At 61.0% G+C, this 45,784-nt stretch carries 43 protein-coding genes, 2 tRNA genes, 2 rRNA genes and 1 other annotated feature; of the genes, 22 read left to right on the plus strand and 25 right to left on the minus strand.

What is annotated here, in order from left to right; genetic code table 11:
- The coding region (locus QZS13_RS04770; RefSeq protein WP_295586197.1) for a nicotinate phosphoribosyltransferase at positions 1–1,429 on the minus strand (1,429 nt) is incomplete at its 3' end.
- Between the two features lie 194 nt (positions 1,430–1,623).
- On the opposite strand from QZS13_RS04770, the gene QZS13_RS04775 reads away from it, so the two are divergent.
- A complete protein-coding gene (locus tag QZS13_RS04775) occupies positions 1,624–2,472 on the plus strand; it encodes a BadF/BadG/BcrA/BcrD ATPase family protein (RefSeq protein ID WP_295586200.1) in 849 nt (282 codons plus the stop codon).
- Positions 2,473–2,474: 2 nt separating this feature from the next.
- A complete protein-coding gene (locus tag QZS13_RS04780; RefSeq protein WP_295586203.1) occupies positions 2,475–3,473 on the plus strand; it encodes an HD domain-containing protein in 999 nt (332 codons plus the stop codon).
- A gap of 50 nt (positions 3,474–3,523) precedes the next feature.
- On the opposite strand, the gene QZS13_RS04785 is transcribed toward QZS13_RS04780, so the two are convergent.
- The 3 genes from QZS13_RS04785 to QZS13_RS04795 form a co-directional block, all read right to left on the minus strand.
- Positions 3,524–3,961: a CD1247 N-terminal domain-containing protein gene (locus QZS13_RS04785; RefSeq protein WP_295586205.1), complete on the minus strand. Its 438-nt coding sequence runs from the start codon at positions 3,959–3,961 to the stop codon at positions 3,524–3,526.
- 78 nt (positions 3,962–4,039) lie between these two features.
- Positions 4,040–4,609, minus strand: a complete 570-nt coding sequence (gene efp / locus QZS13_RS04790) for an elongation factor P (RefSeq protein WP_295586208.1) — start codon at positions 4,607–4,609, stop codon at positions 4,040–4,042.
- Between the two features lie 119 nt (positions 4,610–4,728).
- Positions 4,729–5,262 (minus strand): YqeG family HAD IIIA-type phosphatase, encoded by a 534-nt coding sequence (locus tag QZS13_RS04795; protein WP_295586211.1) that lies wholly within the window; start codon positions 5,260–5,262, stop codon positions 4,729–4,731.
- A 74-nt stretch (positions 5,263–5,336) separates the two neighbouring features.
- On the opposite strand from QZS13_RS04795, the gene QZS13_RS04800 reads away from it, so the two are divergent.
- Positions 5,337–6,104 (plus strand): hypothetical protein, encoded by a 768-nt coding sequence (locus tag QZS13_RS04800; protein ID WP_295586213.1) that lies wholly within the window; start codon positions 5,337–5,339, stop codon positions 6,102–6,104.
- 41 nt (positions 6,105–6,145) lie between these two features.
- On the opposite strand, the gene rpsU is transcribed toward QZS13_RS04800, so the two are convergent.
- The 12 genes from rpsU to QZS13_RS04860 form a co-directional block, all read right to left on the minus strand.
- A complete protein-coding gene (gene rpsU / locus QZS13_RS04805; protein WP_021750944.1) occupies positions 6,146–6,328 on the minus strand; it encodes a 30S ribosomal protein S21 in 183 nt (60 codons plus the stop codon).
- A gap of 416 nt (positions 6,329–6,744) precedes the next feature.
- On the minus strand, positions 6,745–9,171 hold the full coding sequence (leuS, locus tag QZS13_RS04810) for a leucine--tRNA ligase (protein WP_295586221.1): 2,427 nt from the start codon (positions 9,169–9,171) through the stop codon (positions 6,745–6,747).
- 92 nt (positions 9,172–9,263) lie between these two features.
- Positions 9,264–9,495, minus strand: a binding site (T-box leader).
- 62 nt (positions 9,496–9,557) lie between these two features.
- The gene (gene rsfS, locus QZS13_RS04815) at positions 9,558–9,920 is read right to left on the minus strand and encodes a ribosome silencing factor (protein WP_295586223.1); all 363 of its coding nucleotides are present in this window, start codon (positions 9,918–9,920) and stop codon (positions 9,558–9,560) included.
- A 27-nt stretch (positions 9,921–9,947) separates the two neighbouring features.
- Positions 9,948–11,570 carry an LCP family protein gene (locus QZS13_RS04820; RefSeq protein ID WP_295586226.1) on the minus strand — a complete coding sequence of 541 codons (1,623 nt, stop codon included), beginning with the start codon at positions 11,568–11,570 and terminating at the stop codon, positions 9,948–9,950.
- Positions 11,571–11,577: 7 nt separating this feature from the next.
- A complete protein-coding gene (nadD, locus tag QZS13_RS04825) occupies positions 11,578–12,768 on the minus strand; it encodes a nicotinate (nicotinamide) nucleotide adenylyltransferase (RefSeq protein WP_295586229.1) in 1,191 nt (396 codons plus the stop codon).
- 58 nt (positions 12,769–12,826) lie between these two features.
- Positions 12,827–13,156, minus strand: coding sequence for a ribosome assembly RNA-binding protein YhbY (gene yhbY, locus QZS13_RS04830; RefSeq protein ID WP_295586232.1), 330 nt, complete (start codon positions 13,154–13,156; stop codon positions 12,827–12,829).
- Positions 13,157–13,177: 21 nt separating this feature from the next.
- Positions 13,178–13,768: an XTP/dITP diphosphatase gene (locus tag QZS13_RS04835; RefSeq protein WP_295586319.1), complete on the minus strand. Its 591-nt coding sequence runs from the start codon at positions 13,766–13,768 to the stop codon at positions 13,178–13,180.
- A 5-nt stretch (positions 13,769–13,773) separates the two neighbouring features.
- Positions 13,774–14,499, minus strand: a complete 726-nt coding sequence (rph, locus tag QZS13_RS04840) for a ribonuclease PH (protein ID WP_295586234.1) — start codon at positions 14,497–14,499, stop codon at positions 13,774–13,776.
- A 65-nt stretch (positions 14,500–14,564) separates the two neighbouring features.
- The gene (locus tag QZS13_RS04845) at positions 14,565–14,819 is read right to left on the minus strand and encodes a PF20097 family protein (protein ID WP_295586237.1); all 255 of its coding nucleotides are present in this window, start codon (positions 14,817–14,819) and stop codon (positions 14,565–14,567) included.
- Complete coding sequence (gene ftsY, locus QZS13_RS04850) at positions 14,816–15,691, minus strand: signal recognition particle-docking protein FtsY (protein ID WP_295586240.1); 876 nt, start codon at positions 15,689–15,691, stop codon at positions 14,816–14,818. The genes QZS13_RS04845 and ftsY overlap by 4 nt, the downstream gene beginning before the upstream one ends.
- A gap of 89 nt (positions 15,692–15,780) precedes the next feature.
- Complete coding sequence (gene smc, locus QZS13_RS04855; protein ID WP_295586243.1) at positions 15,781–19,347, minus strand: chromosome segregation protein SMC; 3,567 nt, start codon at positions 19,345–19,347, stop codon at positions 15,781–15,783.
- A gap of 119 nt (positions 19,348–19,466) precedes the next feature.
- Positions 19,467–20,177 (minus strand): ClpP family protease, encoded by a 711-nt coding sequence (locus tag QZS13_RS04860; RefSeq protein WP_295586246.1) that lies wholly within the window; start codon positions 20,175–20,177, stop codon positions 19,467–19,469.
- Between the two features lie 138 nt (positions 20,178–20,315).
- Here QZS13_RS04860 and proB point away from each other — a divergent pair, with 138 nt between their 5' ends.
- The 4 genes from proB to proC are packed head-to-tail and all read left to right on the plus strand — an operon-like array spanning position 20,316 to position 23,570.
- Complete coding sequence (proB, locus tag QZS13_RS04865; RefSeq protein ID WP_295586248.1) at positions 20,316–21,116, plus strand: glutamate 5-kinase; 801 nt, start codon at positions 20,316–20,318, stop codon at positions 21,114–21,116.
- Between the two features lie 12 nt (positions 21,117–21,128).
- The gene (locus QZS13_RS04870; protein ID WP_295586251.1) at positions 21,129–22,376 is read left to right on the plus strand and encodes a glutamate-5-semialdehyde dehydrogenase; all 1,248 of its coding nucleotides are present in this window, start codon (positions 21,129–21,131) and stop codon (positions 22,374–22,376) included.
- Positions 22,377–22,391: 15 nt separating this feature from the next.
- Positions 22,392–22,733 (plus strand): hypothetical protein, encoded by a 342-nt coding sequence (locus tag QZS13_RS04875; protein WP_295586255.1) that lies wholly within the window; start codon positions 22,392–22,394, stop codon positions 22,731–22,733.
- Between the two features lie 33 nt (positions 22,734–22,766).
- Positions 22,767–23,570, plus strand: coding sequence for a pyrroline-5-carboxylate reductase (gene proC, locus QZS13_RS04880; protein ID WP_295586258.1), 804 nt, complete (start codon positions 22,767–22,769; stop codon positions 23,568–23,570).
- A gap of 108 nt (positions 23,571–23,678) precedes the next feature.
- Here proC and QZS13_RS04885 read toward each other — a convergent pair whose 3' ends face one another.
- The gene (locus QZS13_RS04885; RefSeq protein WP_295586261.1) at positions 23,679–25,898 is read right to left on the minus strand and encodes a 5'-nucleotidase C-terminal domain-containing protein; all 2,220 of its coding nucleotides are present in this window, start codon (positions 25,896–25,898) and stop codon (positions 23,679–23,681) included.
- A 212-nt stretch (positions 25,899–26,110) separates the two neighbouring features.
- Here QZS13_RS04885 and hydA point away from each other — a divergent pair, with 212 nt between their 5' ends.
- The 7 genes from hydA to QZS13_RS04920 all read left to right on the plus strand — a co-directional run bounded on the left by hydA (position 26,111) and on the right by QZS13_RS04920 (position 33,756).
- On the plus strand, positions 26,111–27,484 hold the full coding sequence (gene hydA / locus QZS13_RS04890; protein WP_295586265.1) for a dihydropyrimidinase: 1,374 nt from the start codon (positions 26,111–26,113) through the stop codon (positions 27,482–27,484).
- 222 nt (positions 27,485–27,706) lie between these two features.
- Positions 27,707–28,336, plus strand: a complete 630-nt coding sequence (locus tag QZS13_RS04895) for a TrkA C-terminal domain-containing protein (protein WP_295586268.1) — start codon at positions 27,707–27,709, stop codon at positions 28,334–28,336.
- A 6-nt stretch (positions 28,337–28,342) separates the two neighbouring features.
- Positions 28,343–29,455, plus strand: a complete 1,113-nt coding sequence (locus tag QZS13_RS04900) for an ABC transporter ATP-binding protein (RefSeq protein WP_295586270.1) — start codon at positions 28,343–28,345, stop codon at positions 29,453–29,455.
- A complete protein-coding gene (locus QZS13_RS04905; RefSeq protein ID WP_295586272.1) occupies positions 29,452–30,093 on the plus strand; it encodes an ABC transporter permease in 642 nt (213 codons plus the stop codon). The genes QZS13_RS04900 and QZS13_RS04905 overlap by 4 nt, the downstream gene beginning before the upstream one ends.
- Complete coding sequence (locus QZS13_RS04910; protein WP_295586275.1) at positions 30,090–31,589, plus strand: glycine betaine ABC transporter substrate-binding protein; 1,500 nt, start codon at positions 30,090–30,092, stop codon at positions 31,587–31,589. Before QZS13_RS04905 ends, QZS13_RS04910 begins: the two co-directional genes overlap by 4 nt.
- A 107-nt stretch (positions 31,590–31,696) precedes the next feature.
- Positions 31,697–32,257 carry an RNA polymerase sigma factor gene (locus QZS13_RS04915; RefSeq protein WP_295586278.1) on the plus strand — a complete coding sequence of 187 codons (561 nt, stop codon included), beginning with the start codon at positions 31,697–31,699 and terminating at the stop codon, positions 32,255–32,257.
- Complete coding sequence (locus tag QZS13_RS04920; protein ID WP_295586281.1) at positions 32,254–33,756, plus strand: hypothetical protein; 1,503 nt, start codon at positions 32,254–32,256, stop codon at positions 33,754–33,756. The genes QZS13_RS04915 and QZS13_RS04920 overlap by 4 nt, the downstream gene beginning before the upstream one ends.
- A 43-nt stretch (positions 33,757–33,799) precedes the next feature.
- Here QZS13_RS04920 and ilvC read toward each other — a convergent pair whose 3' ends face one another.
- Together ilvC and QZS13_RS04930 are read right to left on the minus strand one after the other, a co-directional pair.
- A complete protein-coding gene (gene ilvC / locus QZS13_RS04925) occupies positions 33,800–34,801 on the minus strand; it encodes a ketol-acid reductoisomerase (protein ID WP_295586284.1) in 1,002 nt (333 codons plus the stop codon).
- 180 nt (positions 34,802–34,981) lie between these two features.
- Positions 34,982–35,686: a FadR/GntR family transcriptional regulator gene (locus QZS13_RS04930; protein ID WP_295586288.1), complete on the minus strand. Its 705-nt coding sequence runs from the start codon at positions 35,684–35,686 to the stop codon at positions 34,982–34,984.
- Positions 35,687–35,837: 151 nt separating this feature from the next.
- Between QZS13_RS04930 and QZS13_RS04935 the strand changes: the two genes are divergently transcribed.
- The 8 genes from QZS13_RS04935 (at position 35,838) to QZS13_RS04970 (ending at position 44,309) form a co-directional block, all read left to right on the plus strand.
- Complete coding sequence (locus QZS13_RS04935; protein WP_295586291.1) at positions 35,838–36,509, plus strand: GntR family transcriptional regulator; 672 nt, start codon at positions 35,838–35,840, stop codon at positions 36,507–36,509.
- Positions 36,510–36,679: 170 nt separating this feature from the next.
- On the plus strand, positions 36,680–37,975 hold the full coding sequence (gene larA / locus QZS13_RS04940) for a nickel-dependent lactate racemase (RefSeq protein WP_295586294.1): 1,296 nt from the start codon (positions 36,680–36,682) through the stop codon (positions 37,973–37,975).
- Positions 37,968–38,270 carry a UxaA family hydrolase gene (locus QZS13_RS04945; protein ID WP_295586296.1) on the plus strand — a complete coding sequence of 101 codons (303 nt, stop codon included), beginning with the start codon at positions 37,968–37,970 and terminating at the stop codon, positions 38,268–38,270. Before larA ends, QZS13_RS04945 begins: the two co-directional genes overlap by 8 nt.
- 4 nt (positions 38,271–38,274) lie before the next feature.
- Positions 38,275–39,444 (plus strand): UxaA family hydrolase, encoded by a 1,170-nt coding sequence (locus tag QZS13_RS04950; protein ID WP_295586299.1) that lies wholly within the window; start codon positions 38,275–38,277, stop codon positions 39,442–39,444.
- A gap of 151 nt (positions 39,445–39,595) precedes the next feature.
- Positions 39,596–40,819 (plus strand): PLP-dependent aspartate aminotransferase family protein, encoded by a 1,224-nt coding sequence (locus tag QZS13_RS04955; RefSeq protein ID WP_295586302.1) that lies wholly within the window; start codon positions 39,596–39,598, stop codon positions 40,817–40,819.
- 82 nt (positions 40,820–40,901) lie between these two features.
- A complete protein-coding gene (locus tag QZS13_RS04960) occupies positions 40,902–42,266 on the plus strand; it encodes a Na+/H+ antiporter NhaC family protein (protein ID WP_295586305.1) in 1,365 nt (454 codons plus the stop codon).
- 93 nt (positions 42,267–42,359) lie between these two features.
- On the plus strand, positions 42,360–43,517 hold the full coding sequence (gene alr / locus QZS13_RS04965; protein ID WP_295586307.1) for an alanine racemase: 1,158 nt from the start codon (positions 42,360–42,362) through the stop codon (positions 43,515–43,517).
- A 120-nt stretch (positions 43,518–43,637) separates the two neighbouring features.
- Entirely contained in the window at positions 43,638–44,309 is a 672-nt protein-coding gene (locus QZS13_RS04970) for a metal-dependent hydrolase (protein WP_295586310.1), read from the plus strand.
- Positions 44,310–44,350: 41 nt separating this feature from the next.
- Here the strand turns inward: QZS13_RS04970 and QZS13_RS04975 are convergent, their stop codons facing one another.
- The 6 genes from QZS13_RS04975 to QZS13_RS05000 form a co-directional block, all read right to left on the minus strand.
- Positions 44,351–44,758 carry a DUF2752 domain-containing protein gene (locus tag QZS13_RS04975; RefSeq protein ID WP_295586313.1) on the minus strand — a complete coding sequence of 136 codons (408 nt, stop codon included), beginning with the start codon at positions 44,756–44,758 and terminating at the stop codon, positions 44,351–44,353.
- A gap of 43 nt (positions 44,759–44,801) precedes the next feature.
- The gene (locus tag QZS13_RS04980) at positions 44,802–45,071 is read right to left on the minus strand and encodes a hypothetical protein (RefSeq protein WP_295586316.1); all 270 of its coding nucleotides are present in this window, start codon (positions 45,069–45,071) and stop codon (positions 44,802–44,804) included.
- Positions 45,072–45,183: 112 nt separating this feature from the next.
- A 5S ribosomal RNA gene (gene rrf / locus QZS13_RS04985) occupies positions 45,184–45,299 on the minus strand.
- Positions 45,300–45,371: 72 nt separating this feature from the next.
- Positions 45,372–45,446: transfer RNA gene (locus QZS13_RS04990), tRNA-Glu, on the minus strand.
- Position 45,447: 1 nt separating this feature from the next.
- Positions 45,448–45,523 (minus strand) — tRNA-Lys (locus tag QZS13_RS04995).
- A gap of 87 nt (positions 45,524–45,610) precedes the next feature.
- Positions 45,611–45,784, minus strand: a 23S ribosomal RNA gene (locus QZS13_RS05000); the annotation flags it as partial.

Consider the following 45,784-nt stretch of genomic DNA (forward strand, 5'->3'; position numbering starts at 1 on the left):
GGTTCTGCTTGATGTCCCAGAGCTTCTGGGACAGGTCCACATAGTAGTTGTGGGGATTTTCAAACCGTTTGACCTCATCCCACAGCGTGTCCACCTGCTCACGGCAGTAAGCCTGGATCTCCTTGAGGTCCGGCCGGCGGTACACCAGCTGTCCTTTCCGGAATACCGGCACCTGCAGCTCCCGGATGGTAAAGTCCGTATAGGTCTTGCGCTTCCAGGTAGCCTGAGGATCAAACAGCTCCAGCGGCGCGGACGCGTCCACCTGCTCGTCCCACACGGCGATGTAGTCCGCCTCCGCCTTGCCGGTTTTGCGGTCGAAGATCCGGTAGACCTTTTTGAAGTGGGGGTTCGTGATCTTGTCCACATTCTCGCTGACCTTGATCTTGGGGATGATGTTGCCCTGGGCATCCTCCACCGCCGCCAGCTTGTACACGCCGCCGAACACCGGCTGGCTGCTGGCAGTAATCATCCGCTCGCCCACGCCGAACAGATCCACCTGGGCGCCCTGGCGCAGCAGATCCCGGATAATATACTCGTCCAGGGAGTTGGACGCGGAGATCTGGCAGGATTCCCACCCGGCCTCGTTCAGCATCTTCCGGGCCTCCCGGGTCAGGTAGGCAATGTCGCCGGAGTCCAGCCGGATGCCGCACTTGGTAATGCCTCTGGGCCGGAGCACCTCGTTGAAAGCCCGGATGGCGTCGGGCACGCCGGACTTGAGCACATTGTAGGTGTCCACCAGGAGCGTCGCGCTGGTGGGATAGATCTCACAGTAGGTCTTGAATGCCTCGTACTGGCTGTCGAACATCTGGACCCAGGAGTGGGCCATGGTGCCGCCGGCGGGGACCCCGTAGAGCTGGTCGGAGATGGTGCAGGCCGTTCCCTTGCAGCCGCCGATAAATGCGGCCCGGGCGCCGGTGATGGCGCCGTCGTTGCCCTGGGCCCGGCGGGAGCCGAACTCCAGCACCGTCCGCCCCTCCGCGGCCCGGACGATCCGGTTTGCCTTGGTGGCAATGAGGCTCTGGTGGTTGATGGTCAGCAGCGTGAACGTCTCAATGAGCTGTGCCTGGATGGCAGGCGCCCGCACAGTCACCACCGGCTCCCGGGGGAAGATGGGCGTGCCCTCGGGGATGGCCCAGATATCACCGGTAAAGCGGAAGCGGCGCAGATAGTCCAAAAAGCCCTCGGAGAAGAGCCCTTTGCTGCGCAGGTACGCAATGTCCTCTTCATCGAAGTGCAGGTTTTCAATATAGTCGATCAGCTGGTCCAGCCCCGCGCACACGGCGAAGCCGCCCTTGTCCGGCACGTCCCGGAAAAACACATCGAAGTAGGTGATGCGGTCCTGATAGCCCGCCTGGAAGTAGCCGTTGCCCATGGTCAGCTCATAGAAATCGCAGAGCATGGTCAGATTCAGTTTCTGTTCGGAATTCATAACACACCTCGGTTTAGTTTCCAGTGTCTTGTCACTTGACTTGATTATAAGCGGCCCGTCCCTGAAAAGCAATCATTTTTCGAAAATATGTCAAATTTTTGTCAAATTCCCGTTGACAACCGTCCCGCCCCCTCTTATGATGGGACTGATTACGATACGCCCGGGCATTTGCCCGTCGCGGAAAGGATACCGATATGGATATCGTTTTGGGAATTGACATCGGCGGCTCCACCACCAAGATCGTGGGGCTGCATACAGACGGCAGCGTGGTGTCCATGCTGCGGGTCCGGGCGGAGGACCAGGTCACCAGCCTCTACGGCGCCCTGGGCAACTATCTCACCAGCAACGGCTTCTCCCTGAAAGACGTGCGGCGGGTGGTGCTCACCGGCGTAGGCGCCTCCTATGTGGACGGGGACATCTACGGCCTGCCCACCTGCAAGGTGGACGAGTTCTCCGCCAGCGGCACCGGCGCTCTGGCTCTCTCCGGCCAGACCTCCGCTGTGGTGGTCACCATGGGCACCGGCACCGCCTTTTTGTGGGCCGAGCGCAGCGGCGCCGTGCGCCACCTGTGCGGCAGCGGCATCGGCGGCGGTACCCTGGGCGGCCTTTGCCGCAAGCTGGTGGGCATGGAGCGCTTCGGCCAGATCAAGAAGCTGGCGGAGCAGGGGGATCTGACCCAGGTGGATCTGACCATCCGGGACATCACCCGCAATCCCGCGCCCACCCTGGACCCCACGCTCACCGCCGCCAACTTCGGCAATCTGGCAGAGGACGCCTCCCCCGCGGATCTTGCCGCCGGTGCGGTGAATCTGGTGCTCCAGGCCATCGGCACCATGACGGTGCTGGCCTGCCAGTGCTGCAAGACCCAAACCGTGGTGCTCACCGGCTCCATGACCACGCTGCCCCAGGTAAAGACCAACTTTGAAAACTTTGAAAAGCTCTACGGCATCCACTATATCATTCCCGACAGCGCCACCTTTGCCACCGCCATCGGGGCGGGACTTTGCAGCCTGAAGAAAAAAGCGGTGGAGGCCGGGAGGTAAGGATGGACGCACTGTGGCCGGTCTACCATCCGGAACTTCCGCCGCTGCTCCGCCGTCTGGCGGCAACCGCCCCCATGGAGCGGCTGCGGCAGGTGGGGATGAACTGCGGGTGCGAGTACACGTCCTTTTCCCGGTTCCGCCATCTGCCCCCCTACTCCCGCTATGACCACAGTCTGGGCGTGGGGCTCATTGTCTGGCACTTTACCGGTGACGCCGCCCAGGCCGCGGCGGGACTTCTCCACGACGTGGCCACCCCGGTGTTCGCCCACACGGTGGACTTTCTCCGGGGGGACCACCTGCGTCAGGAGGCCACCGAGGCGCCTACCGCCGCCGTCATCTCCGGCAGCGGGGAGATCCGCGCCGTGCTGGAGCAATCCGGCGTGGACGTGGACGCGGTGTGCGACTATCACCGCTATCCCATTGCCGACAACGATCCCCCGGGCCTGTCCGCCGACCGGCTGGAGTACACCCTGGGCAATCTGATCAACTACGGCCTCCTTTCGCCCCACCGGGCGGCAGCCCTCTATGGTGATCTGACCGTGGACACCAACGAGCAGGGCGTGCCGGAGCTGGCGTTCTCCACAGCGGAGGCTGCTGCGGAATTTGCTTTTTCCAGTCTGAAAACCAGCCGCATCTATGTGGCGGACGAGGACCGCTTTTCCATGGAACTGCTCTCCCGTCTGCTGCGCCTGGCCCTGGACCGGGGCGTGCTGACGCCGGAGGATCTGAACGGGACTGAGCCTCGCGTCATCGCCCGGCTGGAATCAGATCCGGTCTGTGCCCCCCTCTGGGCCTCGTTCCGGGCCTGTAACCGGGTCCGCAGTGAGGCTGTTCATCCTGCCCGGGGACGGTGGCTGCAGGTAGGGGCCAAACTGCGCTGCATCGACCCACTGTGCCGCCATTTGGGCCGGGTATCCGCGTGGAACAGCGGATTTGCCCGGGAGCTGGCCCGGTTCCGTGCCCTGCCGCTGAACGGCTGGCTGGGCGAGTTTCCCTTTTGACAACAATACCCCCGGCGCCTGACAGGTGCCGGGGGTATTTTGTGCGTTGATTATTCTTCGCCGTTGTCCTCAGAGGTTTCCTCGTCGTCCAGGCTGGTCAGATCGAACTCCAGCTTCTCGCCGCAGTTGGGGCAGATGACCTCGCCGTCGGAGAGGATGGAATCGTCGAAGTAGATGGTTTCTTCGCAGGTGGGGCAGGTAGTGGCATAGCACTCCTCATCCTCATCCGCATCTTCCTCTTCGTACTCATCCTCGTCGTCCTCGTCCTCGCCGAAGACCACGTCTTCCACGTCCTCCAGATCGTCGCTGACGGCGTCCAGGCCATCGCCCAGCTCGTCGGCGTAATCCTTCATATCCTCCAGCTCCAGGGCAATGTCATCCAGCACATCGATGATGGCGGCGAGCAGCTTGCCCTCCTTCTTCTCGGTGTCCAGCTCCATGCCTTCCACCAGGCCCTTCAGATAGGCGACCTTCTCGGTAATTTCCATAACAATGGCTCCTTTCATTTAAAAGTAGCGTTTCTTACATATTCCAAAGGGGGGACAAAAGTCCCCCCTTTTTGGCAATTATTCCTTGCAGCGGCCCAGATACTCGCCGGTGCGGGTATCGATCTGGATCTTCTCGCCCTCGTTGATGAACAGGGGCACCTTGATCACAGCGCCGGTCTCCAGCGTGGCAGCCTTGGTCACGTTGGTGGCGGTGTCGCCCTTGACACCGGGCTCGGTCTCCGTGACCACCAGATCCACGAAGTTGGGGACTTCCACGGTGAACACGCTGCCCTTGTAGCTGAGCAGGGAGCACATGGTGTTCTCCTTGACGAACTGGAACGCATCGCCCAGCACGTCCTTGTTCAGGGGAACCATATCATACGTCTCGGGGTCCATGAAATAGTACAGGTCGCCGTCGTTGTAGCTGTACTCAGCGTTCTTGCGCTCCACAGCCACCTGCTCGAACTTGGCGCTGGGGTTGAACGCCTCTTCACGGACAGCGCCGCTGATCACATTCTTATACTTGGTACGCACAAAGGCCGCGCCCTTGCCAGGCTTGACGTGCTGGAAGTCCACGACCAGCATGGGCTTTCCGTCCATCTCGAAAATCATTCCCTTGCGGAAATCGCCGGCAGTAATGGTAGGCATAGGTTTTCCTCCTCACAAACTCTTACGGGGAAATGCCCTGGCACTCCCCCTGCTTTCTATAATCAGTAAAATTACCAGAGATAATTTTACCGTATGTTGCCCGGTAATGCAAGCATTTTTCAGCCACTTCTTGGTTTTTTTCCGTCCTGACGGGCCATTTTCCGGCGGCAGATGGCCTTGAACGGCGCTTGCAGGGCGTGGAGCACCTTCTGCCACGCCGTCACCGCGCCGCCCAGCGGCTCCACCATCAGGCTCAGTACCCCCGCCCGCCGGGCGGCCAGCACATCGGTCAGGAGTTTGTCCCCCAGCATGGCCGTGTGGGCGCGGTCGGCGCCCGCGCGGGCCATGGCCGCCTCCAGTCCCCGGGTGGATGGCTTGCCCGCCCGGCCCTGATAGGGAATGCCCAGATCCGCACAGAAATCGTGGACCCGGCGGCCCGAGCGGTTGTTGGAGACGATCATCACGTCAATCCCGGCACGCTCCATCTCCTCCAGCCACGCCCGCAGTGCCGGCGTGGGGTGCCGGGTCTTTTTTTCCGCCAGCGTAAAGTCCAGATCGCTCAAAAGCAGTGTGATACCGCAGCTGCGCAGCAGCGCCGGTGTGATCTCATCATAGGACGCGAACAGGCGGTCCGGGATCAGCGAAACAGGCATAATGGACTCCTCACTTGCATAACATTGCTCACAGTATAACAGCTTTTGCACAACCACACAAGGGGGAAACAGCCATGCAGATCTACCTGGCAGTCACACCCGGGGAGTACCCGTCCGCCTCCGGGTTCAGCCGCTCCTTTGCCCATGTGGCCTACCGTATCGGGCCGGAGTCCCGGCTGCTGCGGCAAAACCTGCTTTTGCAGGTCCAGGGAGGGCTTCTCTCCCTCAGTGACCGGGATGCTCCGCCCATCACAGCGCCGGAAGTTCTGTGCACGGGAGTGGTACGGGAGTGCGCCCGCCGGAACTACGCCGGCGTACTGCTGGATTTCGAAGCCCTGCCCGCCGAGGACCGCCGGGCCTTCGCCCGGCTTTTGGCCCAGCGCCTGCGGCACAGCCGCCGGACGCTTTATGTGCCCGAGGTCTACGCCGTTCCCGGCGCCGTCCCCTTGATCTGTACGGCTCTGTCCGGCGGGAGCTTTTCCCAGCGTCTCCAGGAGGCCGCCCGGCAGTTCGGCGGTGCAGAGCATCTGGGGCTGGACGTGCAGCGGCTGCGGATGGATTTCACCCTGCCTGCCAGGACCGGTGAGGGGCGTCCCCTCTCCGCCGAGGAATTCCGCGCCCTGGTGGAGCGGGAATCCCCTGCCGTCTTTTTCTCCCAGGAGCTGTGCGCCCGCTACTTTACCTACAGCCGGGACCTGGAGACGCACTTCGTCCTCTTTGACGACGAGGGTACCCTCCGCCAGAAGCTGCGCACCGGCGCTTCCATGGGCTTTTCCGCCGCGTTTTTCATGTGGCCGGAGATCCGGGACATTGCCGGGAAGCTGGCACTGACCGGAAAATAAAAACGGTGCCGCACAAATTGTGCGGCACCGCCTGCGACAGATTAATAATAACGCTTCTTGTTCTTCCGAGCAGCCTCAGACTTCTTGCGACGCTTGACGCTGGGGCTCTCATAATGCTCTCTCTTGCGAACCTCAGCAATGACACCAGCCTTGGCGCAGCTGCGCTTAAAACGCTTCAGAGCGCTGTCGATGGACTCGCCGTCCTTCACATGGATCTCAGACATCTATATTTCCCTCCCTCCGAGGTATCCGGCTCAATCCAGGATACTTTAAGGGCCATAAACTATGGCTTTAACAAAGCTATTATACGGATACTTCTATAGAATGTCAAGGGATTTTTTCGTTTGCTTTTCCACAATAATTCGACAAGTGTGGAAAATTTCCGCCTGTCCCGGGGAAATCTCTGTGGAAAAGCCGGCCGGACAGGCGCTGTCCGGCCGGCTTGCCATCCACAATCTTCAATGCGGTTTTCCTTACCGGGGCTTGACGATCAGGTTCACCAGCCACTTCTTGGCACCCCACGGAATCTTTCGATTCCGCGGGGACCCCGCATTGGACTCAACCGGGCAGGCAAAGCCCGCCCGGTTCAAGGTTTTGCCTCCGGCAAAACGCTTGCACGCGCCACCGGGCGCGAAGGCCCTTACTGGGGCTTGACGATCAGGTTCACCAGCCGGTTCTTGACCAGAATGGTCTTGACGATCTGCATGCCCGCCGTGGCCTTGGCCACCTTGTCCAGTGCCATGGCCGCGGACACCACCGTCTGCTCGTCGCTGTCGGCAGGAACGGTGATGGTGCCCTTGAGCTTGCCGCCCACCTGCACGGCCATGGAAACCGTGGAAGCCACGGTCTTGCTGGCATCGTACTGGGGCCACTGGGCCTGGCAGCACATCTTGCCGGTCTGGGCAGCAAAGCCCAGGTTCTCCCACAGCTCCTCGGTGATATGGGGAGCGAAGGGGTTGAGCAGCAAAATGAGATAGCGCAGGTCGCCCCGGGTGCAGCCGTTGGAAGAAAGCTCGTTGACCATGGTCATGAGGGCGGCGATGGCGGTGTTCATCTTCAGGTTGTTGATGTCGTCCGTCACCTTCTGGATGGTCTTGTGGATGATAGGCTCGTTGGCAGGGGTCGCCTCATAGCTCTCGCCGGCATTTTCCGCCAGGTTCCAAACACGGTCCAGGAAACGCTTGGAGCCCTTGACGGCGTCGTTGGACCAGGTGGCGGCCTTCTCGAAGTCGCCGATGAACATGATATAAAGCCGCATGGTGTCGGCACCGTACTGCTCCACAATATCGTTGGGGTTGACCACGTTGCCCCGGGACTTGGACATCTTCTCGCCGCCCTCGCCCAGGATCATGCCGTGGCTGGTGCGCTTGGCATAGGGCTCCTTGGTGGGCACCACGCCGATGTCGTAGAGGAACTTATGCCAGAAGCGGGAGTAGAGCAGGTGCAGCGTGGTGTGCTCCATACCGCCGTTGTACCAGTCCACGGGAGACCAGTAGTCCAGCGCCTCCTTGGAGGCCAGAGCCTTGTCGTTGTGGGGGTCCATATACCGCAGGAAGTACCAGGAAGAGCCGGCCCACTGGGGCATGGTATCCGTCTCCCGCTTGGCGGGGCCGCCGCACTTGGGGCAGGTGGTGTTGACCCAGTCGGTCATCTTGGACAAGGGGCTCTCGCCGGTGTCGGTGACCTCGTAGCTGTCCACCTCCGGCAGCAGCAGCGGCAGCTGATCCTCCGGCAGGGGTACCCAGCCGCACTTGGGACAGTTCACCAGGGGGATGGGCTCGCCCCAGTACCGCTGGCGGGAGAACACCCAGTCACGCAGCTTGAAGTTGGTCTTGGGATGGCCCAGGCCCTGCTCCGTGACCCACTTCTTCATGGCGGGGATGGCCTCCTTGACGGTCATGCCGTTCAGGAAGCCGGAGTTGACCATGATGCCGGTGTCGTCCTTGAGGGTGAATGCCTCCTTGGTGATGTCGCCGCCCTTGACCACCTCGATGATGGGCAGGCCGAACTTGGTGGCAAACTCCCAGTCGCGCTGGTCATGGCCGGGCACGCCCATGACGGCGCCGGTACCGTAGCTCATGAGGACGTAGTCGGAGACGAAGATGGGGATCTCCACGCCGTTGGCGGGGTTGATGGCAACCACGCCCTCCAGGCGCACGCCGGTCTTGTCCTTGTTGAGCTCACTGCGCTCGAAGTCGGACTTGTGGGCGGCCTCCTCCCGGTAGGCGGTCACCGCGTCCCAGTTGGCAATGCGATCCTTCCACTGATCCAGATAGGGATGCTCGGGAGAGAGCACCATATAGGTCACGCCGAACAGGGTATCGCAGCGGGTGGTATAGACCGTCAGCGTGTCGCCGGCAGTGGTCTTGAAGTCCACCTCAGTACCTTCGCTGCGGCCGATCCAGTTGCGCTGCTGGATCTTGACCCGGTTGATGAAGTCCACGTCGTCCAGATCGTCGATCAGACGGTCGGCATACTTGGTGATGGCCAGCATCCACTGGCTCTTCTCCTTGCGGATGACCTCACCGCCGCAGCGCTCGCACACGCCCTCCACCACTTCTTCATTGGCCAGGACGATCTTGCAGCGGGTGCACCAGTTGACGGGCATGGACGCCTTGTAGGCAAGGCCCTTCTTGAACATCTGCAAAAAGATCCACTGGGTCCACTTGTAATAACTGGGGTCGGTGGTGTTGACCTCCCGGTCCCAGTCGAAGGAGTAGCCCAGCATATGCAGCTGCTTGCGGAAGTTGGCCACGTTGTCGTGGGTCACCTTGGCCGGATGGATGTGGTGCTGGACGGCATAGTTCTCCGTGGGCAGGCCGAAAGCGTCATAGCCGATGGGGAACAGGACGTTGTAGCCCTCCATCCGCTTTTTGCGGCAGATGATGTCCATGGCGGTAAAGGGGCGGGCGTGGCCCACGTGCAGGCCCTGACCGGAGGGATAGGGGAACTCGATGAGGCCGTAGAACTTCTCCCGGGTCTTGTCCCCGGTCACTGCGGCAAAGGGCTTTTCCTCCAGCCACTTTTGCTGCCATTTTTTTTCAATGGCGGTAAAATCGTACTTCATATACCTTCTCCTTTAATGATTTCTCTATCAATCAAGCAAAGCTCCGCGCTCATTTCCGCAGATTCTACGCAAAAACGCCCCTGACCTCTCCGGTCAGGGGCGTTGGAACGCGATACCACCCTGATTTGGCCGCCGGTCACCCAGCTGCCCTCAGCGTCCCCCGCAGGGGAACCGGCGGATAACGGCGCCTGCCGTTCCGCCCTACCGGATGGTTCGGGCGGAAAACTCCGGGACCAGTATGCGCGAAGCTCCCCCACCGGCTCGCAGCAGCCGCCGGCTCTCTGAGGCGGGAGGATTCGCTTTTCTTCCCATCAAAGTCGTTAACGCGTTTATTTTATGAGCTTCCCCCGGTTTTGTCAAGAGGCAGGGGGACAAAATCCGACGGCTCAGTCGGCGGTCAGGATTCCGTCCAGGTCCATGGGCTTTCCGTCGTGCCACAGCCGCTCCAGTCCATAGAATTCCCGGGCCTCCGGGGAAAATACATGCACCACCACGCAGCCGTAGTCCAGCAGCACCCAGGTGCCGTCCCGGTAGCCCTCCCGGCGCATGGGGTCCTCCCCCGCCTGCTCCTTCATGGCCTTTTCCACAGCGCCGCACAGGGCGTTGATCTGCGTGTTGGAACTGCCGGTGGCAATGACGAAGTAATCCGCCAGAGTGGTCTGCTCCGTCACTTCGATGGCGCTGATCTCCTTGCCCTTCTTTTCGTCCAATGCCTTGACGGCAATGACCGCAAGTTCTTTCGGTGTCATAGCACGCTTCCTTTCTGATAGAAATTCTTATGCGGCGGGGTCAATGACCACAAATCCAGGGTCTGCGGCCGCCGCGCCGCTCTCTCCGGCTGCCGTTCCGGTCTCACCGGTACCGGCACCGCTCTCGCCGCCGGATGCGCCGGTCTCGCCAGTGCTGGGTTCTGCGGTGCCGCCGGTGCCGGATTCCGTGGTACCGGTGCCGGTTTCACCGCTGGTCCCCGGTTCTGTGGTGCCGGTACCACCGCCGGTGCCGGGTTCCGTCGTGGTACCGCTGCCGCCGGCAGAGCCGCCGGTGCTCGGCTCCGTGGTACCGCTGCCGCCGGTTTCACTGCCGGTTCCAGGCTCCGTGGTACCGGTGTTGGGCTCCGCAGTGCCCGTTTCAGGCTCCGTCTCAATCGGCAGGCCGGTTTCCGGATCCAGCACGTTGCCGTTTTCATCCACCTGCGGTGTATCCTCGGAGGGCGCCTGGGTCACGGGCTTGGAGGGCTTCACCGGGGCAGACGCCGCCTTGCTGTCCTCCACATAGCCGGTGGTGGAGCTGACGGACCCGTTGGAGTTGACGGACATGATATCCAGATCGCTGAGGGTGCAGGGCTCCACGAACGGGCTGAGCTTGGTGTTCACCAGCTCCAGCAGCTCATCAGCGTTGGGTACCACATAGGACTGATAATTCTGATAGATGCGGCTCCAGCAGGAGACATTGGTGTTCGGCATGGTGACAAACTCCACGTTTTCCACGGACAGCCCGCCCATAACCGCCTGCTGGCCGAACCAGCAGAGATTGGAAAAGCTCAGGTCGGTCTCCACATTCTTTTCAAATACCTTGGCGAACTGATTGATCTTGGTGATGTTCTTCACCTGGAGCATCTGTTCCACCACAGCTTTCAAAAACGCCTGCTGGGTCTTGATACGGCCCAGGTCACCGTCGGCATAGCCCTTCATGACGCCGTTGACCCGGTTGTCATGACGGTAGCGCAGCACCTGCATGGCGTCATCGCCGGAGAGCAGGCGGTAGCCCGCCGTCTGGTGAATGTGCAGATTCTGTGCAGGATCATCGTAGTTCATGTCCCGGGGCACATCGAACCACACGCCGCCGATGGCGTCCACGATTTCGCCCACGGCCTCCCATTCCACTACCACCTGGTAGTCCGGCTCGAAGCCCACCAGCTGGCTGATCTCCTTGTAGAGGGCCTTGATGCCGTCGTCCCCGCCGCCGCCGTAATTATACACGGCGTTGATGCGCTTGATGTCATAGGGAATGTTCACCATGGTATCCCGGGGGATGGACATAATGGTAGCCTTCTGGTTCGTCACATCGTAGCTGGCCAGAAGAATGGTATCCGTGTTGCCGCCGCCGCCGGTATCCCGGCCCAGAATCAGCACGGTGTAGTAATCCTCGCTCTTGCGCTCACCGCCGGACTTGGGCCGTACGCCCTCGCCGTAGTCGATCTCCTCTTTGTCCTCCTCCAGATTCAGCTCCGGCCGGACAAACAGGCTCTGGCAGGCCACCACGGCCACCAGTACCACCGCCAGCACAGCCGCCACGGCAATGAGAATCTTCTGCTGCCGGGTCAGCCGGCTGGGTTTTTTCGTCTTTTTCTGTCGGGGTGCTCTCCCGCCCGCCACATGCTTTCCAGTCTCTTTTTCCAATGTCTTTCTATCCTTTCAAGGCGTCCCGCGCCTCCAGAGTGGCACGGTGCACAGGGTTTCCCATGGCTGTCATCTCGTCGATGGTCATCTGCAGTCCCAAACACAAGCCTTCGTTCAGGTCTTTATAGCATACCTGCCGCAATTTGTCCACCCCCGGAAAATTCCGGGAGGGCTCGATATAGTCCGCAAGATAGATGATTTTTTCCAGCAGCGTCATGTGTGCGTGGCCCGTGGTGTGCCACCAGATGGCGCTGTAGATCTCATCGTCCACGCCGAACACATCCCGGGCCAGGGCGGCGCCGGTCTTGGCGTGGAGCAGCTTCAGGGACACCTGCTCCAGCTCATCGAGCTGAATGTGGTATTTCCGGCACAGCTCCAGCTGCTGGTCCATGTTCAGCTTCTTGGTGGAGTCGTGCAGCAGCGCCGCCACCCGGGCCTTGTGGACGTCGGCACCGTACCGCTCCGCCAGGCGGATGGCCTCCTGCTCCGTACCCAGCACATGGGGAATCCGCTTGTGCTTGAGATAGCTCAGCGCCACAGGCCGCAGCTGAGAGAGGGACAGGTGCTTCAAATCCGCGTCCGTACCGTAGAGGCCCTGGCGCAGAATGTAGCCGTACACAGCGGGCGGCAGCATCGCTCCCCCCTCCCCCCGGGCCAGCTCCCTGCGCAGCTCGGTGGAGGAGATATCCACCACGCCGGGAATCGTCAATGTAAAGATTCTGGCCTGGGGATAGGTCTTATAGAGGTAGTCCCGCTGGACGGAAAACAGCTCCTCCGTGTCCTCCTCCGTCCGTCCGAAGGCGGCGATGCCCGCAAGAGACAAAATCTTCTCGGGCGCGTGCCAGGCCTGCAGTGTCAAAAACATATCCGCGCCCATCAAAAGCCACAGCTCGTCGTCCGGATACTGCGCCTTCAGCGCCGCCAGCGTATCGGAGGTGTAGCTCTTTCCCTCCCGGGAAATCTCCAGGTCCAGCACCTCCACCTTGCCCTCCAGGCCCATCTGCTCCGCCGCCAGGCGGGTCATCTCCAGCCGCTGCGCCGCATCGGGCGTGTGGTCCGGCAGATCCTTGTGGGGCGGCAGTCCCGCCGGGATCACCAGCAGCCGATCCAGCTGCAGCAGGGCAAACACCGCCCGCGCCGCCGTTACATGGCCCAGATGGGGCGGGTTGAACGTTCCGCCGTAAATACCGATTTTCATAGTATGATCCTGTTCCTCTTTTCCTGCCGGGGCGCGTCCGTCTGCCGGGCGCCGTCCCTTACTGGGGCCGCTTCTTGCCCGCCTTCACCAGCTGGATGCGCTTTTCCCGGGGCTTGGAGTGGCTTTCCCGGTAGAGCACGAACCTGGTGCCGATCACCTGCACCACCTCGCTGCGGGTGGCTTTGGCCAGTTCCTCCGCCGCAAGGCGGGCGTCATATTCGATATTGTTGTCCAGTACCCGGCCCTTGATGAGTTCCCGGGCCTCCAGGGCATCGTCGGCCTGTTTGATGGTATTTTCACCGATGCCGTCCTTGCCTACCTGCAAAATGGTGTCGATGCCGTTGGCAAGCGCGCGCAGCTGCGCCCGCTGTTTGCTTGTCAGTTCCATAGTTTCTCCTATTTCAGACGTTTATTTGTTCAAATAAGTTGCCAGTTTTTCAGAAAATTCCCGCAGGGCCTTGCCCCGGTGGGAGATGGCGCTCTTCTCTTCCGCCGACAGCTGCCCGAAGGTCTTGCCCAACTCCGGCACCAGAAACACCGGGTCGTAGCCGAAGCCGCCCTGGCCCATGGGGGCAAAGGCGATGGCGCCGTCGCACTGTCCCTGGGCCGTCAGCTCGTCCCCGTTGGGGAACGCGCAGGCGATGGCGCAGGCAAAGTGGGCCTTCCGGGTGGTTTGCCCCCGCATGGAGTTCAAAAGCAGCATATAGCGGCCCTTGTCGTCCAGGCCCTCCCCGCCGTAGCGGGCGGAGTACACGCCCGGGCCGCCGTTCAGCGCATCCACGCAGAGGCCGGAGTCGTCGGCAATGGCGGGCAGCCCCGCCGCCGCACAGATGGCCTTGGCCTTGAGCATAGCATTTTCAGCGAAGGTGGTGCCCGTCTCCTCCACGTCCACGGTGATGCCCACATCGGCGGGGCTCACCACTTCCACACCGAGCCCGCCCAAAATGGCGGACATCTCCCGGATCTTGCCGGGGTTGTGGGTAGCCAATACAAATTTCATCGACATTACAGCGTCCCTCCCAGCGCTTTTTTCTGTACTTCCAGCAGCTCCCGGTTGCCCTTTGCGCAAAGGCGCACCAGATCCTGCTGCTCCGCCGGCGTGAAGGCCCGGCCCTCGCCGGTACCCTGGAGCTCGATGATCTCCCCGGCCTCGTTCATCACGCAGTTGAGATCCACCTGGGCGCGGCTGTCCTCACTGTACTGGAGATCCAGCATCAGCTGGTCATCCACAATGCCGGCGGAGACGCCGGTGACGAAGTGGCGCAGAGGCGTCCGGGGCAGCACGCCCTCCTCCACCAGCTTCCGGCAGGCCAGAGCCAGGGCGATGAAGCCGCCGGTGACGGAGGCGGTGCGGGTGCCGCCGTCCCCCTGGAGCACGTCGCAGTCCACGGTGATGGTGCGCTCGCCCAGGGCCTCCATGTCCACCGCCGCCCGGAGGGAGCGGCCCACCAGCCGCTGGATCTCGGCACTGCGGGGGCTGAGCTTGAGTTTCGCAACGTCCCGCTTGCTGCGCTCCCGGTTGGCCCGGGGCAGCATGGAGTACTCGGCGGTGACCCAGCCGGTGCCCTCCGCCACATGGGGCGGCGTCCGCTCCTCCACGCTGGCGCAGCAGAGCACCATGGTATCCCCGCACTGGATCAGGCAGCTGCCCTCCGCAAATTTCACAAAGTCTGTGGTGATCTTGATGGGGCGCAGCTCATCCAGAGCCCGCCCGTCCTGTCGTTTTGTCATGCTATCTTCCTCTTTCTCCGTCATTCCGCCGGACCGGACCAAGTCCCGCCCGGTTTATCTCTCGCTTACAGTTCTCCCCGTGCAGCCCGTTCCAGTTCTGTGCCGCTGGGCTCCTGCGCCAGGGAGACGATCATCTGCCTGCACCGGGGACAGTACCACGCCGGGCAGGTCCTGCTCAGGCGGGACACCGGCAGGCGGAAATCCCCTTTATCTTCCCGGATCAGCATCCGCGGCGCTCTTACAAAGGCAGCCGTTCCGCCGCCGGTCTGCAAAAAGCCGCTGACCATGGGCCCTCCGCAGTCCGGACAGACTCTGCTCATATAATGGCCTCCACATATTCCCGGGCGTCAAAGGGCTTGAGATCGTCCAGGCCCTCTCCCACACCCACCAGCTTCACGTGTACGCCCAGCTCCTTGGCGATGGCCACCACGATACCGCCCTTGGCAGTGCCGTCCAGCTTGGTGAGCACGATGCCGGTGAGGCCCGCAGCCTCCTTGAACTGCTTGGCCTGGATGAGGCCGTTCTGGCCGGTGGTGGCGTCCAGCACCAAAAGCGTCTCCCGGGCGGCGCCGGGGCACTCCCGGTCGATGATCTTGGAGAGCTTGGAGAGCTCCGCCATGAGGTTTGCCTTGTTGTGGAGGCGGCCGGCGGTGTCGCACAGCACCACGTCCACGTTCCGGGCCTTGGCAGCCTGGAGGGCGTCGAAGAGCACGGCGCCGGGATCGGCCCCCTCGTGCTGGCGCACCAGTTCACAGCCGGCCCGCTCCGCCCAGATCTGAAGCTGATCGGCAGCCGCGGCCCGGAACGTGTCCGCCGCGCACAGCAGCACCCGCTTGCCCTGGCTTTTGAGCTGATGGGCCAGCTTGCCGATGGAGGTGGTCTTGCCTACGCCGTTGACGCCGATGAACAGCACGATGCTGGGCTGGGTGGAGAGATTCAGCGCCGCGTCGTCCCCGCCGCCGATCATATCCGCCAGTACGTCCCGCAGCGCTGCCTTGACCTCCTCCTGGTCCCGGAGCTTCTCCTTCCGGACCCGCTGGCGCAGCTGCTCCACCGCCTCCACGGCGGTGTTCATGCCCAGATCCGCCAGGATCAGCGTCTCCTCCAGCTCTTCAAAAAAGGCCTCGTCCGCCTCCGTGAAGCCGGAGAAGAGGTTGGTTGTGATTTTTTTCAGTTTGTCAAAAAAGCCCATAGCGACCGTCCTTTTGGTTAATTTTTGCCTGTTTTTCAGCGTTTTCCATTGACGCCAAGTTCTTCCGAAACCCCTGGCGTCGCCGCGCCTTACTCGATCTTCAGTTCCTTGGCCATATCGTTGAGATTGATGGTCAATATCTTGCTCACGCCCTGTTCCTGCATGGTGACGCCGTAGAGCACATCGGCCTCCTCCATGGTGCCCCGGCGGTGGGTGATGACGATGAACTGGGTCCTGCCCGCCAGCGTACGCATATACCGGGCATACCGGGTGACGTTGGCGTCGTCCAGGGCGGCCTCGATCTCATCCATGACGCAAAACGGCGTGGGATGCACCTTCAAAATGGCAAAGTACAGTGCGATGGCCACAAACGCCTTCTCGCCGCCGGAGAGCAGCGAGATGGTCTTGAGGGTCTTTCCGGGAGGCTGGGCCTTGATTTCGATGCCGCAGCCCAAGATGTCGTTCTCGTCCTCCAGTTCCAGCGTGGCCTGGCCGCCGCCGAACAGCTCGGAAAACGTGGTCTGGAAGCTCTCGGAGAGCAGCTTGAACTGCTGGGCAAAGATCCGGGTCATCTCGGCGGTGATGTCCTCAATGATGCCCGTGAGCTCCTCCTTGGCTTTTTCCACGTCGTCCCGCTGGTCCGTCAGGTATGTATAGCGGGTGTTCACCCGGTCGAATTCCTCGATGGCGCCGATGTTGGGCGTGCCCAGAGCGGAGATATCCCGCTTGAGCTCGCCGATGCGCCGGGTGGCCTTGGACATGCTCTCCAGCTCCATCCGCTGGGCCTGGGCATCGGAGTGAGAGAGCTGATAGTGTTCCCACAGCCGGTCCAGAATCTGCTTTTCCTCCATGGCGGAGGTGGCGATCTTCTGCTCCAGACGAGACACGCCCCGCTCCAGGTTCAGAAGGTGTTCGTTCATCTCCTGTCCCGCCCGGTTCTGGGCAGTGCGCTCGGCCTCCAGGGCCAGCTTTTCCTGACTCAGCGCTGTCAGGCGCTCTTCCAGGGCTCCTGTCCGGGCCCGCAGGCCCTCCAAGGCTTCCCGAAGCTGTGTCTGACGGGCCTGGGCATCGGCAATGCCCTGCCGATAAGAGGCCATCGCCGCCTCCTTCTGGGTCCGGTCCCCGGACAATTCCGCGGCCAGCTGCCGCAGATCCGCCGCCCGGTCGGCAGCAGCCGAAGCCCGCGCCTGATGGCCGGCAAGCTCGCTCTTTCTGGCGCTGATCTCCTCGGCCAGCGCGCCGGACTGGGCCAGCAGCTCCGACTGCCCGGCCAGGGCTTGCTCCGCCTGGGTCCGCAGCTTGGCGGCCAGTGCCTCCTGCTCCGCCACCCGGGATTGGGCCTGCTCCATCCGGGCCTGGTTGTCCTCCAGACGGCCGGTGAGGCTCTCCCGCTCTCCGGTCAGGTTTTCCAGATTTTCCTCCAGCGCGCTCACAAGCGCTGCATAGTGGCTGGCGGTTCCCTCCAGGCGCAGCACCTCGTCTTCCGCCTGGCGGCGCTGTGATTCCGCCGTCTCCAGCGCGTACTGGGCAGCGGTCAGCTCCCGGGCTGCCGCCTCCTCCGCCTGACGGGCCTTTTCCACCTTTTCCGCCATGGCGGCGCTGCGGCCGGTGAGCTTTTCAAGCTCCGCCGCCCGGCTCAGGACGCCCGCTGTGCGGGACACGGAGCCGCCGGTCATGGAGCCGCCCCGGTTGATGACCTGTCCGTCCAGCGTGACGATGCGGAAGGCGTTGCGGTATTTCCGGGCCATGGCAATGCCGCAGTCCAGATCCTCCGCCACCACCGTCCGGCCCAAAAGGCTTGCAAAAATATTGGCATAGCGGGCATCATAGGTCACCAGGTCCACAGCCACGCCCACAAATCCGAACTCATTTTCCACGCCCCGCTCCCGCAGGCGGTCGCCCCGGATGGCGGTCAGGGGCAGGAACGTAGCCCGGCCGCCGTCCCGCTGCTTGAGGTAGCCGATGGCAGCTTTGGCGTCCTCTTCCCGGTCCACCACAATGTTCTGCAGCCCTGCGCCCAATGCAATCTCAATGGCCAGGGAGTACTTCCCGTCCGTTTTCATGAGGCTGGCCACCGGCCCGTGGATGCCCCGCAGGCTCCCCTTGGCCTGGCAGACCAATTTGACCGCTTTGGAAAAGCCCTCGTAGTCCTTCTCCATCTCCCGCAGCAGACGGATGCGGTTTTCCAGAGCACCGGCGTCCATGGTCAGCTGGACCCGCTGCTCCGAAGCCGCCGCCGCCTTTTTCTTCCGCTCCTCCATCCGCAGACTGTGTCCGGCAATGATGTTGGCGGCGGCTTCCGCCTCATCCCGGGCGTTTTCCAAAGCGCGGCTGTTTTCTTTCTGCTGGGCCCGCCGCTCCTCCAGGGACTGGGCAGTGCTCTCACAGTCGGCGCACACCGTTTCCAAGCGCTGGCGCAGCTGCTCGCTCTCCGCGGCCGCTGCCGCCGTCTCCGCCCTGGCGTCCGCCGCGGCAGCCACCGCCACCGCCTCCTGTCCCCGCAGGGCCTCCGCCTGGGACTGGGCTCCGCCGGCCTGGGCCGCGGCTGCTTTGGCCTGCTCCAGCAGCCCGTCCAGCTCTTGGTTCAGCGCGGCAATCCGGGCCTCGGTCTCCCGGGCCTGTGCCTCCTGCTCCTCCGCCTGACGGACGAGTCCGTCGGCGCGGCTGTCCGTCTCGGCAAGCTCCGCCTCCGCCCGGGCGATGTTCTCCCGGTGATGGGTCACGGTGCTCTCCAGCACCGCAAGGTCCGATTCCTTTTCCTTGGCCTGGCGCTCCAGCTCCGCGGCCTGGGCGCGTACCGCCTCGGCCTCCACGTCCTTTTCCCGCATCTGCTGGCCGTACGCCTCGCCCTTGGCATACAAGGCATCCAGCGACGCGCGCGCCTCGTCCCGCTCGGCCTGGGCGGCGCGGAAGTCGGACTCCAGCTTGCGGGCCTGGGCCTTGAGCGCGTCCAGGTTCTCCAGCCACACGGAAATCTCCAGAAGCCGCAGCTCATCCCGCAGCACCAGGTATTTCTTTGCCTTTTCCGCCTGCTGCCGCAGCGGCTCCACCTGCAGCTCCAGCTCGGCAATCTTGTCGTTGATGCGGACCAGATTCTCCTCCGTCCGCTCCAGCTTGCGCTCCGCCTCCTCCTTGCGGTGGCGGAACTTGGAGATGCCGGCGGCCTCTTCGAAGATCTCCCGCCGCTCCCCGCTCTTGGCGGAGAGAATCTCGTCGATCTTGCCCTGGCCGATGATGGAGTAGCCCTCCCGGCCCATGCCCGTGTCCATGAACAGCTCCGCCACGTCCCGAAGACGCACGGACTGGCGGTTGATGTAGTACTCGCTCTCGCCGCTGCGGTAGTACCGGCGGGTGACGGACACCTCCGTCTCCTCCATGGTGGGGAAGATATGCTCTGTGTTGTCGATGACCAGCGTCACCTGGGCAAAGCCCACCTGGGCCCGCTTGGCGGTGCCGCCGAAGATCACGTCCTCCATTTTGGCGCCCCGCAGCCCCTTGGCGCTCTGCTCGCCCATGACCCAGCGGATGGCGTCGGAGATGTTGGATTTTCCGGAGCCATTGGGCCCCACAATGGCGGTGATATCCTCGCCGAAGTTCAATACCGTTTTCTCAGGGAAGGACTTAAAACCCTGGATCTCCAATGCTTTTAAATACACGCTTCCACCTCTTGCCGATCTCCATACTATAACTAGATTACAATAGCAGAAAAAGCCCGGCATTTCAAGGAGAAATCCAGGAAATGCCGGGCTCCGGAGCCGTATCGCGAGCGTCGGGACTAGACTGTGTCCCCCTTTTGCTCCCGGATCTGCCGGTACAGGCACGCAAGGCCGTCGGAAAGGCCTCCCACCGCGTCGATGATTCCCTTTTCCACCGCCTCCTCCCCGTAGAGGACGCTGCCCACATCTGCGGCCATGTCGTCCTTTTTCAGCATAAGGGCCGTGAAGTCCTCCCGGCTGATGCGGCTGTGGCGGGAAACAAAATCCACGATCCGGTCCTGGAGCCGCTGGAAGTAGTTGTACGTCTGGGGCGCGGCGATGACCATGCCGCTCATGCGGACCGGATGGACGGTCATGGCGGCGGAGGGCACGGCAAAGCTGCGCCGGGCCGCCACCGCCAGGGGCACCCCGATGGAGTGGCTGCCGCCCAGAACGATGGAGACGGTGGGCTTGGTCATACCGGCGATGAGCTCGGCGATGGCAAGGCCCGCCTCCACGTCCCCGCCCACGGTGTTGAGCAAAAACAGGACTCCGTCCACCTCCGCCGACTCCTCCAGCTTGGCAAGCAGCGGCAGCACGTGCTCGTATTTGGTGGTCTTGGCCCCCGAGGCAGCGGCGCTGTGGCCCTCGATCTGGCCGATGATGGTCATGCAGTAGACATTGCCGTGGGGCGTGCGGGTGATGGCGGAGCCGAAGTCCACGATGTCTCCGCCCCAGCTCCCGTCCTCCCGCTCGTCTCCCGGCTGGTCCGGCTTGGTGTGTTCGTGCATGGTGATCCCTCACTTTCTCCCCTAGCATCTGCATTTTTCCGAAAAGTACGCGCCGGACTTCCTTTTTGCCTTGGGGTATGCTATATTGCATCATAGAAAAGATTCCCGGTTTTTTGCCGGAGAGGGAGGTTCCTGCGCGTGAAAGAAAGCAAACAGCGCATTGTGGTGAAGGTGGGCACTTCCACCCTCACCCACGACTCCGGGTCACTGGACCTGCGGAGCATGGAGCAGTTGGTCCGGACCCTGGCGGATCTCCAGGGAGCCGGCAACGAGATCATTCTGGTGACCTCCGGCGCCATCGCCGTGGGTACGGCCAAACTGGGCCTTGCGGAGCGGCCCCGTGAACTGCGGATGAAGCAGGCGGCCGCCGCCGTGGGCCAGTGCCGTATGATGCACATCTACGATAAGCTCTTTTCCGAGTACAGCCGCACCGTCTCCCAGATCCTGCTCACCGGGGACGACGTGGACGATCCCGGCCGGGCGGAGCACCTGTCCGGCACGTTTTCGGCCCTGCTGGAGATGGGCGTCATCCCCATCGTCAATGAGAACGACTCCGTCTCCTCGGCGGAGATCGAAACCGGGCATCACAAGGTCCTGGGCGACAACGACACTCTCTCCGCCATCGTGGCAAAGCTCTGCCGGGCGGATCTGCTGGTGCTCTTCAGCGACATTGACGGACTCTACGACGCCGACCCCAGGACCCATCCCGACGCCCGGCTCATCCATCAGGTGCGGGAACTGACGCCCCAGATTCTGGAAATGGCCGGCGGCGCAGGCTCCTGGCGGGGCACCGGCGGCATGGCCACCAAGCTCTCCGCCGCCCGCATTGCCATGGACGCCGGGTGCGACATGGTCATCACCAACGGCAAGCGGATGACGGATCTCTACGGCATCGTGGAGGGCGCAGACATCGGCACCCGGTTTTTAGCCGCAAAATAAGGAGGCGCGATCATGACCACACTGCAAACTCAGGGCGCCGCGGCCAAAGCGGCCGCCCGGATTCTCTCCACTGCCGGCACTGCCCAAAAAAACGCGGCGCTGGAAGCCATCGCCAAGGTGCTGACGGAGCGTCAGGACCAGTGGCTTGCGGCCAACGCCCAGGACGTTGCCGCCGCCAAAGAAGCCGGCATGCGCCCGGCCATGCTGGACCGGCTGACCCTCACCCCGGAGCGCATCGCCGGCATCGTGGACGGCGTGCGCCAGGTGGCGGCCCTGCCGGACCCCATCGGCCGGGTGGACAAGATGGAGACCCGGCCCAACGGCCTCATCATCGGACGGCGGCGGGTGCCCCTGGGCGTCATCGCCATCATCTTCGAGGCCCGGCCCAACGTCACCGTGGACGCGGCGGCGCTGTGCCTCAAATCCGGCAACGTGTGCATCCTCCGGGGCGGCAAGGAGGCCATCCGCTCCAACCGCTGCGCCGCGGAGCTCATGCGCCGGGCACTGGAGGAAGCGGGTCTGCCCGCCGACTGCATCTCCCTGGTGCAGGACACCAGCCACGAGACGGCAAACGAGCTCATGCACCTGGACGGCTATGTGGACGTGCTGATCCCCCGGGGCGGTGCCGGGCTCATCCGGGCCGTGGCCAGGGAGGCAAGCGTTCCCGTCATCCGCACCGGTGAGGGCGTGTGCCACGTGTACATCGACGAGGAAGCCGACCTGGATATGGGCGCAAACATTCTTTATAACGCCAAGTGCTCTCGTCCCTCCGTGTGCAACGCCGTGGAGTGCGTGCTGGTGCACCGGGACGTGGCGGCGGACTTCTGGAAACGCGCCCTGCCATTGCTTGCGCAAAAGCAGGTGGAACTGCGGGGCGACGATGAGGCCCTGCCCCTGCTGGGGCCCGGAGCCGTGGCTGCCACGGAAGCGGACTGGGACACGGAGTACGACGACTACATCCTGGCCGTGCGCACGGTGGGGTCCATGGACGAGGCCATGGACTTCATCGCCGCTCACGGCACCGGCCACTCCGAGGCCATCATCACGAAAAACTATTTCAAGGCCCAGCGGTTTTTGAACGAAGTGGACGCGGCGGCAGTGTACGTCAACGCCTCCACCCGCTTCACGGACGGCGGTGAGTTCGGCCTGGGCGCGGAGATCGGCATTTCCACCCAGAAGATGCACGCCCGGGGCCCCATGGGGCTGGAGGAGCTGACCAGCTGCAAATATGTCATCTACGGTGAGGGCCAGGTTCGCTGAAAGGAGGCACAGAGTATGCTGTTCCAAGTGATCGCCATGAGCGTCATCACGCTGCTGCTTTTCCTTTTGCTGCTCACCCGCAAGCCCGGCAGGATCAACCTGATTCTGGGCGTGTGCACCGCCGGATGCGGCCTTGCGTCCATGGTGCTTTTTCTCCTGTTCCAGCGGGCAAACGGCAACCCGGACGCAGGGCGGGAGCTGATCCAGCTCTACCTTCCCTGCGCACTGTATCTGGCCGTGGCCGCCTGGGGCGCCGCGGAGGCACTGCGCAGCCGCAGCAAGCTCCGGCGGGACAAGGCGGCCCGGGCCGCCGCACGGGAAAAATCCGCTCCGTCCAAGACGGAGACACCCCAGTAACCCCAACTATCAAATGAAAGGGAATGTGAAACTATGGCAACCTTTGGATTTATCGGAACCGGCAACATGGGCGGGGCGCTGGCCCGGGCCGTGTGCCGGCGCGTGCCCAGTGACCAGGTGTTTCTGGCCAACCGCACCGTGGAAAAGGCCAGGGCTCTGGCTGAAGAGCTGGAGTGCCGGGTGGCGGACAACGAGGCCATTGCCGGCAGCGCCGACTTTATCTTTCTGGGCGTCAAGCCCCAGATGATGGCCGACATGCTCACGGAGATCTCCCCTGTCCTTGCCCAGCGGGAGACCCGCTTCGTGCTGGTGTCCATGGCAGCGGGCCTCTCCCTGGAGGACATCGCCCGGATGGCCGGCGGAGACTATCCCGTGCTCCGCATCATGCCCAACACGCCTGCCGCCATCGGTGAGGGCATGATTCTCTACACCTGCGGCAAAGGCGTCACCAAGGCGGAGGAAAAGGAGTTTTTGGAGTCCATGGCCGGGGCCGGGCGCTTTGCCGCCATCCCCGAAAGCCAGATGGATGTGGGCTCCGCCGTGTCCGGCTGCGGCCCCGCCTTTGTGGACCTCTTCATCGAGGCCCTGGCCGACGGCGGCGTGGCCTGCGGTCTGCCCCGGGCAGCGGCCATGGAATTTGCCGCCCAGATGGTGGTGGGCTCGGCCCGGCTGGTGCTGGAATCCGGCAGCCATCCCGGCGCCCTGAAGGATGCCGTCTGCTCCCCCGGCGGCTCCACCATTCAGGGCGTGCGGACGCTGGAAAAGAACGGCTTCCGCAGCGCTGTCATGGAGGCGGTCATCGCTGCCTGTGAAAAGAGTGCTTCTCTGGGAAAATAATTTTCTCTTAAAATACGCCGGGCCTGTGCCCGGCGTATTTTTTGCAGTCATGGTGCAAACGAAAAAAGCACGCCGCATCTGCGGCGTGCTTTTTATGCTGCGGAAACATCAGGCAGCGGCGGCAGTCTCAGCGGGGACCACTTTCTGGCAGAAGTTGGACAGATACTCCGCCACCTGGAAGCGCATGGCAGACGAAGTTGGGAAGAGGACCTTGTCGGTCACCAGTACCCCGGAATCCACCGCCCAGGTCATGGCGTCCTTGGCATAGTCGCTGACCGTATCCTTGTCCGTGAACGCATCGTACAGCCCCGTGCTCTTCACGTTCACATCGTAGCCCTTGAACTGGGCGTAACGGTACAGGATGGTCAAAAACTGCTGGCGGGAGATGGCCTCCTTGGGCGCAAAGGTCGTCTCGGTCTTTCCGGTGGTCAGGCCGTTTTCAGCCGCCCAAGTGATGGCCTTGGCAAAGGCGGAGTCTGCGGCCACGTCGGTGAAGGGATTGGCGATGGTGGGTTCGGGAGAGCCGTTCATCCGCCAGAGCACCGTGACCATCTGTCCCCGGTTCATGGTGGCGTTGGGGGCAAAGGTCTGCTCGGTGATGCCCTTGAAAATGTTGTTGTCATAGCAGTACTTTACGGCATCATAATAGGGTTCGCTGGCAGAAACGTCGATAAAGGGCAGTCCCCGCTGGATGGTGATGCGGCCCTGGGCGGTACCGTAGTCCTTGGCGGTGACCGTGCCGCCCAGCTCGTCGGTGATATAGTTCATGACCACCTCGTCCATGGCAAGGCCCAGATCATAGTTGACGGTGGCGGCACTGAAGGCATAATAGGTGTCGCCGCCGGCGGCCAGAAAATCGTTGGTGGCGATGGTGTAGGTGGCCTTGGGGTCGAACGCCTTGCCGCCCACGGTCTGGATGCTCACACGATTGATACTCTTGGGAGCATAGTAGGTGGAGCCGGGATACAGCTCGCCCTGGTCATAAGTTTTGTCCGTATCCACGGTAAAGGTGATGCCGGAAACCTGGGGGAAGCCACCGATGGACTCCGGCGTGCAGTAGGTGGACGCCTCCAGGGCCTCCAGCAGTTCCGCGCCGGTGACCTTGACGATGCTCAATGTGTTGCCGAAGGGCAGAACGGTGTTGATATCCTTTTTGGTGATGCTGCCTGCGGCGATGGAGGCCCGGATACCGCCGCCGTTGGTCACGGCCGCGTCCACCTGCTCGCCGGTTTCCTCCGCGCCCCAGACCAGGGCGTCGGCGATCAGGTCACCCAGATTGGTCTCCGCCGTACGGACGTTGGCCTTCTCCCCGTCCAGCGCCACCTCGGTCTTGGCAAACACCGTGCCGTAGTCGTCGTCGATGGCCTTCTGGATGGCGGCGGCGCGGTCGGCAACGGTCTTGTCCGGGGTAACGGTGATATCAGCGGTGGGGATGGTGGTGGCCTCCAGCCTGCCGTCGGCGATGACCACCAGGCCGATGCTTTCAAACTTGGTTCCGGTGGAGGTCAGCACTGCACCGTTGACCTTATACGTACCGGTGGCGATGGTCACGCCGCCCACCTCTGTGACCTGTCCGCCCAGAGCCAGGAAAATGTCCTCCTGGGTGGAGTGAGAGTGGCCGTCGATGAACAGATCGATGCCGTCTACCTTTTCCAGCAGGTCGATGGAGCGGTTGCCCTTGGACTCTTCGTCAATGCCCAGATGGCCCAGGCACACGATCACGTCGCAGCCGGCAGCCTTCAGCTGCTCCACCTGCTCCTGAGCGCACTCCGCCAGGGCGTCGCCGGAGAGGAACGTGACTCCCTGGATCTTGGCAGGGTGGGCCTTGGTGGCCGTCTCCGGCGTATCCAGTCCGAACACGCCGATCTTGGTGCCGTCGGGAGCGGTAAAGGTCACATTGTCCTCAAAGGCGGTCTTGCCCTGATAGAGCACGTTGGCCGCCACAATGGGAAAATTCGCCTGGTCGGCCAGCTTGCTGAGGTTGGCATAGCCGTAGTCGAACTCGTGATTGCCCGGTGCGGCTGCATCGTAGCCCGCCAGGTTCATCAGCTCCACGGCCGCAGCGCCCTCACCGGCGCTGACCGTGGGGTCGCCCTGGCTGAAATCCCCTGCGTCCAGCAGCAGCACATAGGCGCCCATGTCTTCATACGTTTTTTTCAGTGCAGCGACCTTGGCGTAGCCGTCGATGGCACCGTGCACATCGTTGGTGTGCAGGATCACCACGGCGCCGCTGAGGTCATCGGCGGATGTTTCGGCGGCTGCGGCCGTGACGCCCAGAGACAGCATCATGGCCACAACAAGGAACAGCGACAGAACTTTCTTTTTCATTCTTAAACCTCCTTCGTTTCACCCGGAGCCGCACGCGCTCCTATGTAGCTTGAGTATATCATACTCCCTTCGGAAAGCCCACGGGCATTTCCGTGTTCCCGGTAAAATTTCTCCCGGTTTTTTTGTGAAACATTCCTTTTTCCCCCAAGGGTGGAAATTCGGCCGCTGGGGTGCTATACTGACCATAAATTCAACGAGAGGAGTGAGTAGGCATGAAAACTCTGCTCAAGGGCGGCAGCGTGGTCACCGGAAACGGCGTCAAGCGGGCCGACGTACTGCTGGAGGGAGAGAAGATTCTCCAGGTGGGCCGCAGGCTGGGCGACGCCGACCAGGTGACGGACGTTTCCGGCTGCCTGCTGTTCCCCGGCTTCATCGACGCCCACACCCACTTTGATCTGGACGTGGCCGGAACCACCACCGCCGACGATTTTTTCTCCGGCAGCCGGGCGGCGCTCCGGGGCGGCACCACCACCGTCATCGACTTCGCCTGCCCCAACAAGGGCGAGAGCCTGCACCAGGGGCTGGAACTGTGGCACCGGAAGGCCGACGGCAGAACCTTCTGCGACTACGGCTTCCACATGACCATCGACGACTGGAACGAGTCCATCCGGGCGGAGCTGCCGGACATGTTCGCCCAGGGCGTCTCCTCCTTCAAGATGTACATGACCTACCCGGCCATGATGATCGGCGACCGGGACATGTACTGGGCCCTGAAGGAGCTGCGGCGGCTGGGCGGCATCTGCGGCGTCCACTGTGAAAACGCCGGCGTTATCGATGGCCGCATCGCCGAGCGGAAAAACGCCGGCCACATGGGGCCGGACTCCCACCCCATCACCCGGCCGCCCTATCTGGAGGCGGAGGCCGTCAGTCGGCTGCTGCGTCTGGCCCAGGCGGCGGAGTGTCCGGTGGTCATCGTCCATCTGACCAACCAGGATGCCCTTCTGGAGGTGGAGCACGCCCGCCGGCGGGGCCAGCGGGTCTACGTGGAGACCTGCCCTCAGTACCTGCTGCTGGACGAGAGCGTGTACTTTAACGCCGACTACTCCTCCGCCGCCCGGTACGTGTGCGCTCCTCCCCTGCGGGAAAAGAGCCAGCAGGAGTATTTGTGGCACGCCCTGCGCCGGGGCCGCATCCAGACCGTGTCCACAGACCACTGCTCGTTCACCCTGGCCCAGAAGGACATGGGCCGGGAGGACTTCACCCGCATCCCGGGCGGACTGCCCGGCGTGGAGACCCGGGGTGAGCTGATCTACTCCTACGGCGTGGCCAAGCACCGGCTCACCGCCGCCCAGATGTGCCGGGTGCTCAGTGAGAACCCCGCCCGGCTGTACGGTCTGTTTCCCCGCAAGGGCATTCTCCGTGCCGGCAGCGACGCCGACATCGTGGTCTACGACCCCCGCACCAGCCATGTGATCCGCAGCGAAGACAGCCTCTCCCGGGCGGACTACAGCCCCTACGAGGGCTTTGTTACCGCCGGCGGAATCCGGCAGGTGTGGCTGCGGGGCCATCTGGCCGTGGACGGCGGCCAAGTGCTGGACGAGGTACCCGCAGGACAGTACCTGGCCCGGGGCAAAAACGCCCTGTAAGGCAATTCCCTCCCCCCCACAGCAATGGGAGCGCAGTTTTGCGCTCCCATTTTTTGTTTCTTTTTTCAGTAAAATTCTGTATTTTTTATGAGATATCGAGGCATTTTGTGCTGTTTGTTTACAAAATTTTAACTGCCATCTCTATTTACATTTTCAAGTTGTCAGTATATAATAGCCCCAAGCAACCATAGTCTGGAAAGGTGACATCCTATGAAACAGTCTATGAAACAATCTGTCGTCCCCTCCCAATATCTGCAGATCGCGCTGGATCTGGCCACCCGGATTGCCAAGGGCGAGCTGGCGGAGGGCAGCCGCATCTACGGCCGCTCCGTCATGGCCTCGGAGTACAACGTCTCGCCGGAGACCATCCGCCGGGCCCTGCGGCTTCTGGCCGACATGAAGGTCGTGGAGGTCAAGCCCCAGAGCGGGGCGAAAGTCCTCTCCGCCGACAGTGCCCGCCGCTACATCGCAAACTTTGAAGAGGGCGCCGACGTACATGCCCTGCGGGCGCGGCTCAAGGACCTGCTGGCCGAATCCGAACAGCTCAGCCGCAGTCTTACAGAGACGGTGACGGCCCTCATCAAAAACCGGGAGACCTTTGCCGCCGCGGGAGAACCTCTCCCCAACTACGAAGTCCCGGTTCCCAAGGACTCGCCCCTGATCGGCAAGAGCATCGGCGCATTGAAATTCTGGCAGTCCACCGGCGGCACCATCGTGGCCATCCGCCGGGGACAAACCGTCATCCTCTCCCCCGGCCCCTACGCAGAGCTCTACGCCGGGGATATCATCGTACTGGTAGGGAGCCCCGCCGCCGCGGAGGCCGCCCACCACCTGGTCAGTGCAAAGGAGTGAATGTCTATGATCCAATTTGAGCATGTCTCCAAAAGCTATGGAAAGACTCCCATCTTGAAAGACCTGAATTTCACCATTCCCGACGGGCAGTTCGTGGTGCTCATCGGCCCATCCGGCTGCGGCAAAACCACCACCCTCAAGACCATCAACCGCCTGATCGACATCGATGCGGGTACCATCTCCATCGACGGCAGCGACATCCGCTCCTCGGACAAGGTGGAGCTCCGGCGCCATATCGGCTACGTGATCCAGCAGATCGGTCTGTTTCCCAACATGACCGTGGCCCAGAACATCTGCGTGGTCCCCCGCCTTTTGAAGTACGACAAGCAAAAACAGGAGAACATCGTCCGGGAGATGCTCAAAATGGTCAACATGGAGCAATACGCGGACAAGTACCCCTCCGAACTCTCCGGCGGGCAGCAGCAGCGCATCGGCGTGCTGCGGGCCCTGGCCGCCTCTCCTCCCATCGTGCTGATGGACGAACCCTTCTCAGCCCTGGACCCCATGACCCGGGAAGTCCTCCAGGATGAAGTGAAGAACATTCAGCAGAAGCTGGGCAAGACCATCGTCTTCGTCAGCCACGACATGGGCGAGGCGCTGAAGCTGGCAGACATCATCATCTTCATGGAGAGCGGCCGGGTGGTGCAGATGGCCTCCCCGGAGGAGATGCTGGAGCACCCGGCCAACGACCTGGTCCGCAACTTCCTGGGCAAGCACTCCCCGGAGACGCCCGCTCCCTCCAAGGTGGAGAGCTTCATGCGCACCAACGTGTCCAGCGTGCACCGGGACCGGGGCGTGCTGGAGTGCGCCGAGCGCATGGCCCGCAGCAGCGTGGACACCCTGCTGGTCACCGACGAATCGGACCGCTACGTGGGCACCGTCTCCATCGGCGACATCCGCCACTGGGGCCGGGAGCTCAACAGCATCGAGCCCCTGATCCGTCAGACCGCCCGCACCGTCCGGGTGGGCGACGAGGCAAAAGAGAGCTTTGACTACCTTCTGGACTCCGGCGCCAACTACGTGGTGGTTCTCAATGAGGACGACACCATTGCCGGTATCGTGACCAAGACCAGCGTGGCGCGATCCGTGGCGGAGAACCTGTGGGGGGATGCCAAATGAGCGCTTTGATGGAAACCTACGGCGCCATGCTGCTCAAAGCCATCGGCACACACACGGTCTATGTGCTGGTCTCCGTGGCCATCGGCTTTGTGCTGGGACTGGTGCTGGGCATTCTCCTCTCCCGGGTTCCCAGGTGGTCCATGGTGATTTTGCCGGTGCTGTCCATTTTCCAGACCATCCCCGGTCTGGTGTTCATCGGCGTGCTGTATATCTGCTGGGGCATGATCTACCCCACCGTCATCGTGGCACTGAGCATCTACGCCATGTTCCCCGTACTGAAAAACACCTACACCGGTATTCTGGAGGTGGAGGATAAGTACATCGAAGCCGCCAAGGGCTGCGGCATGTCCCGGCTCCAGACCCTGGTGAAGGTGGAGCTGCCCCTGGCCATGCCCACCATCATCGCCGGACTGCGGATGTCCACCATCTACACCGTCTCCTGGGCGGTGCTGGCGGCCATGATCGGCTTCGGCGGCCTGGGCAACTTCGTCTACCAGGGCGTCAGCTCCAACAACAATACCCTCATCCTTCTGGGCGCCGTCCCGGCGGCGGTGCTGGCCATCGTCTTCGGCGCGGTCATTGACGTGCTGCAAAAGAAGGTCACTCCCCGCGGCATGCAGAAGGAGGTGGGCAAATGACCTGGTCTTTAATCTGTGAGCACCTGTTCATCGTGCTGGCAGCCAGCATCCTCTCCATCGCCGTGGGACTGCCCCTGGGCATCTGGGCCTATGTGTCCAAGACCGCCCGCCCCTTCATTCTGCGGCTGGTGGATCTGCTCCAGACCATCCCCTCCCTGGCATTGCTGGGCATGATCATGGTGGTGCTGGACCCGGGCAAGCTCACCGTGGTGGTGGGCATTACCCTCTACTCCCTCCTGCCCATCGTGCGCAACACCTGCCTGGGACTCCAGCAGGTGGACCCGGGCGTGAAAGAGGCGGCTCGGGGCATGGGCATGAGCAAGCCCTACCGGGTTTTGATGGTAGAGTTTCCCCTGGCGTTCCCCACCGTGTTCACCGGCATCCGCATCGCCGTGGTCAACGCCATCGGCACCGCGGTGTTCGCCGCTTTTGTGGGCGGCGGCGGCCTGGGCGGCGTCATCAACCGCAGCATCCGAATCAAGGACATGGGGCTGCTGCTTGGCGCCACCGGCGTGCTGATGGTCATCGCCGTGGTGCTGGATCTGGTCATGGGCTGGTTTGAAAACCGGATGCGCAAGGACAAGGGCGGCTCCAAGAAAATGTGGATTCCCGTGGCCGCCATTCTCGTGGCCTTCTGCCTGCTGCTTCCCTACGGCCGCGGCTCCTCCGGCGACATTCTGCTCTATGACGGCGACTACTCCGAAACCCAGCTGATGCACCACATGGTCAAGATGCTGGTGGAGGACCAGACAGACCTCACCGTCACCATTCAGGACCAGATGTCCCAGGTGAACAACTGGAACGCTCTCAAGGGAGACGACCACACCTGCGACCTGATGATCTCCTACGACGGCACCATCCTCACCACGTTCCTCCATCAGGACACCACGGACGTGCCCGAGGGCACGAGCATTTACGACTATGTCAACGAGCAGCTGACCTCCTACGGCATGCGGCAGCTGGAGAAGCTGGGCTTTGACAACACCTACGCCATCGCCGTTCCCCAGGAAATCGCCGAGCAGTACGGCCTGGAGACCGTCAGTGACCTGGTGCCGGTGGCACCGGAGCTGGTGTTCGGCGCGGAGCACGAGTTCTTCACCCTGGAGGGCAGCATGAAGTACGGTCCCTTCACGGAGTTCTACGGTCTGAACTTCAAGGAGTGGGTGCCGGTGGACGTGAGTTTGAAGTACACGGCCATCGAAAACGGCAACTTTGACGTCACCGAGGTCTACGCCACCGACGGCCTCAACCGCAAGGTGGGACTGAAGATCCTGGACGATGACAAGAGCTTCTTCCCGGACTACAACGGCGTGTTCCTGGTGCGGGACGACCTGCTGGAGCGCTATCCGGAGCTGGAGGGAATCCTCAATCAGCTCGCCGGCAAGATTCCCACGGAGCAGATGTCCGAGCTGACCTACCAGGTGGATGTGCTGGGCCGCACGGTGGACGATGTGGCCCGGGAGTTCCTGGTCAGTCAGGGACTGCTGAGCGAATGAACAAAGGCGGCCGGAGGCACATTCCTCCGGCCGCTTTTTCGCAACCAACTCCGTTTTTTCCCGTCTGATTGGATAGAAAGCCAAAATTTGCACAGAGGGGGCATTCCATGGAGGATCTGCAAATCATTCAGCTGTTCTGGGAGCGGTCGGAGCAGGCCATCTCAGAGACCGCAACAAAGTACGGCGTCTTCTTGTGGCGCATCGCCCGGAATATCCTGGGCAGCCACGACGACGCAGACGAGTGCGTCAACGACACCTATCTGCGGGCCTGGAACGCCATTCCCCCGTCCCGGCCCTCCGTCCTCCGGGCCTGGCTGGGCCGCATCACCCGCAACCTCTCCCTGGACCGGTGGAACCAGTCCCGTACTCAGAAGCGGGGCGGCAGCGCCGTGGACGTGCTGCTGGGAGAACTTTCGGAGTGCGTGCCCTCTCCCCACCGCACCGAACAGCACCTGGAGGATCAGGCCCTGGCAGACGCTCTGAGCGCCTTTTTGAGGACCCTTCCCCGGGAAAACCGGGTGATCTTCCTGCGGCGCTACTGGTACGGTGACCGCCTGGAGGTCATTGCCGCCGGCATGGACTGTTCCGCCGGAAAGGTCAAGTCCTCCCTGTTCCGTACCCGGAAGAAACTGCTGGCCTATCTGGAAAAGGAGGGGATCTGCCTATGAGCGCCATGCGTCTTTTCAAGGTTCTGGGAATGGTGGACGAGGATCTGGTGGAGGAGGCCTGGGCCTACCGTCCCCCGGCGGCGAAGTTCCGTCCGGCCCTGTATGGTCTGGCGGCCGCCGCCTGCTGCACCATCGTGTGCGCCTTCGGCTTTTTCTATCTGGTCACCGGCGGCTTCCATGGCTTCGGCAGCGCTGCGCCGGAGGAGTCTGCCACGGAATCGCCGGCAGAGGGCGCAGAGTCCAGTGAAGATGTCACCGCCGGCAACGGCAGCGTTTCTTACCTCTCCTATGCCGGGCCGGTGCTGCCGTTGACGGTTCTGGAGCAGGACGCGCCCATCTCCGCCGTGCGGGAAGTGACCTGGGATGTATCCTCCGGCCAAAGCCAGGCCAGCTATGAGGACGCCTATACCCTCACCAACCCCACCGACCAACCCGTTACGGTGACGGCCCTTTACCCCTTTGCCGGGAACTTCCGGGACCTGGCCGCCCAGCAGCCCGCCATCACGGTGAACAATCAGGCAGTCACGCCGCAGCTGCACCCCGGTGCCTACGCCGGCGGCTTTACCGGCACGGGCGACGGCCAAGCCGGCACGTGCAATCTGCTCGAGCCCTCCTCCTGGGAGGACTACGCCGCCCTTTTGGAGGACGGCAGCTACGCCTCCGCAGCCCTGGCAGGCACAGATCTTCCCCAGACACCGGTGGTGGTCTACGACTTCTCGGCGCTCTCCACGCCTTCCCCCGACCAGGAGCTGGTGGTCTCCTGCGCCTATGACTCCGATGCCACTACGCTTCTCAGCTACGATTTCAGCGGCGGCAACTGGGATGAAACCAACACTTGGCGCCAGTACGGCGGCCGGGCCGTAACTGACGGCTGCCCCACGCTGATCGTGGTGGGAGAAGATATTGCCTCCTATTCCCTGCTGGACGGCTACGGGTTGGACGCGCCGGAGCTCACCGGCGTCACCGGCCAGGTGGTCCGGCGGGAGACGACCCTGGGCCAGGCACTGGAGGAACTGTGCCGCACGTACCTTGCCCACCAGCTGCCCGGTGAAGAGGCTTGGGCGGATGCCGTCTCCCTGGAGGATTTCACCGCCGCCGCAGCCCAGTTGCTGACGGACTGGGGTCCTCTATCCCCGGCGCCCGTGGAGCGCTACGCCCTGGGGCGGCTGGATGAGCTCATTGCCGAGGCCGGCTCTGTCAGCCGGGTCTTCTATCTCTCCTTCCCGGTCACCATTCCCGCCGGCGGCTCCGTCACCGTCACCGCGTCCGGTCAGAAAGCCGCCAGCTTCGACTTCCCCGGTACCGGCGGTCCTTACGAGGGGACCCAAAGCTATGAGCTTGCCGCATCTCTCGGCTCCACCCTGACCTTCACCGGCCAGAGCGCCCGGCTCCTCCGGGACGATAGCACAGCATTGGTGCGGGACGACTACGGCTTCTCCGCCGCCGGGGATGCCGTCTCTCTGGACAGCCGCTCCTATTACGCCTTTACGGTCCAATAAGCAAAAAGACACCCGGCAAAATCTGCCGGGTGTCTTTTTTACTTTATTCTGCGTGCTTTCCGCCGGAGAGGTTCTTCTTGACCTCCGCCTCCACCTGGGAAATGGGGAGCTTCTCCGTCTCGGCCCACAGCTCGTCGAACTTCTTCATGCCATCGGCTTTGACCTCTTCCCACTCCTTGGCAAAGGAGCCATTGACGATGTTGTTGTACTGCTCCTCGATGAACTTGCGCATGGAGGAGTTGTCCACCATCTTGAACCGGGACAGCTGTCCGTACTGGCTGGTGCGGCTGTGGAGGGGCAGCTGCTTGAAAAGGCCCATGTCCGCCATCTTCTCCATCATGACCATGGGCTCTTTGGACATGTACATCTCCGTGAGAATGGCCTCGGCGGGCAGGCCCTTTTCCTGGAAGAAGTCAAACGCCGTCACCATCACGTTCATGATCAGGGGCCAGATGGCCTGCTCGCTCATCAGGTCCAGATAGGTCTCGTCGTTGAACGTGACCTCGATGGCGCCCGCCTTGGTGGAGCCCAGGGCCTTGGCAAGGCCCACGGCGATCTCCTTGGCGTGGCCGGTGGCATCCTGGTTGATAACCACGAAGGTGGGGAAGCCGGTGCCGTTTTCGTAGGTCTCCCGGACGCCCTTGCCGATCATGCGGGGTGCCACCATGATCACGTCCAGATCTGCGGCGGGCTTGATGAAGCCGTAAGTAATGTTGTAGCCGGAGGCAAAGTTCAGCGCGGCGCCGGGGTGCAGGTTGGGGGCGATATCCCGCTCATAGATCTCGGGGGCCACTTCGTCCGGCAGCAGCAAAAACAGGATGTCCGCTTTTTTGGCAGCCTCGGGAATGGAATAGGTCTCAAAGCCGTCTTCATTGGCGGTATTCCAGGAAGCGTCGTGGATGCTGCCCACGATGATGTGCTTGGCGCCGGAGTCCCGCATGTTCAGCGCCTGGGAGCGGCCCTGGTTGCCGTAGCCGATGATGGCAATCACCTTGTCCTGGATCGCCTCGATGTGTCCATCCTGATCGTAGTAAACCTTGCCCATGGAATTATCCTCCTTCAATTGCAGAACATTGCATGTAAGCTTATTTTCGACTGTGACATAGGACATCTGATGTGTTAAGTATAACACGAAGTGCACCGTTGTCAAGAGGTTTTTTGGTGATTTTACAAACAAGCAAGGTCCCGGAGCAATCGTACTCCGGGACCTTGCCTGTTCAGATGGTCATGCTTCGTTCTGCTGGCGGAGAAACACCGCCCGGGCCCAGCGCTCTGCGCTTTCCGCGATGGCATCGTGCGCAGCGGCCTTATCCCGCTTCATAACGGCCTCGCAGATTCTCTCGTGATCCGCCAGTGCCGTTCGCGGCGTCTCCTCAATGGATGCTCCGATAGACTCCCGGAACAGCTCGTTGATGGCGCTGCCCAGACTGATCATAAAGGAATTGTGGGTGGCCTGGAGGATCTGTCCGTGGAACGCCAGATCATCCTCCGTGGTCAGCGTTCCCGCCTCCAGGTGGCAGCGGAACGTCTCCAGAGACTGCGCAATCTGTTCCAGGTCCGCGTCGCTGGCCTGGTCGATGGCCAGCTCCGTATAAGCAGTCTCCAGCGTCTGCCGGAAGATCTGGAGCTCTTCTTCGTCTCCGCTGTTGAGATAAAGGTGAGACAGCATAACATTCAGATAGCCCTGCTCAGGATTTTCGCTGATGACCGTGCAAAGTCCCCGCCGGATCTCCACAACGCCCAGCGCCTCCAGCATTTTGATGGCCTCCCGCACGCTGCTCTTGCTCACCGCCAGTTCCTCGGAGATCTGTGTCTCCGTGGGAAGTACATCGCCGGGTCCCAACCCCTGTTCCCGGATCATTTTTTCAACGGCCTCCATCACCTGGCGGGACAGGCTTTTCCGGCGCTGCCCGGCTGTATTCTGCGCCACCCAAATCAACCCCTCTTTCATGGCTGCCGTACAAAACGGCTATTCCGTCAATATGCAAATTAACTTTAGCATATTTCATTGATGTGCACAACTATTTTCTTGAAATGGCTTGGATTCATGCTGTATAATGGGTAAAAAAAGGAGGACTGCCATGAACTTTTCCGTGCCAAAAATTCGCTCCGTGCGGGACCAGGTTTATGAGGGCATCAAATCCTTAATCGTCAGCGGACAGCTTCCCCAAGGAACCCGGCTTCAGGAAAGCGAGCTGGCTGAACTCTTCCAGGTCAGCCGCACCCCTGTGCGGGAAGCGCTCAAGGCATTGCGGGACGACGGACTGCTGGAAAGCGGCAGTGCCAAGGGGCTGTTTGTTAAGGTACTCACCCCAGACAATGTACGGGATATTTTTCAAATCCGCAGTCTGCTGGAGCAGTTTGCCCTCAAGCAGGGCATCGCACGTCTGACCCTGGACGAAGAGCGCTATCTCTTGTCTATGCGGGCCAAATTTGAATCTTTCCGAACCTATAACGATATGGAAGAATATATCCGCCTGGACAGCGAACTCCACAGCAGCATCATCACGTTCTCCGGAAACCAGTTTTTGCGGGAGCTGACCGACCGCATTTACAGTGTGCTGCAGCCGGTACGGGTGCTTTCCCTGAGTACGCAGGCACGCTATGAGGCCTCCATTTCCGAGCACATCGGTATCGTGGACGGCATGCTGGCCCGGGATTCTGCACAGGCTGCCGTCACATTGCAGACCCATTTAGATGAGGCGGAGGCCTGTGTGCTTCAAGTTCTGGAAAAGCAGTCTTCCGCTGAATAATGCGCCAACTATCGAGCAAAGCGCTGGGACATTTGAAATGTCCCAGCGCTTTTTTGTGTTTTTTCCATAAAATCAGATATCTGTTTTCTCCAATTGGTCCTCTTGACTAGTTTGATTTAAAACCGTATTATGTTTTTAAAATACAAAATAAATCCAAAGGAGGAGCCGCCATGGACTTTCAACTGCCCTATTACAAAGGTACCCTGCCCCTGCACGTCCCTGACCGCAACCTTGCACATGTCCTGGAAAACAATGCCGCTCAATTCCGCACGCAGGTTCCCCAGGCACAGATTGTGCAGGAAGCTCTGAATCATCCCATCGGCTCCCCGGCGCTGCGGGATTTGGCCCGCGGAAAGAAAAAAATTCTTGTCATCACCTCCGATCACACCCGCAGCATGCCCTCCCGTATCACCATGCCGCTTCTTCTGGACGAGATCCGCCGCGGACAAAGCGACGCACAGATTACCATTCTCATCGGCACGGGTCTCCACCGCCCAACCACACCGGCCGAACTGCTGGATCGCTTCGGCCCTGTGATCGTGGAGCGGGAACACATTGTCGTACATAACGCCTTTCGGGACGAGGACATGCGCTATGTCTGTCAGCTTCCCTCCGGTGCATCGCTGCGCGTGAACCACCTGGCCCTGGAAAGTGACCTGATCGTGGCGGAAGGCTTTATTGAACCCCACTTTTTCGCCGGTTTCAGCGGCGGACGCAAAAGCATTCTGCCGGCGATCGCCTCTCAGGAAACCGTCAATGAAAACCACTCCGCCCGGGCCATTGCCAGCCCCAACGCCACCACCGGCGTATTGGAGGGCAATCCCATCCACGAGGATATGGCCTACGCCGCCCGCAAAGTGGGTCTTGCCTTCATTCTCAATGTGGCAATGGATGCCGAAAAGCACATTGTGGCGGCATTTGCAGGTGACTGCATCGACGCCCATGCCAAGGGCTGCGCATTCGTTTCAGATATGTGCGGAGTAGATGCCGTGGCGGATGATATTGTGATTACCACCAACAGCGGCTACCCGCTGGATCAAAACCTCTATCAGACGCCCAAGGGCGTATCCACAGCAGCCGCCTGTGCCAAAGAGGGCGGGGTCCTGATTCTGGGCGCGTCTTTGTGCGACGGCATCGGCGGAACCAACTTTGAAAAGCTGATGCGCCTTGGCTCCCCCAGCCTCATCAAGGAGACCATTGAAGCCATTCCCCCGAAGGAATCCATCCCGGAGCAGTGGTGCGCACAAATCTATGCCAATTTGCTGCTGCGCCACCCGATCATTATTGTCACCCAGCACATGAATGAGCCTCAGCTGCTGGAGCAGATGGGATTCCTGACTGCCCGCAGCTTTGACCAGGCGCTGGAAATGGCCTTTGCAATCCGCGGTGATGCTGCATCCGTAGCCGTCATTCCGGACGGCGTTTCTGTCATCGTACGAAAACACAAGGAGGTAGGAAATGAGTGATCGAAAGCTGGCTGTACAGGTACAGCCTACCGACAATGTCGCATCAATTTTTGCGGAAGTATCCGCCGGCGACACGGTGGAAGTGATGGCCAGGGACGGCAGCGTGGATAAAATCCGCGTCCACGAGGACATTCCCTACGGCCACAAGGTGGCTCTGCAGGACATTCCAAAAGGCGGAACGGTATTGAAATACGGCGAATCCATCGGCATTGCAACGGCAGACATCAAGCGGGGAGACTACGTGCATGTCCACAATCTGGACAGTGCCCGTGCCCGCGGCGACTGGAAGGAGTAACCCCATGACAGATCGATTTTTTGGCTACGCCCGACCGGATGGGCGCGTCGGCTCCCGGAACTATGTGGCGCTGGTTCCCAGCGTCGTGTGCGCCAACGAGGTCGTGGAAGCAATTGGCGCGCAGGTCATGAACTGCCGTCCCCTGCTGCATCACCAGGGCTGCTGCCAACTGCCGCCGGACCTGGAGCGGGTCACCGACACACTCATCGCTCTGGCCTGTCATCCCAACGCCGGCGCCGTGCTGGTGGTGAGCCTGGGCTGTGAGGGTACCGACGTGGACCGCCTCCTGGAGGCGGTGGCCAAAACCGGCAAGCCCTATGACATTGTACGCATTCAGGAGATCGGCGGAACCGCCAACGCCATTGCAGACGGCATCAAGAAAGCCCAGCGGCTTTCCATGGCCATCTCGGGTCTCCAGCGGGAAGCCTTTGACCTGCATTCCTTTGTCATGGGCATCAAATGCGGCGGCTCTGACGCCACCTCCGGCCTGGCCAGCAACTGCGCCATCGGCTATGTGGCGGATAAAGTCGTTGACCAGGGGGGCACCGTAATTTTCGGTGAAGTAACCGAGTTTATCGGCGCAGAGCACATTCTGGCCCGCCGGGCCAGGACGCCGGAGGTTGGGGAGAAAATCCTCAAAATCGTAACGGATATGGAAAACCGTGCCAAGTCTCTGGGCTGCGATATGCGGAAGGGACAGCCCACTCCCGGCAATATCGCCGGCGGTCTGACCACCATCGAGGAAAAGTCTCTGGGCGCCATTATGAAATCCGGCTCCCGTACCATCGAAGGCGTAATGGAGTATGCAGAAATCAGTCCGGCCAAGGGCGGTCTGTGGATCAAGGAAACACCCGGCCGTGAAATTGAAATTCTCACCGGCATGGCAGCCAGCGGCGCCCAGTGCATCACATTTTCCACCGGGCGGGGCGCACCTCAGGGCTTCCCCATTCTGCCCGTTATCAAAATCTGCGGAAATCCTCATACCTATCAGCGAATGTCCGGAGACATGGACCTTAACGCCGGGAAAATCATTCTGGGTGAAAAGAGCATTGAAGAGGTCGGTGAGGAAGTCTATCAGAAGCTGCTGAGAACGCTCAGCGGCGAGCAATGCAAGGGAGAGAGCATTTACTACAGCAAATCCATGGATATTTACTGCATGGGTCCTGTCATTTGACTGCACATATGCGCTAAATCTGTATTTTTTGTACAAATTCCGATTTTTTTCTTAGCTAAATCGCGTGATTGACAACAGTTGTCCGAAGTCTTATATTTAAATTATAGATAAGACATCTGATGTTTATATTAATTTTTGGGAGGTATTTATTATGAGCAAGCTCGATTGGAACAGCGTCGATTTTGAAACCATGATCATCCACGCAGGCCAGGAACATGACAGCGCATACGGTGCCCTGGCAACGCCCATCTACCAGACCTCCACATTCTGCTTTGAAACCGTGGAAGAAGGCGCCGCAAAGTTCGCCAAGCAGATTCCCGGTTACCATCCCGTCTACTCCCGCAGCGGAAACCCCACCACCCGGGCATTTGAGCTCAAGTGTGCTGCCATGGAAGGCGGCGAGGATGCTGTGGCCACCGCCTCCGGCATGGGCGCCGTGGGTTCCGTCATGCTTTCTTTCCTGAAGACTGGCGACCATGTGATTTTTGACAACTCGGTCTATGGCGGCACCAACTATGTGGCCACCACCAATCTGCCGGATCTGGGGATTCAGGTCTCCCGCGTGGATACCTCCGACCTGGAGGCGCTGAAAGCCGCTATCCGTCCCAACACCAAGATGATCTACTTCGAGACCCCTAACAATCCCATGATCAAGGTCACCGATGTCGCTGCGGTAAAGGCCGTCGCCGGCAAGGATATCCGCGTGGTAGTGGATGCCACCTTTGCACCTCCCCCCATCCAGCACGTGCTGAAGCTGGGCGCCGATATCGTGCTCCACTCCATCACCAAGTACATCAACGGCCACGGCGATGCTCTTGGCGGCGTGGTTGTCGGCTCTGCCGAGGACATGGCTTTACTCCGCAACAACTCCATGACCAAAATCAACGGCTGCCCGCCCTCTCCCTTCAACAGCTATCTGGTGCTGCGGGGCATGAAGACGCTGGCACTGCGTGTGGAGCGCCACTGCCAGAACGCCATGGCCGTTGCCAAGTATCTGGAGCAGAACCCCTATGTAAAAACCGTTTATTATCCTGGTCTGGAGAGCGATCCCGGTCATGAGCTGGCTTGCCGGCAGATGGAAAACGGCCTCTTCGGCGGCATTCTGAGTTTTGAGCTCAAGGACGATGTGAAGGGCCTGAGCAGCTTTGAAGCCGGCAAGAAGCTGCTCAACAACCTGAAGATCGCCTCCATCGCCGTCTCTCTGGGCGATCCCGATACCCTGATTGAGCATCCGGCCAGCATGACCCACGCCGGCGTCTCTCCCGAGGCACGTCTGGCTGCCGGCATTACCGATGGCCTGGTTCGGATGTCCGTTGGCCTGGAGTCTGCCCGGGATCTGATCAACGACTTCGAGCAGGCGTTTGCCGCGATCTGAACCATCTCACCGCCGCCCCGGAAGTAATTCTCTCTTTTTCTCCAAGGTTATTGATTTTATTTGAGAAAGGAAGCGAATGTCTGTGGAAAATCAAAAAAAATATTACGGTTGGAAAGGCTTCTTCCCTCTTCTGACGTTCCTGGCCATTTACCTGGGCGGCGGATTGATTTTTACCGCACTGGGCTATGGCGGTGACTCCTTCAAACAGATTCCCCGCGTGACCGCCCTGGTTGCCGCTTTGCTGGTCTGCTTGTGCATGGGCGGCAAGGAACGCAGCATGGAATTCCGAATGGACACCTTCTGCAAAGGTATGGCCAACGAGGGAACCATGATCATGCTGGTCGTCTTCCTGCTGGCCGGTGCCTTTTCCGGTGTGGCAAAGGCCATGGGCGGCGTGGAAGCTACCGCGAATCTGGGCTTGAGCCTGGTTCCTGCTCAGTTTCTGTTCCCCGGCATCTTCCTGATCTCCGCTTTTATTGCCACGGCAATGGGTACCTCCATGGGCACCATCTCCGCCATCGGCCCCATCGCCGTGGCGGTGGCCGAGGGCGCTGACCTGAATATGGCCATCGCCATTGCCGCCGTACTGGGCGGCGCCATGTTCGGCGACAACCTGTCCATGATCTCCGACACCACCATCGCCGCCACCCGCGGCGCCGGCTGCGAGATGCGGGACAAGTTCAAGATGAACGGCGTCATGGCCGCCGTGGCCGCCATCGCCACCATGATTTTGCTGGCAGTGGTTGGCAGCGGCGCAGAGCTGACCGGTGACTTCCACTACGACCTGATCAAAGTGGTTCCCTATCTTTTCGTGCTCATATTCGCCCTGACTGGCTGCAACGTGTTCATTCTGCTGCTTGCCGGTATCATCGTCGCTGCGGTGGTCGGATTCGCCACCGGTTCCCTGGATGCCATCGGATTTGCACAGGCAGTGTCCTCCGGTATGTCCGGCATGTATGAGATCTGCATCATCGCGCTGCTGCTGCGCGGCATCAGCGGTGTGGCAGAGGAGCTTGGCGCCATCGACTGGCTGGTGAAGAAGATGACCAGCCAGGTCAAAACCCGCAAAGGCGCTGAATACATGACGGCCGCCATGGTGTCCGTCTTCGATGCGGCACTTGCCAATAATACCATCGCCATTTTGATGGCCGCCCCCCTGACCCGCGAAATGGTGGCCAAGCACAACGTGGCTCCCAAGCGCGTGGCCTCTTTGCTGGACATCTTCTCCTGCATCGTCCAGGGCATCATTCCTCACGGCGGACAGGTGCTGCTCTGCATCACTCTGACGGGTCTTTCTCCCTTCTCCATCATTGCCGCCAACTACTATGTATTTTTCCTGGCTATCGTCTCCATTGCCACCATCCAGTTCGGCCTTGGCCGCACTAAGGAAGAAAAGGCCGGTATCGCCATGTACGATGAGAACAACGAAGTTCTCTCCCTGAAGTAACCATCCGTTTTCCCTCCCCCCTTATCTATGCCTGCCGGCCGCCACTTTGTGGCTGGCCGGCAGGCAACATTTTTCCCGGAAGGAGGATTCCCCATGGATCTGACTACCAGCCGCTGCTGGGCCGAAATTAACCTGGGGGCGCTCCGGCGCAACTGCCGCGCCCTGCATGGACTGCTCTCCCCGGGCTGCCGTCTTATGAATATCCTCAAAGCCAACGCTTATGGACACGGAGCTGTCGCGGTGGCCCGGGTGCTGGCGGAAGAATTTCCCGAGGACTGGATCGGTGTGGCCTGTCTTTCCGAAGCGTTGGAGCTGCGTCAGGCCGGAATTCGGCAGAACATCTTGATTTTAGGTTACACGCCTCCTCAGGCTGCCGCCATACTGTCTCAGGAGAATATCACACAATCCCTGCTCTCTCCCGGATATACGCGCCAGCTGATCGCCTGTGCACAGGAAGCCGGTGTTCGTGTTCCCTGTCATCTGAAGCTGGATACCGGTATGACGCGCATTGGCTATACCGCCTACGGCGAGGCATACGCCCAAACTGTAAGGGATGCCGCGTTGGCGTATCAGGCACCTGAGCTGAATGTATCCGGCATATTCACGCATTTCTCCAGCGCCTATGGACTGGAGCCGGAGGACATTTCCTATACCAAAACCCAGTTTGAGCGGTTCGCCCGGGTCTGCCGGGCCCTCGCGGCTCAGGGAATTTCCCCCGGTCTTCGCCATTGCTGCAATTCCCCCGCTACCGTCAACTCCCCGCAATACGCATTGGATATGTGCCGGACCGGCACTGTGCTCTACGGTCTTTTACCCGAGACTTCCATGCGCCGTCCCATTCCATTCGAGCCGGTGCTCACCTGGAAATCCCGGGTGGTGCAGCTCCGCTCCATTCCCTCCGGCATTCCTATCAGCTATAACCGACTGGCCATATCCGATGCTCCCATGACTTTGGCCGTCATCTCCGCAGGAGATGCCGACGGCTATCCCCGGCAGCTGACCAACCTCGGGCGGGTCAACATCGCCGGCCACATCTGCCCGGTAGTCGGGCGCGTGTGTATGGATATGTTTATGGCGGACGTAACCGGCTGCAGCGATATCCAGGAAGGAACTGCCGTCACTTTGCTGGGCGGTACCGGCAGTCAGGCCGTCCCCTGCTCGTGGCTGTATCGGCCGCTCAATCTCGGCCCCAGTGCCATAACCTGTAATATCCGTGCCCGGGTTCCATATCTCTACCTGGACAACGACTGATTTCCTTTCACAACTCCGGAATCATGGGCCCGGCGTGCCATCTCTTCTCTTCGGCTTGTCTATCTGTGGAAAATCTGCTATGCTGTTAAAAGCTGCTCTACGCAGTATTCTGCAAAAGGGGTGACTTCATTGAAACTGACATTTTTGGGACATGCCTGTTTTTTGCTGGATGACGGACGGTACAAAGTGCTGACAGACCCGTATCTCACCGGAAATCCGCTGGCCGCTGTACAGGCAGATTCCGTGGAGGCGGACTATATCTGCGTGACCCACGGCCACAGTGACCACACGGGAGACACGGAGGCGATTGCCCGTCGGACCGGTGCCAAGATCTGCTGCCCGGTGGAGCTGGGATCTGCTGTTTTTGCCTCCCAGGGGCTGGAGACAATGCCTGCCAACCTGGGTGGTACCTGCAAACTGCCCTTCGGCAGCGTAAAACTGGTTCCCGCGCTCCACGGCAGCGGTGTGGCAGGCAGCCTGGCCTGCGGTTTCCTTTTCGAAATGGGCGGGAAAAAGATTTACCACGCCGGTGACACTGCCCTGATCTCCGACATGGCGCTGCTGGAAGAGGAGCATGTGGACGTTGCGCTGCTGCCCATCGGTGATGTTTACACCATGGGGCCTGCCGATGCTCTGCGCGCGGTGAAAATGATCCGCCCAAAGCTGGTAATTCCCATGCACTATAACACCTTCCCGCTCATCATCCAGGACCCCAACGCCTTTGCCGATGCCGTAAAGAACGCTGGCTTCCAGGCCACGGTCCTGCAGCCCGGCGAGAGCATTTCCCTGTAACGAACAACACGCTGCGGCAGATGCCGCAGCGTGTTGTTTGTTCATGGCATGGGGTACCCGGCCAGCAGCAGCACATTGTGCACCGCACAATTGACTACCAGCAGCAGCGCCATCCACCCGAACCAGCGGTTATCGTAGTGCAGCGCCCATCCCCTCCGCCTGCGCAGCCGCCAGACCGTTTGAGAAATCATATAGACCACCCACCAAACAGCTGCAACCGGTACAGCCAGATGACAGCAAAGTGCATGCCAAAGCTGTCCGTGCAGCAGCGCAATCAGCGCCCGGGTGCCGCCGCAGCCAAGGCAGTATATATGCCAGTGGCTCCAAATCCAGCATCTGCTGACCGTGGGCGCTCCCAGTACATAACGCCACAACAGATACAGTCCCAGTGCAGCAAGTGCAGTGATCCACATGGTCGGGTAAACCTCCCGGTCCGTAACTTTTTTCATCATGTTTCCCCATAAGAAGAGGCCGCCCACGGCGGCCCTCTTTTTATTTCAGCAGCTTGATGGAACCCAGCAAAGGCACTTCCTTTTCCTCTCCGTTGATGGCGGCAATGCAGCCGATCACGGCACAGATAAAGCAAAAAATACCCCACAGCCAGCCAATGCAGGGAATCACGCTGAAAAGGCCCGCCAGCCAAATGACCAGTGCCTGATTCAAATGGAACTTGGCACCTTCCCGATCACCGGCAACCAGCGCGATCAGCAGTCCGATCCAGGTGATATATGCCACGATCCCGGTCGTTTTGGAATCCAACATAATGTGATCCTCTCTTGATTCTTCAGAACTTTATCGACAGTTTACCACAAAAAGCACAGAAAGACAACGCGGGAAATAAAAAAGAGACAGCTCAAAAGAGCTGTCTTCTTTGTGTTGGCACTACCTATCTTCCCGGGCCGTCACCAGCCAAGTATTGTGGGCAGAAACGAGCTTAACTACCGTGTTCGGAATGGGAACGGGTGGACCCTCGTTCTAATCAGCACCAACTATGTCTTCCAGGTCTTCCCGGAGAACATCTTGCATTATATCGTTTTTCCTGCTCTGTGTCAAGGGATTTCTTGGTGACCCGTACCGGATTCGAACCGATGTTAACGGCGTGAGAGGCCGCTGTCTTAACCACTTGACCAACGGGCCATGGTGCACCTTCACGGACTCGAACCGGGGACCCACTGATTAAGAGTCAGTTGCTCTACCAACTGAGCTAAAGGTGCAAATCCCTTTTTTCAGGTACGCTCCCGCACCCTCAAAACCGAACAATGTATCTTCCGCAACGATCTCAGGCCGCCTGCATTTCTTCGTAGGTCAAGCCCTCGGGCTATTAGTACCGGTCAGCTGCATGCATTACTGCACTTCCACCTCCGGCCTATCTACCAGGTAGTCTTCCTGGGCCCTTACCTCATGAAGAGTGAGAGATCTCATCTTAGGGGGAGTTTCACGCTTAGATGCTTTCAGCGTTTATCTCGTCCGTACAT

Origin of the sequence: uncultured Oscillibacter sp. (assembly GCF_900546705.1) — a bacterium.
GTDB lineage: Bacteria > Bacillota > Clostridia > Oscillospirales > Oscillospiraceae > Oscillibacter.

Excerpts from the sequence above, each read along its gene's own strand:
- ftsY (WP_295586240.1), bottom strand. The coding sequence starts at position 15,691 with ATGGGCTTTTTTGACAAACTGAAAAAAATCACAACCAACCTCTTCTCC.
- QZS13_RS04785 (WP_295586205.1), bottom strand. The coding sequence starts at position 3,961 with ATGGAAATTACCGAGAAGGTCGCCTATCTGAAGGGCCTGGTGGAAGGC.
- rpsU (WP_021750944.1), bottom strand. The coding sequence starts at position 6,328 with ATGTCTGAGATCCATGTGAAGGACGGCGAGTCCATCGACAGCGCTCTG.
- larA (WP_295586294.1), top strand. The coding sequence starts at position 36,680 with ATGGACTTTCAACTGCCCTATTACAAAGGTACCCTGCCCCTGCACGTC.
- QZS13_RS04835 (WP_295586319.1), bottom strand. The coding sequence starts at position 13,768 with ATGAAATTTGTATTGGCTACCCACAACCCCGGCAAGATCCGGGAGATG.
- QZS13_RS04935 (WP_295586291.1), top strand. The coding sequence starts at position 35,838 with ATGAACTTTTCCGTGCCAAAAATTCGCTCCGTGCGGGACCAGGTTTAT.
- hydA (WP_295586265.1), top strand. The coding sequence starts at position 26,111 with ATGAAAACTCTGCTCAAGGGCGGCAGCGTGGTCACCGGAAACGGCGTC.
- alr (WP_295586307.1), top strand. The coding sequence starts at position 42,360 with ATGGATCTGACTACCAGCCGCTGCTGGGCCGAAATTAACCTGGGGGCG.
- QZS13_RS04900 (WP_295586270.1), top strand. The coding sequence starts at position 28,343 with ATGATCCAATTTGAGCATGTCTCCAAAAGCTATGGAAAGACTCCCATC.
- efp (WP_295586208.1), bottom strand. The coding sequence starts at position 4,609 with ATGCCTACCATTACTGCCGGCGATTTCCGCAAGGGAATGATTTTCGAG.
- QZS13_RS04860 (WP_295586246.1), bottom strand. The coding sequence starts at position 20,177 with ATGCACGAACACACCAAGCCGGACCAGCCGGGAGACGAGCGGGAGGAC.
- rph (WP_295586234.1), bottom strand. The coding sequence starts at position 14,499 with ATGACAAAACGACAGGACGGGCGGGCTCTGGATGAGCTGCGCCCCATC.
- QZS13_RS04895 (WP_295586268.1), top strand. The coding sequence starts at position 27,707 with ATGAAACAATCTGTCGTCCCCTCCCAATATCTGCAGATCGCGCTGGAT.
- QZS13_RS04845 (WP_295586237.1), bottom strand. The coding sequence starts at position 14,819 with ATGAGCAGAGTCTGTCCGGACTGCGGAGGGCCCATGGTCAGCGGCTTT.
- leuS (WP_295586221.1), bottom strand. The coding sequence starts at position 9,171 with ATGAAGTACGATTTTACCGCCATTGAAAAAAAATGGCAGCAAAAGTGG.
- QZS13_RS04870 (WP_295586251.1), top strand. The coding sequence starts at position 21,129 with ATGACCACACTGCAAACTCAGGGCGCCGCGGCCAAAGCGGCCGCCCGG.
- rsfS (WP_295586223.1), bottom strand. The coding sequence starts at position 9,920 with ATGACACCGAAAGAACTTGCGGTCATTGCCGTCAAGGCATTGGACGAA.
- QZS13_RS04980 (WP_295586316.1), bottom strand. The coding sequence starts at position 45,071 with ATGTTGGATTCCAAAACGACCGGGATCGTGGCATATATCACCTGGATC.
- QZS13_RS04955 (WP_295586302.1), top strand. The coding sequence starts at position 39,596 with ATGAGCAAGCTCGATTGGAACAGCGTCGATTTTGAAACCATGATCATC.
- QZS13_RS04975 (WP_295586313.1), bottom strand. The coding sequence starts at position 44,758 with ATGAAAAAAGTTACGGACCGGGAGGTTTACCCGACCATGTGGATCACT.
- proC (WP_295586258.1), top strand. The coding sequence starts at position 22,767 with ATGGCAACCTTTGGATTTATCGGAACCGGCAACATGGGCGGGGCGCTG.
- ilvC (WP_295586284.1), bottom strand. The coding sequence starts at position 34,801 with ATGGGCAAGGTTTACTACGATCAGGATGGACACATCGAGGCGATCCAG.
- QZS13_RS04775 (WP_295586200.1), top strand. The coding sequence starts at position 1,624 with ATGGATATCGTTTTGGGAATTGACATCGGCGGCTCCACCACCAAGATC.
- QZS13_RS04910 (WP_295586275.1), top strand. The coding sequence starts at position 30,090 with ATGACCTGGTCTTTAATCTGTGAGCACCTGTTCATCGTGCTGGCAGCC.
- QZS13_RS04885 (WP_295586261.1), bottom strand. The coding sequence starts at position 25,898 with ATGAAAAAGAAAGTTCTGTCGCTGTTCCTTGTTGTGGCCATGATGCTG.
- QZS13_RS04905 (WP_295586272.1), top strand. The coding sequence starts at position 29,452 with ATGAGCGCTTTGATGGAAACCTACGGCGCCATGCTGCTCAAAGCCATC.
- QZS13_RS04920 (WP_295586281.1), top strand. The coding sequence starts at position 32,254 with ATGAGCGCCATGCGTCTTTTCAAGGTTCTGGGAATGGTGGACGAGGAT.
- QZS13_RS04800 (WP_295586213.1), top strand. The coding sequence starts at position 5,337 with ATGCAGATCTACCTGGCAGTCACACCCGGGGAGTACCCGTCCGCCTCC.
- QZS13_RS04780 (WP_295586203.1), top strand. The coding sequence starts at position 2,475 with ATGGACGCACTGTGGCCGGTCTACCATCCGGAACTTCCGCCGCTGCTC.
- QZS13_RS04945 (WP_295586296.1), top strand. The coding sequence starts at position 37,968 with ATGAGTGATCGAAAGCTGGCTGTACAGGTACAGCCTACCGACAATGTC.
- QZS13_RS04875 (WP_295586255.1), top strand. The coding sequence starts at position 22,392 with ATGCTGTTCCAAGTGATCGCCATGAGCGTCATCACGCTGCTGCTTTTC.
- nadD (WP_295586229.1), bottom strand. The coding sequence starts at position 12,768 with ATGAAAATCGGTATTTACGGCGGAACGTTCAACCCGCCCCATCTGGGC.
- QZS13_RS04950 (WP_295586299.1), top strand. The coding sequence starts at position 38,275 with ATGACAGATCGATTTTTTGGCTACGCCCGACCGGATGGGCGCGTCGGC.
- QZS13_RS04915 (WP_295586278.1), top strand. The coding sequence starts at position 31,697 with ATGGAGGATCTGCAAATCATTCAGCTGTTCTGGGAGCGGTCGGAGCAG.
- yhbY (WP_295586232.1), bottom strand. The coding sequence starts at position 13,156 with ATGGAACTGACAAGCAAACAGCGGGCGCAGCTGCGCGCGCTTGCCAAC.
- QZS13_RS04795 (WP_295586211.1), bottom strand. The coding sequence starts at position 5,262 with ATGCCTGTTTCGCTGATCCCGGACCGCCTGTTCGCGTCCTATGATGAG.